This is a genomic window from Nonomuraea harbinensis (assembly GCF_019396385.1).
GTDB lineage: Bacteria > Actinomycetota > Actinomycetes > Streptosporangiales > Streptosporangiaceae > Nonomuraea > Nonomuraea ferruginea.
In genome coordinates, this window is the sequence record NZ_JAHKRN010000039.1 from 1 (window position 1) to 56709 (window position 56709).

49 protein-coding genes (1 of these 49 only partly in view) are annotated in these 56709 nt (G+C 71.3%); 28 read left to right on the forward strand and 21 right to left on the reverse strand.

What is annotated here, in order from left to right; translation table 11 throughout:
* Nucleotides 1-270: 270 nt before the first annotated feature.
* Entirely contained in the window at nucleotides 271-948 is a 678-nt protein-coding gene (locus KME79_RS31600) for a DUF4328 domain-containing protein (protein ID WP_219548320.1), read from the forward strand.
* Here KME79_RS31600 and KME79_RS31605 read toward each other — a convergent pair.
* The 3 genes from KME79_RS31605 to KME79_RS31615 form a co-directional block, all read right to left on the reverse strand.
* Nucleotides 945-2285: a maltokinase N-terminal cap-like domain-containing protein gene (locus tag KME79_RS31605; RefSeq protein WP_219548322.1), complete on the reverse strand. Its 1341-nt coding sequence runs from the start codon at nucleotides 2283-2285 to the stop codon at nucleotides 945-947. The genes KME79_RS31600 and KME79_RS31605 overlap by 4 nt on opposite strands.
* Nucleotides 2286-2288: 3 nt before the next feature.
* Nucleotides 2289-3989: a maltose alpha-D-glucosyltransferase gene (treS, locus tag KME79_RS31610; protein ID WP_148029430.1), complete on the reverse strand. Its 1701-nt coding sequence runs from the start codon at nucleotides 3987-3989 to the stop codon at nucleotides 2289-2291.
* 72 nt (nucleotides 3990-4061) lie between these two features.
* Nucleotides 4062-6107 (reverse strand): alpha-1,4-glucan--maltose-1-phosphate maltosyltransferase, encoded by a 2046-nt coding sequence (locus tag KME79_RS31615; RefSeq protein ID WP_219548324.1) that lies wholly within the window; start codon nucleotides 6105-6107, stop codon nucleotides 4062-4064.
* 238 nt (nucleotides 6108-6345) lie between these two features.
* Between KME79_RS31615 and glgP the strand changes: the two genes are divergently transcribed.
* Together glgP and KME79_RS31625 are read left to right on the forward strand one after the other, a co-directional pair.
* Nucleotides 6346-8928 (forward strand): alpha-glucan family phosphorylase, encoded by a 2583-nt coding sequence (gene glgP, locus KME79_RS31620; RefSeq protein WP_219548326.1) that lies wholly within the window; start codon nucleotides 6346-6348, stop codon nucleotides 8926-8928.
* Nucleotides 8929-8973: 45 nt separating this feature from the next.
* Complete coding sequence (locus tag KME79_RS31625; RefSeq protein WP_308249120.1) at nucleotides 8974-9870, forward strand: MurR/RpiR family transcriptional regulator; 897 nt, start codon at nucleotides 8974-8976, stop codon at nucleotides 9868-9870.
* Here KME79_RS31625 and KME79_RS31630 read toward each other — a convergent pair.
* Complete coding sequence (locus tag KME79_RS31630; RefSeq protein WP_219548328.1) at nucleotides 9833-11746, reverse strand: N-acetylmuramoyl-L-alanine amidase; 1914 nt, start codon at nucleotides 11744-11746, stop codon at nucleotides 9833-9835. The genes KME79_RS31625 and KME79_RS31630 overlap by 38 nt on opposite strands.
* A 151-nt stretch (nucleotides 11747-11897) precedes the next feature.
* On the opposite strand from KME79_RS31630, the gene KME79_RS31635 reads away from it, so the two are divergent.
* On the forward strand, nucleotides 11898-12671 hold the full coding sequence (locus KME79_RS31635; protein WP_219548330.1) for an enoyl-CoA hydratase/isomerase family protein: 774 nt from the start codon (nucleotides 11898-11900) through the stop codon (nucleotides 12669-12671).
* Here the strand turns inward: KME79_RS31635 and KME79_RS31640 are convergent.
* Both KME79_RS31640 and KME79_RS31645 read right to left on the reverse strand, forming a co-directional pair.
* Complete coding sequence (locus KME79_RS31640) at nucleotides 12668-13753, reverse strand: endo-1,4-beta-xylanase (protein WP_219548332.1); 1086 nt, start codon at nucleotides 13751-13753, stop codon at nucleotides 12668-12670. The genes KME79_RS31635 and KME79_RS31640 overlap by 4 nt on opposite strands.
* A complete protein-coding gene (locus KME79_RS31645) occupies nucleotides 13750-15108 on the reverse strand; it encodes a glycoside hydrolase family 30 protein (RefSeq protein WP_219548334.1) in 1359 nt (452 codons plus the stop codon). The genes KME79_RS31640 and KME79_RS31645 overlap by 4 nt, the downstream gene beginning before the upstream one ends.
* A gap of 201 nt (nucleotides 15109-15309) precedes the next feature.
* Between KME79_RS31645 and KME79_RS31650 the strand changes: the two genes are divergently transcribed.
* The 10 genes from KME79_RS31650 (at nucleotide 15310) to KME79_RS31695 (ending at nucleotide 27786) form a co-directional block, all read left to right on the forward strand.
* Entirely contained in the window at nucleotides 15310-15693 is a 384-nt protein-coding gene (locus tag KME79_RS31650) for a hypothetical protein (RefSeq protein ID WP_219548336.1), read from the forward strand.
* Complete coding sequence (locus KME79_RS47165; RefSeq protein ID WP_219548338.1) at nucleotides 15684-16898, forward strand: DUF6395 domain-containing protein; 1215 nt, start codon at nucleotides 15684-15686, stop codon at nucleotides 16896-16898. Before KME79_RS31650 ends, KME79_RS47165 begins: the two co-directional genes overlap by 10 nt.
* 34 nt (nucleotides 16899-16932) lie before the next feature.
* Nucleotides 16933-17775 (forward strand): M55 family metallopeptidase, encoded by an 843-nt coding sequence (locus KME79_RS31660; RefSeq protein WP_219548340.1) that lies wholly within the window; start codon nucleotides 16933-16935, stop codon nucleotides 17773-17775.
* A 179-nt stretch (nucleotides 17776-17954) separates the two neighbouring features.
* A complete protein-coding gene (locus KME79_RS31665) occupies nucleotides 17955-19505 on the forward strand; it encodes a flavin monoamine oxidase family protein (RefSeq protein WP_219548343.1) in 1551 nt (516 codons plus the stop codon).
* Nucleotides 19506-19565: 60 nt separating this feature from the next.
* On the forward strand, nucleotides 19566-20078 hold the full coding sequence (locus KME79_RS31670; protein ID WP_219548345.1) for a YbaK/EbsC family protein: 513 nt from the start codon (nucleotides 19566-19568) through the stop codon (nucleotides 20076-20078).
* 191 nt (nucleotides 20079-20269) lie between these two features.
* Nucleotides 20270-22732 carry a serine/threonine-protein kinase gene (locus KME79_RS46575; protein WP_219548347.1) on the forward strand — a complete coding sequence of 821 codons (2463 nt, stop codon included), beginning with the start codon at nucleotides 20270-20272 and terminating at the stop codon, nucleotides 22730-22732.
* A gap of 10 nt (nucleotides 22733-22742) precedes the next feature.
* Nucleotides 22743-24542, forward strand: coding sequence for a serine/threonine-protein kinase (locus KME79_RS31680; RefSeq protein ID WP_246640756.1), 1800 nt, complete (start codon nucleotides 22743-22745; stop codon nucleotides 24540-24542).
* Nucleotides 24543-24578: 36 nt separating this feature from the next.
* Nucleotides 24579-25805: a serine/threonine-protein kinase gene (locus KME79_RS31685; protein WP_219548349.1), complete on the forward strand. Its 1227-nt coding sequence runs from the start codon at nucleotides 24579-24581 to the stop codon at nucleotides 25803-25805.
* Between the two features lie 228 nt (nucleotides 25806-26033).
* Entirely contained in the window at nucleotides 26034-26813 is a 780-nt protein-coding gene (locus KME79_RS31690; RefSeq protein WP_219548351.1) for an electron transfer flavoprotein subunit beta/FixA family protein, read from the forward strand.
* Nucleotides 26814-26832: 19 nt separating this feature from the next.
* Nucleotides 26833-27786 carry an electron transfer flavoprotein subunit alpha/FixB family protein gene (locus KME79_RS31695; protein ID WP_219548353.1) on the forward strand — a complete coding sequence of 318 codons (954 nt, stop codon included), beginning with the start codon at nucleotides 26833-26835 and terminating at the stop codon, nucleotides 27784-27786.
* Nucleotides 27787-28098: 312 nt separating this feature from the next.
* Here the strand turns inward: KME79_RS31695 and KME79_RS31700 are convergent, their stop codons facing one another.
* The 10 genes from KME79_RS31700 to KME79_RS31740 all read right to left on the reverse strand — a co-directional run bounded on the left by KME79_RS31700 (nucleotide 28099) and on the right by KME79_RS31740 (nucleotide 36745).
* Nucleotides 28099-29970: a sensor histidine kinase gene (locus KME79_RS31700; RefSeq protein WP_219548356.1), complete on the reverse strand. Its 1872-nt coding sequence runs from the start codon at nucleotides 29968-29970 to the stop codon at nucleotides 28099-28101.
* The gene (locus tag KME79_RS31705) at nucleotides 29967-30680 is read right to left on the reverse strand and encodes a response regulator transcription factor (protein ID WP_219548358.1); all 714 of its coding nucleotides are present in this window, start codon (nucleotides 30678-30680) and stop codon (nucleotides 29967-29969) included. Before KME79_RS31705 ends, KME79_RS31700 begins: the two co-directional genes overlap by 4 nt.
* 35 nt (nucleotides 30681-30715) lie before the next feature.
* Nucleotides 30716-31477 (reverse strand): ABC transporter permease, encoded by a 762-nt coding sequence (locus tag KME79_RS31710; RefSeq protein ID WP_219548371.1) that lies wholly within the window; start codon nucleotides 31475-31477, stop codon nucleotides 30716-30718.
* Complete coding sequence (locus KME79_RS31715; RefSeq protein ID WP_219548374.1) at nucleotides 31474-32370, reverse strand: ABC transporter ATP-binding protein; 897 nt, start codon at nucleotides 32368-32370, stop codon at nucleotides 31474-31476. The genes KME79_RS31710 and KME79_RS31715 overlap by 4 nt, the downstream gene beginning before the upstream one ends.
* Before the next feature lie 94 nt (nucleotides 32371-32464).
* Nucleotides 32465-32965 carry an HIT family protein gene (locus KME79_RS31720; RefSeq protein WP_219548376.1) on the reverse strand — a complete coding sequence of 167 codons (501 nt, stop codon included), beginning with the start codon at nucleotides 32963-32965 and terminating at the stop codon, nucleotides 32465-32467.
* A gap of 17 nt (nucleotides 32966-32982) precedes the next feature.
* Nucleotides 32983-33234, reverse strand: a complete 252-nt coding sequence (locus KME79_RS31725) for a response regulator transcription factor (RefSeq protein ID WP_372452501.1) — start codon at nucleotides 33232-33234, stop codon at nucleotides 32983-32985.
* A 48-nt stretch (nucleotides 33235-33282) separates the two neighbouring features.
* Complete coding sequence (locus KME79_RS45535; protein ID WP_308249121.1) at nucleotides 33283-34515, reverse strand: ABC transporter permease; 1233 nt, start codon at nucleotides 34513-34515, stop codon at nucleotides 33283-33285.
* 11 nt (nucleotides 34516-34526) lie between these two features.
* Entirely contained in the window at nucleotides 34527-34796 is a 270-nt protein-coding gene (locus KME79_RS47170) for an ATP-binding cassette domain-containing protein (RefSeq protein WP_308249122.1), read from the reverse strand.
* A 91-nt stretch (nucleotides 34797-34887) separates the two neighbouring features.
* Nucleotides 34888-36075, reverse strand: coding sequence for an MFS transporter (locus KME79_RS31735; RefSeq protein ID WP_148029453.1), 1188 nt, complete (start codon nucleotides 36073-36075; stop codon nucleotides 34888-34890).
* 157 nt (nucleotides 36076-36232) lie between these two features.
* Complete coding sequence (locus KME79_RS31740; RefSeq protein WP_148029454.1) at nucleotides 36233-36745, reverse strand: TetR/AcrR family transcriptional regulator; 513 nt, start codon at nucleotides 36743-36745, stop codon at nucleotides 36233-36235.
* 54 nt (nucleotides 36746-36799) lie between these two features.
* Here KME79_RS31740 and KME79_RS31745 point away from each other — a divergent pair, with 54 nt between their 5' ends.
* Nucleotides 36800-37963, forward strand: a complete 1164-nt coding sequence (locus tag KME79_RS31745) for a cysteine desulfurase family protein (protein ID WP_308249123.1) — start codon at nucleotides 36800-36802, stop codon at nucleotides 37961-37963.
* Nucleotides 37964-37990: 27 nt separating this feature from the next.
* Here the strand turns inward: KME79_RS31745 and KME79_RS31750 are convergent, their stop codons facing one another.
* A complete protein-coding gene (locus KME79_RS31750) occupies nucleotides 37991-39040 on the reverse strand; it encodes a DUF695 domain-containing protein (protein WP_219548378.1) in 1050 nt (349 codons plus the stop codon).
* Between the two features lie 64 nt (nucleotides 39041-39104).
* A complete protein-coding gene (locus KME79_RS31755; protein ID WP_219548380.1) occupies nucleotides 39105-39815 on the reverse strand; it encodes an SdpI family protein in 711 nt (236 codons plus the stop codon).
* A 561-nt stretch (nucleotides 39816-40376) separates the two neighbouring features.
* Between KME79_RS31755 and lanKC the strand changes: the two genes are divergently transcribed.
* From lanKC to KME79_RS31780, 8 genes are all read left to right on the forward strand, one after another.
* Complete coding sequence (lanKC, locus tag KME79_RS31760; RefSeq protein WP_219548382.1) at nucleotides 40377-43016, forward strand: class III lanthionine synthetase LanKC; 2640 nt, start codon at nucleotides 40377-40379, stop codon at nucleotides 43014-43016.
* Between the two features lie 39 nt (nucleotides 43017-43055).
* Nucleotides 43056-43187 (forward strand): hypothetical protein, encoded by a 132-nt coding sequence (locus KME79_RS46585; protein ID WP_281429551.1) that lies wholly within the window; start codon nucleotides 43056-43058, stop codon nucleotides 43185-43187.
* Nucleotides 43188-43234: 47 nt separating this feature from the next.
* Nucleotides 43235-43357 carry a SapB/AmfS family lanthipeptide gene (locus KME79_RS45545; protein WP_246640757.1) on the forward strand — a complete coding sequence of 41 codons (123 nt, stop codon included), beginning with the start codon at nucleotides 43235-43237 and terminating at the stop codon, nucleotides 43355-43357.
* Between the two features lie 22 nt (nucleotides 43358-43379).
* Nucleotides 43380-43520 (forward strand): hypothetical protein, encoded by a 141-nt coding sequence (locus tag KME79_RS31765; protein ID WP_219548386.1) that lies wholly within the window; start codon nucleotides 43380-43382, stop codon nucleotides 43518-43520.
* 31 nt (nucleotides 43521-43551) lie between these two features.
* The gene (locus KME79_RS46590; RefSeq protein ID WP_281429552.1) at nucleotides 43552-43683 is read left to right on the forward strand and encodes a hypothetical protein; all 132 of its coding nucleotides are present in this window, start codon (nucleotides 43552-43554) and stop codon (nucleotides 43681-43683) included.
* Between the two features lie 28 nt (nucleotides 43684-43711).
* On the forward strand, nucleotides 43712-43876 hold the full coding sequence (locus KME79_RS31770; protein ID WP_219548388.1) for a hypothetical protein: 165 nt from the start codon (nucleotides 43712-43714) through the stop codon (nucleotides 43874-43876).
* Between the two features lie 73 nt (nucleotides 43877-43949).
* On the forward strand, nucleotides 43950-45671 hold the full coding sequence (locus KME79_RS31775) for an ABC transporter ATP-binding protein (protein WP_219548390.1): 1722 nt from the start codon (nucleotides 43950-43952) through the stop codon (nucleotides 45669-45671).
* Nucleotides 45664-47382, forward strand: coding sequence for an ATP-binding cassette domain-containing protein (locus KME79_RS31780; protein WP_219548392.1), 1719 nt, complete (start codon nucleotides 45664-45666; stop codon nucleotides 47380-47382). The genes KME79_RS31775 and KME79_RS31780 overlap by 8 nt, the downstream gene beginning before the upstream one ends.
* Before the next feature lie 15 nt (nucleotides 47383-47397).
* Here KME79_RS31780 and KME79_RS31785 read toward each other — a convergent pair whose 3' ends face one another.
* Nucleotides 47398-48111, reverse strand: coding sequence for a response regulator (locus KME79_RS31785; RefSeq protein ID WP_219548458.1), 714 nt, complete (start codon nucleotides 48109-48111; stop codon nucleotides 47398-47400).
* A gap of 14 nt (nucleotides 48112-48125) precedes the next feature.
* A complete protein-coding gene (locus KME79_RS47175; RefSeq protein WP_219548394.1) occupies nucleotides 48126-49322 on the reverse strand; it encodes a sensor histidine kinase in 1197 nt (398 codons plus the stop codon).
* Nucleotides 49323-49572: 250 nt separating this feature from the next.
* Here KME79_RS47175 and KME79_RS31795 point away from each other — a divergent pair, with 250 nt between their 5' ends.
* Both KME79_RS31795 and mnmA read left to right on the forward strand, forming a co-directional pair.
* Nucleotides 49573-49944, forward strand: coding sequence for a metalloregulator ArsR/SmtB family transcription factor (locus tag KME79_RS31795; protein ID WP_308249126.1), 372 nt, complete (start codon nucleotides 49573-49575; stop codon nucleotides 49942-49944).
* A gap of 40 nt (nucleotides 49945-49984) precedes the next feature.
* Nucleotides 49985-51043: a tRNA 2-thiouridine(34) synthase MnmA gene (gene mnmA / locus KME79_RS31800; protein ID WP_219548399.1), complete on the forward strand. Its 1059-nt coding sequence runs from the start codon at nucleotides 49985-49987 to the stop codon at nucleotides 51041-51043.
* Here the strand turns inward: mnmA and KME79_RS31805 are convergent.
* Nucleotides 51040-51669 (reverse strand): MBL fold metallo-hydrolase, encoded by a 630-nt coding sequence (locus KME79_RS31805; protein ID WP_219548401.1) that lies wholly within the window; start codon nucleotides 51667-51669, stop codon nucleotides 51040-51042. The genes mnmA and KME79_RS31805 overlap by 4 nt on opposite strands.
* 24 nt (nucleotides 51670-51693) lie before the next feature.
* Here KME79_RS31805 and KME79_RS31810 point away from each other — a divergent pair, with 24 nt between their 5' ends.
* From KME79_RS31810 to KME79_RS31820, 3 genes are all read left to right on the forward strand, one after another.
* Nucleotides 51694-52683, forward strand: coding sequence for a methionine synthase (locus tag KME79_RS31810; protein WP_219548404.1), 990 nt, complete (start codon nucleotides 51694-51696; stop codon nucleotides 52681-52683).
* A gap of 70 nt (nucleotides 52684-52753) precedes the next feature.
* Entirely contained in the window at nucleotides 52754-54916 is a 2163-nt protein-coding gene (gene ligA / locus KME79_RS31815) for an NAD-dependent DNA ligase LigA (RefSeq protein WP_219548459.1), read from the forward strand.
* 161 nt (nucleotides 54917-55077) lie between these two features.
* Nucleotides 55078-56709, forward strand: partial view of a putative bifunctional diguanylate cyclase/phosphodiesterase gene (locus tag KME79_RS31820; protein WP_219548407.1) — the 5' portion only. 429 nt of this gene lie beyond the right edge of the window; the window shows 1632 of its 2061 coding nt (coding positions 1-1632); its start codon is at nucleotides 55078-55080; its stop codon lies beyond the right edge, outside the window.

Sequence of the window (56709 nt, forward strand, 5' to 3'; positions counted from 1 at the left end):
GTCGACCACGTCGGCCTGGTGAAGAAGGACAACGGCGACGGCACGATCACCACGATCGAGGGCAACACCGGCAACGGCAAGGTCGAGGAGCGCATCCGGCCCGTGTCCCAGGTGACCGGCTACGGCTGCCCCGAGTACAAGGCCGCCTGAACGGCCTGACAACCGTCTCGGGTTGATCACGGATGGGTGCCGGGTCGGACACCCGGGTGCTTCCGGCTCGGCGATCTCGTAAGACTGGCGGGCTCTTCACCCCCCATTCGAGAGGTCACCATGTACCCGTTACCGTTACGCCCGGCCCGCGGGGTCGCCTTCCTCGCCGTGGGCGCGCTGGTGCTCCACTCCCTCGTCGCCGTCGGCGTCATCGTGGTCGACCTGCAGCGGGCCGCGTTCATCGACCGCGTGATCGCCGACCCGGCCGCCATCACGATGGAGGAGGTCGAGGCCAGTGACGCCCTCTACGCCCTCACCGGCATGGCGGAGCTCGGCGTCTACGTCCTCACGGCCGTGGCCTTCCTGGTCTGGATCTTCCGGGTACGGGCGAACGCCGAGATCCTGGCGCCGGACGAGCAACGGCATTCCCGGCCCTGGGCCATCTTGGCGTGGTTCGTACCGATCATCAGTCTCTGGTTCCCGAAGCGGATCGTCGACGACATCTGGAGCGCCAGCCATCGGGACGAGAACGATCCTTGGCCGCGCTCGGGGCTGGTCACGCTCTGGTGGGCGCTCTGGCTGATCGGCAACTGGGTGGCGCTCGTGGCCGGGCGGCTGTTCTTCAACGCCGAAGAGCTGGAGTCCATGGCGTCGGCGGCCAGGTTCGACGTGCTGAGCTGCGCGCTGATGCTGGTGGCGGCGGTGCCGGCGGCCCTGGTGGTCCTGCGGATCAGCAACGCGCAGGAGGCGCGGCGCCCCGCCGCTCCGGTGTCGCCCTTCGAGAGCCCGGCCGTCTAGCGGAAGGCGGCCAAGGGGATCGACACCCAGGTGGGGCGGTTGCGGGCCTCGTACACGACCTCGTAGACCGCCTTCGACAGTTCGAACGCCCGCAGCAGCGCCGTGTCGGCGGGGGTGATGACGCCGCCGCCCTCGGCGTAGCCCTCCAGGAACGCGGCCCTGTTGCGCTTGGCCCATTCCTCGGCCATCGGCTCCAGGCGTGCCGCCTCGGAGTGGTCCGCCAGCAGGTGCCTGGCCGCGTAGTCGAACGAGCGCAGCATGCCGGCCACGTCGCGCAGCGGCGAGGAGAGCGCGCGGCGCTCGGCCAGCGGCTGGCCGGGCTCGCCCTCGAAGTCGAGCACCACCCAGTCGGTGGTGGTGCGCATGACCTGGCCCAGGTGGTAGTCGCCGTGCACCCGCTGGACGCGCACCTCGGTGGTCAGCTCCTCGGCCCGGTGGTAGGCGAGCTCCAGGGCGGGCACGTGCTCGCGCAGTTCGGGGACCTCGCCCACGGCGCGGCCGAGCTGGCGCCTGAAGTCCTCGGCCATCCGCTTGATCTCGTGCGGCTCCATCACCTCCGTGCCGAACGCCTCGCGCAGCTCGTGGTGGACGCGGGCGGTGGCCGCGCCGAGCCGGCCCGCCTCGGCGGCGAAGTCGCCGCCCGCCTCAGCGGCGGGGAGGCCGGGCAGCGAGTTGTAGAGGTCGCGCACGCTGGTGAGCGCCAGGTCCCAGCCGTCGGTGGAGTTCGACAGGAACTCCTGCATGATCGCCAGCGTGGTCGGGGTCTCGTCGAGGTCGGTCTCGATCCACCCGTACGGCTGCGCGATGTGCGGCGCCTGCCTGATCGCGAGCGCGGTGACGATCTCCAGCTCCGGGTTGACGCCGGGGACGAGCCGGCGGAAGAGCTTGCAGATGTACTCCTCGCCGAACACCAGCGAGGTGTTGGACTGCTCGGCCCCCAGCACCAGGCTGCGCTGGTTGGTGTCGATCTCGACGCCGGGCAGGTGGTGGAACCGCACGCCCGCCCGGCCCGAGCCGGCCGCCATCGACTCCAGGATCCAGCGGGTCAGCTCGTGGTCGTGGACGGCGTCGTACACCACGCATTCCCCGTCGTCCGCCGCGTACGGCCCGATGAAGGCGTGGGTGAGGGTGTCGGGAAGCTCCCTGCGCAGGCCGAGCGGGAGCTGGTAGCGCTCGCGGGACCCCTCCTGCCACACCGACACGATCAGGTGGCGCAGGCTCGGGTCGCCCGCCTCGATGACGACGTCGGAGTCGATCGACAGCGAGTCGATCGGGCGCCCCTTGCCGCCGAACCAGCGTTGGCGTGCGATCCATGCGGCAAGGAGCTCCTCCAGCACGTCCTACTCCTCCTGGGTGTGGGCCGGCGGCAAAGTGAACCAGTAGAACCCATGCCCAGGGAGCGTCAAAAGATACGGAAGTTCGCCAATCGGTGGAAATGGCACGCCACCCATGGTCTCCACGGGCGAGACGCCGACGAACCTGCGCAGGTCCAGCTCCACCGGCTGCGGGAAGCGGGACAGGTTGTTCACGCAGAGCATGCGGTCGTCGCCCAGCTCGCGGACGAACGCCAGCACGCTCGGGTTGGAGGAGTTGAGCTCGATGAACTCGCCGAGCCCGAACACCGGGTGGCGCTTGCGGATCTCGATCATCCGGCGGGTCCAGTGGAGCAGCGAGCCGGCGTTCTTCTGCTGGGCCTCGACGTTGAGCCCCTGGTAGCCGTAGATCGGGTCCATGATCACCGGCAGGTAGAGACGGCCGGGGTCGCAGTCGGAGAAGCCCGCGTTGCGGTCCGGGTCCCACTGCATGGGGGTGCGGACGCCGTCGCGGTCGCCGAGCCAGATGTTGTCGCCCATGCCGATCTCGTCGCCGTAGTAGAGCACCGGCGAGCCGGGCAGCGAGAGCAGCAGGGCGGTGAACAGCTCGATCTGGTTGCGGTCGTTCTCCAGCAGGGGCGCCAGCCGGCGGCGGATGCCGACGTTCGCCCGCATACGGGGGTCTTTCGCATATTCGGTATACATGTAGTCGCGTTCTTCGTCCGTGACCATTTCGAGGGTCAGCTCGTCGTGATTGCGGAGGAAGATTCCCCACTGGCAGTTTTCCGGAATTTTCGGCGTTTGTGCCAAAATTTCGGAAATGGGGTAGCGGGACTCCCGGCGGACCGCCATGAAAATGCGGGGCATCAGCGGGAAATGGAAAGCCATGTGGCATTCGTCCCCGCCGCCCACCGGGTCGCCGAAATACTCCACCACGTCCGAAGGCCACTGGTTGGCCTCGGCCAGCAGCACCCGGTCCGGGTAGAGCCTGTCGACCTCGGCCCGCACGCGCTTGAGGTATTCGTGCGTCTTCGGGAGGTTCTCGCAGTTGGTGCCCTCCTCCTCGAAGAGGTACGGCACCGCGTCCAGCCGGAACCCGTCGATGCCCAGGTCGAGCCAGAAGCGCAGCACCTCCAGCATCGCGTCCTGCACCGCGGGGTTCTCGTAGTTGAGATCCGGCTGGTGATGGAAGAACCGGTGCCAGTAGTACTGCCCGCGCACCTGGTCATACGTCCAGTTGGACGTCTCGGTGTCGATGAAGATGATGCGGGCGTCGGGGTAGCGCGTGTCGGTGTCGGACCAGACGTAGAAGTCGCCGAACGGCCCCTCCGGGTCGTGGCGGGAAGCCTGGAACCACGGGTGGGCGTCGCTGGTGTGGTTCATCACCAGGTCGGCGATGACCCGCATGCCGCGCTTGTGCGCCTCTTCGACCAGCCGTACGAAGTCGCCGAGATCACCGAACTCCGGGAGGATCTTCATGAAGTCGGCGATGTCGTAGCCGCCGTCGCGCAGCGGTGACTCGTACAGCGGGAGCAGCCAGAGGCAGTCGACGCCGAGCCACTGCAGGTAGTCGAGTTTGCCGATGAGGCCGCGGATGTCGCCCGTGCCGTCGCCGTTGGAGTCGGCGAACCCTCTGATCAGCACCTCGTAGAAGACGGCACGCCGGTACCAGTAGGGGTCGCGTGGTTTCTCGTCGTCGAAGGTGTTGGGAATGGGTGTGGAGCTCATGAGCTCTCCTCTCGGGTGCTCATGAGGGAGGCGCTTGCACACACTGTTGAAGACTCCCCGCTGAATTCAGCTCTACCGTGGCGACGCTCGTACGGTGAGAAGGTGGGCCGGCTGGATGTGAGGGTCGAGACGCACGTAGTTGTTCTGTCTCCAACGGTACGACTCGCCGGAAAACTCGTCGTCCACCACGAACTCGGCGTTCCAGTCGAGCCCGAGGGCGGGCAGGTCGAGGTCTACCGTGGCCTCGTGCGTATGGTGCGGATCGAGGTTGATCACCGCTATGACGACGTCGCCCAGTCCGTGCCGTCGTGTGGCCGCGTCGTAGGCGCCGGGCAGCCGTTTGGAGAAGCAGATGATGTCCGGCTGGTCGACCCGGTGGAACCGTAGGTTACGCAATTCCTGCAGGGCCGGGTGGGCCCTTCTGAAGAGATTCAGGTGGGTGATGAAGGGCGCCAGGCTGCGGCCCTCCCGCTCCGCGGTCACCCAGTCACGCGGCCGGTACTGGTACTTCTCGCTGTCGAGATACTCCTCGCTGCCGGGACGTACCGGCACGTTCTCCGCGAGTTCGTAGCCCGAGTACACCCCCCACGTCGGCGAGGCCGTCGCCGCCAGCACGGCCCTGATCTTGAACGCCGGGACCCCGCCGTGCTGCAGGTACTCGTGCAGGATGTCCGGCGTGTTGACGAACAGGTTGGGCCGCAGGAAGTGGGACGTGGCGTGGGACAGCTCCGCCAGGTAGTCCTCGACGTCCCACTTGGAGTTCTTCCAGGTGTAGTACGTGTACGACTGGTGGAAGCCGATCTTGCCCAGCGCGTGCAGCATCGGCGGCCGGGTGAACGCCTCCGACAGGAACAGCACGTCAGGGTCGGTGGCGTGGATGTCGGCCATGAGGCGCTCCCAGAACGCCACCGGCTTGGTGTGCGGGTTGTCCACCCGGAAGATCCGCACGCCGTGGTCCATCCAGTGGCGCAGCACCCGCTTGATCTCCGCGTACAGGCCCTCGGGGTCCTTGTCGAAGTTGAGCGGGTAGATGTCCTGATACTTCTTGGGCGGGTTCTCGGCGTACGCGATCGTGCCGTCGGCCCGGACGGTGAACCACTCCGGGTGCTCCTTGACCCACGGATGGTCGGGGGAGCACTGCAGCGCGAAGTCGAGCGCCACCTCCATGCCCAGCTCGCGGGTGCGGCCGACGAAGTCGTCGAAGTCGTCGATGGTGCCCAGGTCGGGGTGGACGGCGTCGTGCCCGCCGTCCTCCGAGCCGATCGCCCACGGCGAGCCGGGGTCGTCGGGCTCGGGGTTGAGCGTGTTGTTGCGTCCCTTGCGGAAGGTGTGGCCGATCGGGTGGATCGGGGGCAGGTAGACGACGTCGAAGCCCATCTTGGCAATGGCGGGCAGTCGCTTGGCCGCAGTCTGGAAATTTCCGGACTTGGAGGCGCCGACGCCGTTGACCACGGCCCCCTCCGACCGCGGGAAGAACTCGTACCAGGAGCCGTAGAGCGCCCGCCGCCTGGACACCCGCACCTTCTGCTGCCTGGACCTGGTGACCAGCTCGCGCAGCGGGTGGGCCGCCAGCAGCGAGGCCGTCTCGGGCAGCTGCGCGATCGACAGCCGGGCCCGCGGGTCGAGGTCCTCGTCGCGCAGCCTCGCCGCGACGCCGAGCAGCGCGGCCCGGTGGCCGCAGGCGCTCTCGCCGTTGGCGCCGTCGGGAGCCGGGCAGTCGGCCTGCCGCACGGCCCTGGCCGCGCGCTCGAACAGGCGCGCGCCCTCCTCGCACATGAGATCGGTGTCGAGCCCGCGCGGGATCTTGATGTCGGCGTCGTGCAGCCAGCTGGCGATGGGGTCGCTCCACGCCTCCACGCGGTAGAGCCAGTCGCCCTCGCTCGGCAGGCAGACCTCCACGGCCCACCGGTCGGTGCCGGGGGCGGTCTCGCGCATCGGTCTCAGCCTGCCCCGCTGCCCGTCCGGCGCGGTGAGAACCACTCCGGCGGCCACGGCGTCATGGCCCTCCCGGAACACGGTCGCGGAGACCTCGAAGGTCTCGCCGGCGACCGCCTTGGCGGGCCACTGCCCGCAGTCGACGACGGGGGAGATGTCCGTGATGGGAATTCGTCCGATCATCGCATTTCAAGGTTTGCGACGGCACTCGGTACCGCCGGAGGCTTTCCTGGCAGGATCGATCCTTGCACGTGAATTGCGGGCAGCGATGGATAGAGCTCCCGAGTGTCCCCGGGAGAACCTGACATGGGGGAAAGTTGCCCCAAAAGTCTCCCTTCATGCTTCATCTCGGAAGGGGTTTGAAAGCCGGGACTGGGGGTGAAGGAACCAGACGTTCCTCCTAGCCCGTAGGGTTCACATTGTGAGAGCTATCCGCCGGTTCACCGTCCGGACCGTCCTGCCCGCGGAGCTGGCCGCACTCGGCGAGCTCGTCCACAATCTGCGCTGGTCATGGCACCCAGAGACGATGGATCTCTTCGCCGAGGTCGACCCCGTCCTCTGGGAGCGGGTCGGCCACGACCCGGTCGCGCTGCTGGGCGCCGTGGGGCCCGACCGGCTGGCCGAACTGGCCGCCGACCGCCGCTTCCGCCGGCGGCTCGCCGACGCCGCGGACGACCTGCGCGAGTACATGACCGCGCCGCGGTGGTACCAGACGCTGCCCGACGCCGCGCGGGCCATCGCCTACTTCTCACCCGAGTACGGCATCGCCGCCGCGCTGCCGCAGTACTCGGGCGGCCTCGGCATCCTGGCGGGCGACCACCTCAAGGCGGCCAGCGACCTCGGCGTGCCGATCCTGGCCGTGGGCCTGCTCTACCGCCACGGCTACTTCACCCAGTCGCTCTCGCCCGAGGGCTGGCAGCTGGAGCACTACCCGTCGCTCGACGCCGGGGGCCTGCCGCTGAGCCTGCTCAAGGAGCCCGGCGGCGCGCCGGTCAAGATCCGCATCTCGCTGCCCGACGACCGGGTGCTGCACGCCCAGGTCTGGATGGCGCAGGTCGGGCGGGTCCCGCTGCTGCTGCTCGACTCCGACGTGGCCGAGAACGACAGCGCCGCCCGCGACGTCACCGACCGGCTCTACGGCGGCGGCACCGACCACCGGCTGATGCAGGAGCTCCTGCTCGGCGTGGGCGGGGTGCGCGCCATCCGGGCCTTCTGCCGCATCACCGGCAACCCCGACCCCGAGGTGTTCCACACCAACGAGGGCCACGCGGGCTTCCTCGGCCTGGAGCGCATCCGCGAGCTGACCGAGTCCAGGCTCTCCTTCGACGAGGCGCTGGAGGCGGTGCGGGCCGGCACGGTGTTCACCACCCACACCCCGGTGCCCGCGGGCATCGACCGGTTCCCCGTCGACATGATCGCCCGCCAGTTCGGCGGCGGCAACGCCTGGCCGACCGTGCCCGTCGAGCGCATCCTCGAACTCGGCGCCGAGGCCGATCCCGGCCGGTTCAACATGGCCGTCATGGGCATGCGGCTGGCCCAGCGCGTCAACGGCGTGTCCGAGCTGCACGGCGAGGTCAGCCGGGACATGTTCAAGGACCTGTGGCCCGGCTTCGACGTCGACGAGGTGCCGATCGGCTCGATCACCAACGGCGTCCACGCGCCCACCTGGGTCGGCCGCGAGTTCATGGAGCTGGCCGGCCGCGAGCTGCCGTCGCTGCTGGAGCGGGCGCGCGGCTGGGAGGGCGTGCAGAAGATCTCCGACACGGAGATCTGGGAGATCAGGCGCGAGCTCCGCGGCCGCCTGGTCGAGGGCGCGCGGGCGCGGCTGCGCCAGTCGTGGCTCGACCGCGGCGCCTCGCCGGCCGAGCTGGGCTGGATCGACGACGTGCTCGACCCCGAGGTGCTGACGATCGGGTTCGCCCGGCGGGTGCCGTCCTACAAGCGGCTCACGCTCATGCTCAGCGACCCCGAGCGGCTGAGCGAGCTGCTGCTCGACCCCGACAAGCCGGTGCAGATCCTGATCGCGGGCAAGGCCCACCCGGCCGACGAGGGCGGCAAGAAGCTCATCCAGCAGATCGTCAAGTTCGCCGACCGCGCCGACGTCCGCCATCGCATCGTCTTCCTGCCCGACTACGACATGGCCCTGGCCCAGCTGCTGGTGCAGGGCTGCGACGTGTGGCTCAACAACCCGCTGCGCCCGCTGGAGGCGTCCGGCACCTCCGGCATGAAGTCGGCGCTCAACGGCGGACTCAACCTGTCCATCCGCGACGGCTGGTGGGACGAGTGGTATGACGGCACCAACGGCTGGGCCATCCCCACGGCCGACGGGGTGACCGACCCCGACCGGCGTGACGAGCTGGAGGCCACCGCGCTGTACGACCTGATCGAGCACGAGGTGGCCGACCGCTTCTACGACCGGGCCGCCGACGGGCTGCCCCGCCGCTGGATGGAGATGGTCAAGCACACCCTGACCTCGCTCGGGCCCAAGGTGCTCGCCGGGCGCATGCTCCGCGACTACGTGGTGGGCCTCTACACGCCCGCCGCCAGGGCCGCGCGGGCGCTGGCGGCCGACGGGTACGCTCCCGCGCGGGCGTTCGCCGACTGGCGGCTCAAGGTCACCAAGGAGTGGCCGGGCGTGCGCGTCGAGCACGTGGAGGCCTCGGGCGTCGGGGACACGCCGGAGGTCGGGGCCTCGCTGGAGCTGCGGGCCACGATCACTCTCGGCGACCTGGAGCCCGGCGACGTGCTGGTGGAGGCCGCCTACGGCAGGGTCGGCCCGCACGACGAGCTGATCCATCCCGAGTACGCCGAGCTGACCGCGGCCGGGGTCGACGACGACGGCCGCGCCCACTTCACCGGGGTGGTCCCGCTCGGCCGCACCGGCGCCTTCGGCTACACCGTCCGGGTCGTGCCGCACCACCCGCTGGTGGCCGCGCGGGCCGAGCTGGGGCTGATCGCCGTGCCCGAGGAGCCGGTCGGCATGACCAACGGCACCCTGCGCTGATTACGCGGTGTAGAAATCAGGTCAACCAACGGCATAATCGGGTCTGTGGACGACAACGGCAACGGCATGCGAGCCGACACCCTGGTGGCCACGGTCCGTGGTGTGCTGCCGTCTCTGACGCCCGCTGCCCGCACCGTCGCCCAGCTGATCCTCGAGGACCCGGCGACGGTGGCCCGCAGCACGATCACGGAGCTGTCGGCGGCGTCGGGCACGAGCGAGGCGACGATCGTGCGCACCGCCAGGCTGCTCGGCTTCGCGGGTTACCCGCAGCTGCGCCTGGCGCTGGCCGCGGCCGCCGCCCAGCCCGACCGGCTGGTGCCGGGTGACCTGGCCCCCGACGATCCGCTGTCGGAGGTCATCCAGAAGGTCGCCAGGGCCGAGTCCGAGGCGATCAACGACACGGTCGCCCAGCTCACCTCCGAGCGGCTCGGCCTGGTCGTCGACGCCATCGTCGGCGCCCGCCGCATCGACGCCTACGGGGTGGGCGCCTCCGGCCTGGTGGCCGAGGACGTCGCGCAGAAGCTGCTGCGCATCGGCCTGTCCAGCCACGCCTTCCAGGACGCCCACCTGGCGCTGACCAGCGCGGTGCTGCTCAAGGACGGCGACGTGGCGATCGGCATCAGCACCTCGGGCGAGACGCCCGACGTGATCGAGCCGCTGCGCCGGGCGGGGGAGGCCGGCGCGACCACGGTCGCCATCACCAACAACCCCCGCTCGTCCATCGCGGAGCTGGCCGAGCACGTGCTCATCTCGGCCGGGCGCGAGACGGAGTTCCGTCCCGGCGCCCTGGCCAGCCGCATCAGCCAGCTCCTCGTCGTCGACTGCGTCTTCGTCGGCGTCGCCCAGCGCACCTACGACTCCTCGCAGGAGGCGCTGGCCAGCACCAGGCGCGCCGTCTCGGAGTTCACCCGGAGAACGTCACCCGCACGTCGTCAGCCTTGACGAACATGATCCGGTGCCCGAACTGGATCTGCAGATACTTCGTCTTGCCCCGGACCACCTGGTGGTTCGCCGGGTCGAAGGTGACGGCCCGGTAATACTCGGTCGCCGCCGTCCCGGCCAGTGTGTACTTCTCGCCCGCCGAGAACGTGTACTGCAGCGGCGTGACCGCCTGGTACGGGACGCCCTCGGGGTAGGCGGCCTCCTCCGGGTAGGCCCTGCCGTACACCGGCACCGTCGCCAGGCCCGGCCTGGGCGTGACCACGAGCCCCATCGACGGCACGGCGGTCGGCGCGGACGCCGGGTTGTGGAACCACGCCTTCTGGCCGAGATACCAGATCGCCGTCCAGTCGCCCTGCCGGTCGGCCACCGCGTACCGCTGACCGGTGCTGGCCCGCGCGCTGTGGTCGTACACGCTGTAGAGGGACTCGCCCGTGGGGTGCTTGCCGATGTCCTTCACCAGCGGCGCGTCCTCGCGCGGCTCGGTGCGCAGCCAGACGGTGTGCGCGGGCAGCGGCGGGCAGGCGGCCTCCGGGTTCTGCCGGTCGCAGCCGTAGAAGTACGGCTTGTTGTTCTGGAAGTCGGGCCTGATCATGACCGCGCCGGAGCGGGGGCCGCCGAACGGGTGCAGCGGGGCGCCGAGCAGCTTGAAGTAGTGCGCCCAGTCCCAGAACGGCCCGGGGTCCTCGTGCATGCCGCGCACCGTGGTCGGGAGCGTGCCGGGCACGTTGTCGTGGCCGATGATGTGCGCCCGGTCGAGCGGCACGCCGTGCCGGAGCGCCAGGTAGCGCACCAGTTTGGCCGACGTCCGGTACATCGCCTCGGTGTACCAGGTGTGGCCCTCGGCCAGGAAGCCCTCGTGCTCCAGCCCGATCGACTTGGCGTTGATGTACCAGTTGCCGGCCTGCCAGGCGACGTCCTTGGCCTTGATGTGCTGGGCGATGTGCCCGTCGGAGGAGCGGAGCGAGTACTGCCAGCTCGCCCGGTAGGCCGGGTTCCGCACCAGTCCGACGGAGGGGCCGAAGTAGCCCTCCATGTCATGGATGACGATGTAGTCGATCTTCTGGGAGCTGGGGCGGTTCGCCAGGTCGTGGTTGCCGTAGCCGCCGCCTGGCAGCTCGGCGTAGCCGGCCGGGATCCACTCGCACGACACCGTGCTCGGGCACTCCACGCCGTCGCGGCGCGGCGCGCGCAGCCCCAGCTTCTCCAGCCACGCCACGACCTTGCCCAGGTTCGGGACGGGGCTGAGCCTGACCCGGTGGCCGTCGTCGGTGACCCGCTCCTCACCGGACTTGATCGTGGCGAAGACCTCGTCGGCGAAGAACCGGGCGGCCTCCTGCTGCTCGGCGCCCGAGTACTTGGCGACCGCGCCGTACCACTGGCCGGGATCGTCGCTGAGCGGCGCGCCGATCGACTTCTGGTAGTCGGCCAGCAGCGCGGCGCCGCCCCTGATGTTGGCGGCAGGGTCGGCGCGCAGCCGTTCGCGGCTCTCGCCGGTCAGCTCGGCCGCCCGCTCCAGGGTGCGCAGCGCGGCGGGGATCTCGGCGGGCCCGGGCGCCTCGGCCGCCGGGACGGCCGGCCTGCTGTCGTCGCCGCGCGGGTCCTCCTCGTCCTGACCGTGGTGGTTGGAGCCGGTGTACGAGGCCGCGTCGGTCAGGTGCATGGGGCCGAAGCCCGCGTTGTTGCTGGGCGTCCCGGCGTGGGCGTCCCAGCGCGACTCCAGGTAGGAGACGCCGAGCAGCACGCTCTCGGGGACCTGGAACTCCTCGGCCGCCGCCGCGAAGGCCTGCTGCCGGTCGTCGGGCTCGGTGGCCGACGCGGCCGTGACGTGGGCTAAGGGCAGGATGGCGACCGCCGCGATCGCCAGCGCTCTGCGCATGTACCGCTCCTTGCTGGGGGCTGTCAGAACGGAGTCAGCGTCTCAACATTTTCCTTCTCTGGCGAGAGTTTTGCGAAGAAATTCTTCATCGACTGGGTCACCAGACAGACCTGCCGGAACCGGCGAAAAGGCGGCCGGTAGGGTTCGCTCCATGGCTGAGTTCGTAAGCGTCGAGGTGGCCGACCAGATCGCCACGATCAGACTCGACCGTCCGAAGATGAACGCCCTCGACGCCCAGGTCCAGCGGGAGATCGCCGAAACGGCCCGTCTCGTGGACGACGATCCCGGAGTGCACGCCGTGGTGATCTACGGCGGCGAGCGGGTGTTCGCCGCGGGCGCGGACATCAAGGAGATGGCGGTCATGTCGTACGCCGACATGTACGCGCACTCGCGCGCCCTGCAGGACAGCCTCACCGCCGTCGCCCGCATCGGCAAGCCGGTCATCGCCGCCATCACCGGCTACGCGCTCGGCGGCGGCTGCGAGCTCGCCCTGTGCGCCGACTTCCGGGTCGCCGGGGAGTCCGCCAAGCTGGGCCAGCCTGAGATCCAGCTCGGCATCATCCCCGGCGCCGGCGGCACCCAGAGGCTGCCGCGTCTGATCGGCCCGGCCCGCGCCAAGGACCTCATCTTCAGCGGCCGTCACGTGCCCGCCGCCGAGGCGCTGGCCATCGGCCTGGTCGACCGGGTCGTGCCCGACGCCGAGGTCTACCAGGCCGCGCGCGAGTGGGCCGCGACCTTCACAGGCGGGCCCGCGATCGCGCTGCGGGCCGCCAAACTGGCCGTCGACCGGGGGATGGAGGTGGACCTCGACTCCGGCCTGGAGATCGAGAGGCTCCAGTTCTCCGGCATCTTCGCGACGGAGGACGCGAAGACCGGCATGACCGCCTTCACCGAGAAGTCCACCCCCGAGTTCACCGGCCGCTAGCGCCTCGCGGTCGCCAGCAGGGCCTGATAGGCGGGCTTGGGCCGCAGGTTCTCGTCGAGGATGCAGGCCGCGCCCTCGCCGTCGAACCAGCCGGGCACCCACGAGTGCCGGTCGGTGTAGCCCCAGACGGTGAACTCGCGGCAGGCCTTGACGCTCAGGCAGTCGGTCAGCGCCCTGCTGTAGTACTCGGCCTGGGTGGCGAGCTTCTCGGGCGTGACGGGCAGCACCATCCGCACGTCCATCTCGGTGACCGCGATCTCCAGGCCGAGGGCGGCGAAGCGCCGCATGACGTTGGCCCAGTCACCGGGGTAGTCGTACTGGATGCCCAGGTGACCCTGGAAGCCCATGCCGTCGATCGGCACCCGCTGCGCCTGCAGCTCCTGGACGATGCTCAGGTAGCGGTCGATCTTGCCCTGGTTCCACTCGACGTTGTAGTCGTTCAGGTAGAGCTTGGCGCGCGGGTCGGCGGCGCGGGCCCAGCGGAAGGCGTCGGCGATGTAGCCGGGGCCGAGGTGCTGCAGCCAGATGGTCTGCCGCATGTTGCCGTCGTCGTCGACGGCCTCGTTGACCACGTCCCAGGCCCTGATCTTGCCCTTGTAGCGGCGGACCTGGGTCTGGACGTGCTCGCGCAGGATCTTCCTGAGCTCGGCGGGGCCGATGGAGCCGTCCTCCACGCCGCTGGTCAGCCAGCCGGGGAGCTGGTTGTGCCAGATCAGCGTGTGGCCGCGCACCTGCTGGCCGTTGCGGCGCGCGTTGGCGACCACCGCGTCCGCGTCGTCCCAGGTGTAGACGCCGCGCTCGGGCTCCACGCTCTCCCACTTCATCGCGTTCTCGGCGGTGAGGTGGGTGAACTCGCGGTTGAGCACGTGCCGGTAGTCGGCCTCGGCACGCAGCGCGGCGACGTCCACGGCGCTGCCGATCCTGATGCCGTGCTTGCGCGCCAGGTCGCGCAGGTCCTTGACGCGGTGGTGGTTCTTCGCGGCGGCGTTCGCGGCGTCCTGGCCGGGGGGCGCGGCGGACGCGGGGAGTGCGAACGCGGGCACGGCGAGCGCCAGCGTGAGCGCGACGATCAGGGGTCTCATCGATGGCCTCCGACGACGATGGTGGTGAGGGCGCGCGGCGGGAGCGTGACGCTCCCGCCGGTGATCCTGCTGGGGGCGAGGTCGTGCGTGCTGTCGGTCAGGTACGCGGTCGCCCGGCTGTGCACGCCGCGCACGCCGCGCACGCCGTGCCAGGTGACCGGCTCGGCGCCGGTGTTGATCACTTCGATGACCGTGGACCCGTCACGGTTGCGGAAGGCCGACGCCTTGAGCGCCGGGTTCGCGGTGGTGGCGTCGAGCCGGACCGCGCCGGGCCTGATGAACCTGCCGTAGGCCGCCAGCGCCCAGAACCGCTTGGCCACCCGGTAGGTCCCGGCCGCGTCGTCGATCTGCATCAGCGCCCTGGTCGCGCCGCGGGAGGCGCCGAACCAGTAGACGTAGGCGTTGGCCCGGCCCAGCGTCAGCGCGTCGTGCACGGCCAGCGCGATGGTCATGCCGTCGTAGCCGCTGTCGTCGTCCCAGTTCTCGTTCCAGGTGGTGCCGTTGGGGTTCCACTCCGACATCCACACCTGGCGGCGGGTGGGAAGCGGGCCGTCCACGGGGCTCGCGTACGTGTGACCGGTGTGGACCTTGACCCAGCGGCGGGCCTCGGGGTCCGCCTCGACGGCCCGGGTGTAGGCGCGCGCCTCGTCCCAGCCGAAGGAGTCGCAGCAGACCACGTTCATGCCCTTGGCGATCGGGCCCAGGACCTTGACGAACGCGGCGGCCTGTTCCGGGGTGAAGCGCATGGAGGCGTACGGGGCCGTGTAGTCGGGCTCGTTGGTGAACGCCAGGTCGGTGATCCGGATGCCCTCCTTCTTGTAGAAGTCGGTGTAGGCGACGAGGTAGCGGGCGTAGGCCTCGGCCCACTCCGGCTTGAGCGTGCCGCCGTTCTTGTCGTCGCCGTTGTCCTTCATGTAGCCGGGGGCGCTCCAGGCGTTGGCGTAGAAGCGCTCGACGCCGTACCGCCGCGCCTCCTTGGCGACCCATACCTGGCTGTTGTCGTCGCCGTCCCAGACGTACCGGGGGCGCGCGTCCGGGCCGCCCGGGTCCTCGGGCTGGTGGGAGACCATGTGGTCGTACGGGCTGCCGGCGGGGGAGGAGCCGATGCCCAGGCGCAGGATGCTCAGCCCGGCCCCCTCGCGCGGGTCGAACCACAGGTCGAGGATCTCGCGTCGCTGTTCGGGTGACAGCGCTTCCAGCAGCTCGTTGCGCCTGAAGGCCTGGGAGAGGCCGAACCCGTCGATGTTCTGGTGGCGGACGTGCTCCCGGACGGTGACGGCCGGGGGGTCCCCGTGCGGCGCGGGGTTCACGGCGGTGAAGCCGAGCAGGGTGACCGCGACAACGCCTCGTAACATGGCGCCTCCGAAACTTTTCGGAAAAGTGACGATATATTTCGTCGCCAGCCGGAAACGTAGATGGCGGGGGCCGCTTCGTCAACACCTCTGTCAAGGTCCGCCGGATATGCCGGATATTCGGTGGCAGAGCCATACCGATCCAGCTACAGCCCGGATTCGGACGGCAGGAGCGAGGGAGGTTTCCGACTATGGTGACGTTCCATGAAGCGCGTCCTCGTCCCCGCGCGGCTGCGTCAAGCCGTGCGTTCGTGGTTCGACTCCCGGTACATCTCGATCGCGGATCACCGCCAGGACATCAGAGACGCTCTCTGGGAGGTGCAGACGCTGCGCCGGGAGATGGCCGCCCTCCAGGCCGAGGTCGAGCGCCTGCGCGCCGCCGTCAGGCAACCGGCCGGGCCGCCGGGGCCGCAGCCCGGGTCCGCCGACGCCCAGCGGGTCGCCGGTGACGCCCACCGCCTGGCCAAGGAGACCGCCCAGGCCCTCGACGGCCTGCTGCAGAACGAGGTCCTCATCTGGCAGGCGATCGACGACCTCAAGGCGCGGGTGCCCGCCGCGGCGCGGGAGGAGCCTCGGCCGTGCGCGTGACCTGGGCTGACGGCCTTCTCACGTTCCGGCTCGACCTCGAAGACCAGATCACCGGCAAGGCCTCCGACGAGTATCCCGTCAAGCTGGCCACGAACTCCTGCACCATCACCGACGTGCCGGACGACGCCCACCCCGACCTGTTCGCCGTCGCCGCCTGGACGGTCGTCGCGCCCTGGACGAGGAAGCGGATCACCTTCGACCGCGCGGTCTCCGCCCGGTTCGCGCAGGCCCTCCATGACGGCTGGGGCGTCGAGGCCGGCCCCGTCGGCGCCGAGCCCCGGGCCGCCGGCGGCACGCTCGCGATCTCGTACAGCGGCGGCGCCGACTCCGTGGCCGCGGCCGCGATCTACCCCGACGCCCCGTTCGTGCACTTCCGCCGGGTGCCGCACCCCCGGGTGCCGAACCGGTGGCCGCACTACCGCTCCGACGTCCTGGCCAGGCTCGCCCAGCAGACCGGCCGGCCGCTCACCACGGTGCGCTCCGACCTGGAGTACACCCTGGCCGAGCCGCGCCCCGGCTATCCGGAGCACCACGCGGTGGCGGCGGGCGCGCTGCTCAACGCCGACCGGCTGGACCTCGGCGGGCTGGGCTTCGGCTACGAGATCGGGTCGCGCTGGCTCGGCGGCGGCCGCTACCTGCACCGCTACACCCCCGACAACCCCATGTGGGCCCCGCACGGCAAGTGGGGCCGGCTCTTCGCCGCGGTGGGCGTGCACATCGTGCTGCCCGTCGGCGGCGTGAGCGAGGCGGTCACCATGCGCCTGGCGCTGGAGTCCGAGCTCGCCGGCCAGGTCCGGTGGTGCCTCAGCGGCGCGGCCGACGGCCCCTGCCGGACCTGCGCCAAGTGCCTGTACAAGGAGCTCATCCAGGCCGCCGTCGAACGCCGCCCGCTCGACACCCCGCTCACCGCCGGCCACCCCCGGGCCAGGAAGTGGCTCTGCCCGCCGCCGTACGGCGGTCAGGAGATGGTCGAGTACGGCCTGGCCCGCATCCCCGGGATCGAGCGGACGCTCTTCGCCGGGGCACTCGACTACTTCGACGCCACGGAGGAGTCCACCAGTTGGCTCGAACACTGCTACCCGCCGGCGCTGGCCGAGATCCCGGAGCCGTGGCGCGAGCGGGCCACCTCGTTCATGACCGCCGAGGTCGGCCTCATGACGGAGAAGGAGATCCACCGGGTCGAGACCTGGGGCTCCACCGGATAACGTCTCCGGCGGCAGCGAGTGAGGGAGTGAGCGCATGAGGGTCTACCTGTCCGTCGACATGGAAGGCGTCACCGGCCTGACCGACCCCGAGGAGATGCACGCGGGCAAGCGCGGGTACGAGCGGGGCTGCGAGCTGATGACGGCCGACGCCAACGCGGCGGTCGAGGGGGCGTTCGCCGCCGGCGCCGGGAAGGTGCTGGTGAACGACGCCCACGGGTCGACCAAGAACCTGCGGATCGACCTGCTCGACCCGCGGGCGACCCTGATCAGGGGGCCGGGCAAGGCGCAGCGGATGGCGCACGGGCTCGACGGGTCCTTCCAGGCGGCCGGCTTCGTCGGCTACCACGCGCGGGCCGGGGTGAGCCACGGCGTGCTCAACCACACGTGGATGGGCAAGGAGATCCAGAACGTCTACCTCAACGGAGAGATCGCCGGGGAGACGCGGGTGGTGGCGGCGTGCGCCGGGTTCCACGGCGTGCCGGTGGTGCTGGTCACCGGTGACGAGGCCGTCGGCGAGGAGGCCCGCCAGCTGCTCGGCGATGTGGAGACGGTGGCGGTCAAGAAGGGGATCGACAAGTTCTCCGCCGAGCTGCTGCCGCCGAGCGTGGCCCAGGGACGGATCCGTGAGGGCATGGCCAGGGCGCTCAGCCGGTTGACCGACTTCACGCCCTACACGATCGATCCCCCGTACACGCTGGGTGTGGAGTGGAACTCGACGGCGATCGCGGCGGCCGTGGCGCTGATCCCCGGGGTGAAGGTGGCGGGGTCGCGGCACACCGAGTTCACGACGGACGACTTCGCGCAGATCATGGCGCTGTTCGGCATCTTCGCGACGATCGGCGGCCAGGTGGCCTGCGGCAGCGGCCCGTACGGGTGAGGGCCCTCGCGTGAGGACCGGGGGCGGGGAGTCGTAGGGTTCCACCGTTCGTCCGGCGTTCCAGGTTTTGCGATGGATTGGTCGGTTCCGTGGGTGTCCCGGGCGGCGGGGCGGCAGCATGGGCGGGTTCGTGACGCCGCGCGGGTCTGACAGCGCGGCCAGGGCTGGAGGCGGGTGGCATGGAAGGCGCGGAGCTGACCAGGCGCGGGCTGCTGGTGGGCATCGGGGCCGCGGGCGGCGCCGGGGCCATGTACGCCGCCATGGGCGCGCTGGGGCTGGCCCCCGACGAGCAGGACAAGACCTTCACCCCGCCCAGGCCGGGCGACTTCTCCCTGCAAGGGCGCGGCGCGGCCAAGGTGGTGATACTCGGCGCCGGCGTGACGGGGCTGACCGCCGCCTACGAGCTGGGCAAGGCCGGCTACGACTGCACGCTGCTGGAGGCCAGGGCCAAGGCCGGCGGGCGCAACCTCACCCTGCGCGGCGGCGACCGGCTGACCGAGCTGAACGGCCCCGCCCAGGAGGTCAAGCTGGGCGAGGGCCTCTACTTCAACGCCGGCCCGGCCCGGATCGCGCAGTGGATGGTGACCCTGGACTACTGCCGCGAACTGGGCGTCCCCATCGAGACGTTCGTCAACAGGAACGCCCAGGCGTACATCCACACCAACGGCCAGTCCGTGCGCCAACGCACCGCCCGCGCCGACATGTACGGATATGTCGCCGAACTGCTCGCGAAGGCCACCGACTCCGGCGCGCTCGACCGCAAGCTCACCGCCGAGGACCGGGATCGGCTGCTCACCTTCCTGCGCCGCTTCGGCGACCTGGGCCCCGAGCTCGACTACGAGGGCTCGCCCCGCCGCGGCTTCTTCGACTACCCGGGCCTGGACGAGGGCAGCCCGTTCCCCCCGCCCGGCAGCCTGGCGCAGGTGCTCGCCGCTGGCACCGGCCGGGCCATCACCAACGACTTCGGCCACGACCAGGCCAGCCCCATGTTCCAGGTCGTCGGCGGCACGGACACGATCGTCACCAGACTGGTGGAGGCCATCGGCGCGGACCGGATCACCACCGGCGCCAAGGTCACCGGGATCACCGACCTGCCCGACGGGGTCGAGGTCACCTGGGACGGCGGCCGGATCAAGGCCGACTACTGCATCGCCACCCTGCCGCCCCACCTGCTCGCCAAGATCCCGCACAACCTGGGCGCGGACGTCACCGCCGCCCTGCGGCTCCCCACGCCCATGTCCACCGGGAAGATCGGCCTGGAGTACGACCGCCGCTGGTGGGAGCTGGAGGACCGGATCTACGGCGGCGTCAGCGAGACCGACCTGGACATCGCACGCATCTGGTACCCCTCGTACGGCTACCACGGCGAGCGCGGCGTGCTGGTCGGCTACTACAACCACGGGCCGGACGCCGAGCTGTACGGCGCGCTCACCCCCGACGACCGCCGCCGCCGCGCGCTCACCCAGGGCAAGAAGATCCACGGCGAGAAGTACCGCACCGGCGTCCTGTCCTCCATCTCCATCGCCTGGGAGCGCCAGGAACACATCCAGGGCGGCTGGGCGAGCTGGCCCGCCTTTGATTCGTCCTTCACTCTTCTGCAACGTCCCAGCGGAAGGGTCTACTTCGCGGGCGACTGGCTCACCCGGCTGACCGCCTGGATGGCCGGAGCGATGGAATCAGCCCGTGGCGTCGTCACTGAGCTGCACAAACGCGTGCTGCAGTCATCGTGACGCCACCCGCTGCTCCCGGGACCGGCGTAAGGTCCTGAGAGGAGCGATCGAGGAGATGGGATGACGTTGCACTGGGTGCCGGCCGCCGGCCGGACCGACCTGCTGGCCGAGCCGGTGGCGCGGGCGATCGGGCAGGTGGAGGACGCCCGGGTCGCGGAGATCGACCCGGAGCTGGCCGACACGGCCGCGTTCTGCGAGCGCTACGGCGTGGCCATGGGAGCTTCGGCCAACTGCGTCGTCGTAGCCGCCAAGCGCGGCGGCGAGGTCCGCTACGCCGCCTGCATGGTGCTGGCGACGACACGGGCCGACGTCAACGGCGTGGTGCGCAAGCATCTCGGCGCCCGCAAGGCGAGCTTCGCCCCGATGGAGGAGGCGGTGGAGCTCACCGCGATGGAGTACGGCGGCATCACCCCGATCGGCCTGCCGGCCGACTGGCCGATCCTGGTCGACACCCAGGTCGCCGAGCACCCCGAGGTGGTCATCGGCAGCGGCCTGCGCCGGTCCAAGCTCGCCGTCTCCGGAGCCACCCTGGCCGGGCTGAAGGGAGCCGAAGTCCTCTCCCTGTCCGTCTGAGCGCGACAGCTCCAGAGAGCGAGGAACGATGCCGGCGGAGGGCCGATCGGTCACGGAGGGAAGACACCGTGGCCGAACCGAGACCGTTGGATCGGAAACCATTCACCCCGATCCGGACGTTGTACGAGTGGGAATGTGGCCTCATGGTTCATCTCGTGGGCGGGGATTAAGCCGGTATGGTGCTTCATGCCATGAACGATGACCGACTAGGCCCTTACCGGCTGCTCAGGCGGCTCGGCGAGGGGGGAATGGGCGTCGTCCACCTCGCGGTCGGCCCCCAGGGGCGGCAGGTCGCGGTCAAGGTCCTGCGCGCCGAGGTCGCCGGCGACGAGCTCGCCAGGCGGCGGCTTTCGCGCGAGGTCGAGACGATGCGCCGGGTGCGGAGCAAGTACATCGCCGAGGTGCTCGACGCCGATGTGACCGGTCATCGCCCGTACATCGTCACCCGCTACGTCGCCGGCCGCTCGCTCGACGAGATCGTCAAGGACGACGGCCCGCTCGACCTGCCCGCGCTGCTCAAGATCGGCCACGGGGTGGCCGCGGCGCTGGCCGCCGTCCACTCGGTCGGCGTGATCCACCGCGACCTCAAGCCGGGCAACGTGCTGATCCTCGACGGCGATCCCGTGCTGATCGACTTCGGCATCGCGCAGGCGGTCGACGCGACGCGGCTGACCCAGACGGGCATGTTCATCGGCACGCCCGGCTACCTCGCGCCGGAGATCATCGAGGGGCAGGAGGCCGGGCCCGAGGTCGACATCCACGCCTGGGCCGGCACGCTCCTCTACGCCGGCACGGGCCAGCCGCCGTTCGGCAAGGGCACGCTGGAGATGGTGTTCTACAACATCACCGCGGGCAAGGCCGACGTGAGCGCCGCCCCCGGGCCGCTCCAGCCGCTGCTCAAGGGCGCCTTCCAGCGCAACCCGGCGAAGCGGCCCAAGGCGGCCGAGCTGGCCGAGCAGGTGGCCAGGCTGATGCCCAAGGCCGGGCTGTCGATGCCCGACGAGATCTCCACGGTCCCCCACCCGGACCCGTCCGTGACTCCCCCGTACGAGGGACCGACCACCCCCGCACCCGGCCACGACAGAATCCGCCCCCAGCCCGCCAGCGGCCCCCAACCGGCCTTCCCCGGCGGCTCCCAGCCGGCCTTCCCCGGAAGCGGTTCTCAGTCGGCGTTCCCCGCGGCCGGCGGCGGTTCTCAGGTCCCGCAGAGCGGCGGCCCTCAGGGGCCTTCGTCCCTGCCGCACGGCGCCGCGGCGAGCGGCCCGCAGGGGCCGGGCAGCGGAGCGCAGAGCCTCCTCGGCGGCCCGCCGGGTCAAGGCCCCGCCGGAGGGCCGCATGGCCCTGGCAGCGGCGCTCAGGGTGCCGCCGCCGGGCCATATGGGCAGGGAAGCGGTGCTCAAAGTGCCGCCGCCGGGCCGTATGGGCAAGGGAGCGGGCCGCAGAGTCATGCGAGCGGGCCTCACGGCACGGGCAGTGCGCCGCAAGGGCTTGCCGGTAGGCCTCACGGCCCCGGCAGCGGGCCGCAAGGCCCTGCTGGAGGGCCGCACGGCTCGCAGGTGGCTGGTGGGGCGCAAGGGGGTGGCGGGGCTCGGGATGCGGAGGCCGGTGACAAGCCGTCGTGGGAGATCTCCACGCCGCCGATGACGCCGCGCAAGCTCGTCGAGGGGCAGGACCCGCGCGTCCCGCCGCCCGCGCAGGACCAGCGGTACGTCTCGCTGCTCGGCCAGGGCGACCCGTGGCCGACGCGCAGGGTGAGCCCGGAGGAGCTGCGTCAGATGCAGCGCGAGGCCCAGCAGAGCGCGCCCTGGCAGCAGGGCCCGGGCGGCCAGGGTCAGGCCAACCACCATGTGCCGGAGGCCGACGTGCCGACCCGGCGGGTGCGGCCCGACCCGCAGGACCTGCCCACCAGGCGGGTGCGCCCCGAGGCCCCCGACTACGGCAGGGGCACCCCGGTGCAGCCCCCTCCGTACATCCCGCCGCAGGCCCAGTTCCCGCCCGACCCGCAGACCAAGCGGGAGCCGTTCATCCCCGGCGCCCGCCCCGGTCAGGTGCTGCAGCGATCGGCCGCCTACGGGGTGGCGGGCGCGATGCTGCTCATCATCATGATCGTGCTGGCCGCGCGGGCGCCGGTGCTGGTGGCCCTGGTCTCGCTGCCGGTCGCGGTGCTGCTGCGCGCCGCCGACCTGGCCCAGCCCGAGCTGATCACCCGCCGGCCGACGGGCGCGGCCGCGCTGGACGTCATCAGAGTGTTCGCCTACCCCAAGGCGCTGGTCAAGTCGGCGGCCATCACGCTTGCCCTGATCCCGTACGCGCTCATACTCGGACTACCCGTGACGCTCCTGCTCACGGTGATGGCCGGCATGAGCCCGTACAACGCGCTGGCCTGGGGCGCCGGGGTGGCCCTGTGGACGGTGTGCGCAGGCCCCGGAGTCGAGGGCCCGGGGCGCCAGATGCGCAGGACGCTCTCATCGCTCGTACCCTCGAGAACAGCGGCGATGGTGATGGCGGGAGTGTTCGCGGCGATGGCCGCGCTCACGCCGATCCTCGCCACCGGCACATTCGGGGACAACGCGAGGAGGGCCATATGGACTCCGGTGAACGTCGGGCCCGTGGTCGATCTGCTGCAGGACTGGAAGGGGGACTCGGGGGGATGACGCTGGGACGATGGCGATGAGCGCGGGCAACACCCAGACGCCAGAGCGGCTCGGCCCGTACCGGCTGGTGCGGAAGATCGGCGAAGGCGGCATGGGGGTGGTGCACCTCGGCATCGACGGCGACGGCCGCGAGGTCGCCATCAAGGTCCTGCATCCGCACGTCGCCGCCGACCTGAAGGCGCGCGACCGGCTCACCCGCGAGGTCGAGACGATGCGCCGGGTGCGCAGCCCGCACGTCGCCGAGGTGCTCGACGCCGAGCTGGTGGGGGGCCAGCCGTACGTGGTGACCCGGTTCGCGCCTGGGCGCACGCTGGAGGAGACCGTGCTGTCCGACGGGCCGCTCGGCCCGCGCCAGCTCATCACCCTCGCCCAGGGCCTGTGCCAGGCGCTCGTGGCCATCCACGCGGCCGACGTGATCCACCGCGACTTCAAGCCGTCCAACGTGATGCTCGTCGACGGCGAGCCGCTGGTCATCGACTTCGGCATCGCCCATCTGGTCAACGCCACCCGGCTGACCCAGACCGGCATGTTCGTCGGCACGCCTGGCTACCTGGCGCCGGAGATCATCCGCGACTCCGACATCACGCAGCGGGCCGACGTGCACTCGCTGGCCTCCACGGTGTTCTTCGCCGCGACGGGGGTGCCGCCGTTCGGCACCGGCACGTTCGAGGCGGTGTGCTTCAACATCATGGAGGGGCGGGCGCAGCTCGACAAGGCGCCCGTGTGGCTGCGCGGCTGGCTGAGCCGCGCGCTCCAGGTCGATCCCGCCGACCGGCCCGACGCCCGCGAGCTGTTGCGCATGGCCAGGGCGCTCGACCCGTCGGTGACCACGTTCAACGAGTCGCCGCCGGAGGACCAGCCGGGGCGGACCAAGCGGCTGCTCGGCCGTACGAAGGTCATGGAGTCGTTCTCGGACCTGCTGCCGCCGGTCCAGTACGGGCGGCCGGCGCGCGAGGAGAAGCCGCCGCCGTACGTCCCCGCGCCTGTCACGTCCCGGCCCCCGTGGCCGGACCAGCGGGTGGCGGGCTATCCCGCGCCGGCCCCCACACACGCGCAGCCGCAGGCCCAGCCCCAGCCGCGGGCCCAGGCCCAGGCGCGGCCCCGGGCCTACACGCCGCCGCGCGACCAGACGCCGCCCCGCGAGCGCAAGCGCTACCTCGCGGGCAGCCAGTTCGTGGCGCTGCTCGGGCTCGTCACGCTGGTCGCGCTGGCGGTGATGATGCCGGTCATGGTGAGCGCGATCGCGATCGTGCTGGCGCTGGTGCTGCGGGTGGGCGAATACCTGTTCGGCGACATGGTGCAGCGGCGTCAGGTGCGCGGCAGCAGCGCCGCCGACCCGCTGCTCGTGCTGGTCGGCACGCCGTGGGCGCTGATCAAGGCCACGCTGGTGAGCGTGGTGCAGGTGCCGCTGGCGATCCTGTTCGGCGTGTGCGTGTGGGGCGTGCTGCGGTGGGGCGGCGGGATGGGCGTGAACGAGGCCGCCGCCTACGCGGCCGGCGCGCTCGTGGCCGGCCTGTTCCTGCTGCCCGGCGGCGGTTCGCCGCGCAAGGCGGTCACCCGCACGCTCACCGGTGTGCTGCGCTCGCCCGGCGCCGCGACGGTGGCGGTCCTGGTGATGGGCACGGTCGCGCTGTTCGCGGTGATGTTCGCGCTGGGCGGCACGCCGTCGTGGGAGCCCTGGCGGGCCCCCGAGACCGTCATCGAGGAGCTGACCACCCGGGCGCATGACAGTGCGACCGGCCTGATCACGGGCCTCGTCGACGACCTGATGAGAGAGCTGGGGCTGGGCTTCCTGTCGCCCTGGTCGTGAGTGTCCCCGGCGGCCGGGGTGGGGAGAAGTAGGGGTATGAGCGAGCACCTCGGCCCCTACCAGCTGCTCTCGCGGCTGGGCGCGGGCGGGTTCGGCCACGTGCACCTGGCGCTCGACCAGGATGGCCGCACGGTCGCGGTCAAGGTGCTCCATCCGCACGTCACGGCCGACTCGGCGGCGCTGGCCCGGCTGGCCCGCGAGGTCGAGACCATGCGGCTGGTGGGCGGCAAGAACGTCGCGGAGGTGCTCGACGCCTCGTTCGACGGCGACCGGCCCTACCTCGTGACCCGCTACGTGCAGGGCAAGCCGCTCAGCGCGGTGCCCGTGCCGGTGGCCGACCTGCGCAAGCTGGCCACCGGGCTGGCCGAGGCGCTGGTGGCCATGCACGACGCGGGGGTCGTGCACCGCGATCTCAAACCGGCCAACGTGATGATGAGCGAGGGCGAGCCGGTCGTCATCGACTTCGGCATCGCGCACGCGCTCGACTCGCTGTCGGTCACCGCCTCGGGGGCGGTGGTCGGCACCCCCGGTTACTTGGCGCCCGAGGTGCTGGAGGGCGGGCCGGCCGGCCCGGCGGCCGACGTGTTCTCCTTCGGGGCGACGCTGGCCTACGCCGCGACCGGGCGTCACCCGTACGGCACGGGGCCCGCGTCGGCGGTCGCCTACCGCGTCGTCCACCACGATCCCGACCTGGAGGGCGCGCCCGGCTGGCTGGAGCCGCTGCTGGCCGAGTGCCTCGCCACCGACCCGGCCGCGCGGCCGGTGGCGGCCGACATCTGCGCGCGGCTCGGCGTGGCGGCGGTCCCGCGGTTACGCCGCCTGCCGCGGCCCTCGGCGGGTACGGGACGCCGCTCCGCTCGTGATGTCCACCACATGGAGACGAGGGCGTGGCAGCCCGGCAAGGCGGGCGGCGAGCTCTCGGCGGAGGACGCCAGGGCGCGGCACCAGGAGAGGGTGCGCAGGCGCTGGCTGGCCGGCTCGACGGTGTTCGTGGGCTTACTGTCGGCCGCGGCCACCGAGCCGCTGCCGGAGGTGGCGCTGTTCCTGATGGCCGTGTTCTCGCTGGCAGTGGTGGTGGACGCGGGGTTCGCGCTGTTCTCCCGAGGGCCTTTCACCAAGGGCAGGGTCATCGCGGACGCCGTGGGCGTCGCCGGGGCGATCGGCCTGTCGGTGGCGCTGAGCGCGTTCTTCAGCACGCCCGTGCTGGCGCTGTTCGCGGGCACGGCACTGGTCCTCGGGATCGTGTTCCTGCTCACAGCCTGAGCGCGTGACCAGGGCCGCCAGCAAGCAGCGGAACAAAGCTCGGTAAGGTGGGGCGGGGAGTCGTTACGCGCGGATGCACGTGTCAGCGCGTAAGCTACCCGTGGGTAACATGAGCGCCGGGACACCCGCTGTCACAACGCCCATGGGGCCCTGGCAGTCTGGACAGGACATCCGGCGCCGACCGCTCGCGCGGCGGCGCACGCGAACACGGGAGGTCGGCCACCGGCCATGAACATTGTCGTCTGCGTGAAGCAGGTCCCCGACACGGCGACCGAGCGCAAGCTGCGGTCCGATGACAAGACCCTCGACCGTGACGCGGTCGACGGCGTGGTGAACGAGCTCGACGAGTACGCGGTCGAGGAGGCGCTCAAGCTCAAGGAGGCCCACGGCGGTGAGGTGACCGTCCTCACCATGGGCCCGGGCAAGGCCACCGAGACGATCCGCAAGGCCCTGGCCATGGGCGCCGACAAGGCGGTCCACCTCATCGACGACGCGCTCCACGGCTCCGACGCGCTGGGCACGTCCTACGCCATGGCCCAGGCGCTGAAGAAGATCGGGTTCGACCTGGTCATCCTCGGCTCGGAGTCCACCGACGCGCGCACCGGCGTGCTGCCCGCGATGCTGGCCGAGCGCCTCGGCACGCCGCAGCTCACGCTCGCCAACAAGGTCGAGGTCGACGGCTCGTCCATCAAGATCCAGCGGATCACCGACTACGGTTTCGACCGGGTCGAGGCCTCGCTGCCCGCGGTCGTGTCCGTGGTCGAGAAGATCAACGAGCCGCGCTATCCGTCCTTCAAGGGCATCATGGCGGCCAAGAAGAAGCCGGTCGAGACCCTGGGCGTGGCCGACGCCGAGATCGACGCCGCCCAGGTGGGTCTCGACTCCTCCTGGTCGCAGGTCGTCGACTTCGCCCCGGCCCCGCCGCGTGCCGCCGGCACGATCGTCAAGGACGAGGGCGACGGCGGTGCCAAGGCCGCCGAGTTCCTCGCGTCCAAGAAGTTCATCTGAGAACGGGGGTTTTACTGATATGTCGGAGATTCTCGTTCTCGTCGAGCAGGTCGACGGCGAGGTCAAGAAGGTCACGCTGGAGCTGCTGACCCTGGCCCGCCGGCTCGGCACGCCCGCCGCCGTCTGGGCGGGCCCCGGCTACACCCCGGAGGCCAAGGCCAAGCTGGCCGAGTACGGCGCCGAGACGATCTACGTGGCCGGCTCCGAGGAGATCACCGGATACGTGGTCGCGCCCAAGGCCGAGATGCTCGCCCAGCTCGTCGGCGAGAAGTCGCCCGCGGCCGTGCTGGTCGCCGCGACCGCCGAGGGCAAGGAAGTCGCCGGGCGGCTGGCCGTCAAGACCGACTCCGGCGTCATCACCGACGCCGTGGGCCTCGGCGACGGCTTCGTGGCCGAGCAGTCCATCTTCGGCGGCGGCGTGAACGTCCAGGCGAAGGTGAGCAGGGGCATCCCGATCGTCGCCGTGCGGCCGAACTCGACGGCCCCGGAGGCCGCCGCGGGCGCCGGCGCCGAGGAGGAGGTGTCGGTCTCGCTGTCCGACGCCGCCAAGTCCGCCCGCGTCGTCGAGCGCGTCAAGCAGGAGAAGGGCGCCCGCCCCGAGCTGACCGAGGCCGCGATCGTGGTCTCCGGCGGCCGCGGCGTGGGCTCGGCGGAGAACTTCTCGGTCATCGAGGGCCTCGCCGACGCCCTGGGCGCGGCCGTGGGCGCCTCCCGCGCCGCCACGGACGCCGGCTGGTACCCGCACCAGTTCCAGGTGGGCCAGACCGGCAAGACCGTGTCGCCGCAGCTCTACATCGCGGCCGGCATCTCCGGCGCCATCCAGCACCGGGCCGGCATGCAGACCGCCAAGACCATCGTGGCGATCAACAAGGACCCGGAGGCGCCGATCTTCGAGCTGGCCGACTACGGCGTCGTGGGCGACCTGCACCAGGTCGTCCCGCAGCTCACCGAAGAGGTCGACAAGCGTAAGTAGCTTTTCGGAGCTCTTTTCCGGGAAACGGCGCCGCACCTCTGTGCGGCGCCGTTTCGCGTCGTGGGTTATTGGTGAGGGTCGGTTTGGGTTCTGCGGCCTTTTGGGAGTTGGGGTCTCGGCGGGGTTTTTGGGTTGGTTTGGGTTTTACAAGCTTTTTGGGAAACCCCTCGGGCTGGGCGCCGTTAGCGAGCCTTCGGCCCGCCCGCTCCGCCGTAGGCGATGGAAACCGGTCTGTGGTTCTGTGAGTGGGGATCTCGAACCTTGGGACGTGGTCGGTTCTCGTGGGAGTTCAGGTGCCGGGTGGCTCTCGTTTCACTGTGGCTCGGCCGGGAGGAGGAGGCGGAAGGTCGCGCCTTCGCCGGGGGAGGAGTGGATCTCCACCCGGCCGCCGTGGGCGGTCACGATGGAGCGGACGATGGCCAGGCCGAGGCCCGCTCCTCCGGTCGTGCGGTTGCGGGAGCCGTCGGCGCGGTAGAACCGGTCGAAGACCCGCTCCGCCTGCTCGGGGGAGAGTCCGGGGCCGGAGTCGGCGATCACCAGCGCCGCGTCCCGGCCGACGGTGCCCACGCCGATCCTGACCGGGGTTCCCGGCGGGGTGTGGGTGACGGCGTTGCCCACCAGGTTCGTGACCACCTGCCGGAGCCGGTCCTCGTCGCCCAGCACCGGGGCGCTCCCCGGCGGGCCGTCGTCGGGGCCGGTGAGCGTGATCGCCCGCGTCGGGTCCAGAGCGGCGAGATCGGCGCGGGCGTCGGCGGCGAGCGTCCGCAGATCCATCGGCGTCAGATCAAGCCCCACCCCGAACCCGCCGTCCCTGAACCCGCCGTCCCTGAACCCGCCGTCCCTGAACCCGCCGTCCCTGAACCCGCCGTCCCTGAACCCGCCGTCCCCAAAGGTGCCCTGGCCGGTGGTGCGGTCCCCGAGGGGGCGGTCTCCAAAGGCGCGGTCCCCGAGGGGGCGGTCTCCGAAGGAGGCGTCTCCGGAGGAGCCGCGCCCGAAGGCGCCGCGACCGGTGGCGCGGTCCCTGGGGGCGCGGCCCCCGAAAGGGCTGCAGCCCTTGGCGCGGTCCCTGGAGGGGCGGTCCCTGGAGGTGGGGTCTCTAGAGGTGAGGTCGGCCGGGGTGGGGTCTCTGGAGGCTAGGTCGGCCGGGGTGAGGGCTTCGGGGGTGGGGGTTGTGTGGGTGGGGTTGGGGGTGGCGAGGTCCATGGTGGCGAGCAGCAGCAGGTCGTCCACCAGTTTGGCCAGGCGGGCGGACTCGCTCTCGATGCGGGCCAGGGCCGCGTCCGCGTCCGTGCCGCCCATGCGGTAGAGCTCGGAGAAGCCCTTGATGCCGAAGAGCGGGGTGCGCAGTTCGTGGCTCACGTCGGCGACGAAACGGCGCATCCTGGCCTCCGACTCCTCCCGGGCGGAGAAGCCCCGCTCGATCTGCGCCAGCATGCCGTTGAGGGAGCGGGCCAGCCGCCCCACCTCGGTGCCCGGACCGGCGGGCTCGGGCACCCTCCTGCTGAGGTCGCCGGCGGCGATGGCCGCCGCGGTCTCCTCGACCCGGCGCAGCGGCGCCAGCCCGGCCCTGATCGCGAACCCGCCCGTCAGCGCCAGCAAGCCCAGCAGCAGCCCGCCCGCGACCAGGGAGGCGACCCGCACCCGCTGGACCGTCGAGTTCATCCCGTCCAGTGAGACCGCCGCGACGACCGAGGCGTGCGTGCCGCGGGTGGCGGGCACCGCAATCGTCCGCCACTGCTCGCCGCCGTCGCCGGAGACCGTGAACGGGCGCCCCGCGCGGGCCTCGACGGCCGCCGCGTCCAGCCGGGGCAGCCGCGGCAGCTCGCCGGCCGCCGGAGCGCCGGAGGCAGGGCCGGTGCCGGTGCCGACCCCGCTGCCGACCCCGGTGCCGACCACAGTGGTGACCACGGTGCCGTCGACGGAGAGGAAGGCCAGCCGCACCTCCTCGATCAGGTCGAGCTGGGACGGGGCGGCGGGGGCGGCCCGCTTGCGCAGCAGGTCCATGAGCTCGGGCGGCATCGAGGCGGCCGCTGTCGCCAAGGGGCCGAGCTGGGCGTCGATCCGGGCCAGCAGTTCGGCTTCGAGCTGCCGTACCACGACCGTGCTCACCAGCGCGAGGCCCGCCACGAGCAGCGCCACCGTGATGGCGAGCAGCCGGGCGCGCAGCGAGAGCCGCCTGATCATGGCTTCGGCCTGCGCAGCACGTAGCCGACGCCGTGGACGGTGTGGATGAGCCGCGGCCCGCCGGTGTCGAGCTTGCGGCGCAGGTAGCTGATGTAGGTGTCGACGATGCTGGAGTCGCCGGCGAAGTCGTAGCGCCACACGTGCTGGAGGATGTCCGCCTTGGGCAGCACCCGGCCGGCGTTCTCGGCCAGGTGGCGCAGCAGCCTGAACTCGGTCGGCGACAGCCGCACCGGGAAGCCGCCCCGCGTCACCTGGTGGCCTTCCGGGTCGACCTCCAGATCGCCGACCGTCAGCGTGTGGTCGCCGGGTGAGGCGCCGGTGCGCCGCAGGATCGCCCTGATGCGGGCCAGCAGCTCCTCCAGGTCGAACGGCTTGGTCACGTAGTCGTCGCCGCCCAGCCGCAGGCCGTTGATCTTGTCGGCGGTGGCGTCGCGCGCCGTAAGGAACAGCACCGGCACCGGCCCCGGCCTGCCGCCCGCCCTCGGCAAGGTTCTCAGCCTGCGGAGCACCTCGAACCCGTCGAGGTCGGGCAGCATCACGTCGAGCAGCACCAGATCGGGCGGGTCGCGCCTGGCCGCCTCCAGGGCCCGCGTGCCGCTGTCGGCCGAGCTGACGGTGAAACCCGCGAACCGGAGCGTGGCCGCGAGCAGCTCCTTGACGGTCGGCTCGTCGTCGACCACGAGCAGCCGCTCGCCTGTGGGTTCACGCACCTGCCGCCCTCCCGCCTTCAGCCTACGAGCCGGGGTCACACATCACGCGTGCGGAACCGGGTGCGTGCCCAGACCATCATGACCGCCACGAAAGCGGACAGCACCCCCATCCCCATCCAGATCGGGAGTGAGCCTTCCGAGGGCATGAGCGACCGGAAGGCGGCCGTGTTCGGCCACCAGGTGCTCAGCGTGAGGCCCAGGAAGTCGGGCATGATCGGGGCGAACATCGGCAGCAGCAGGAAGGCCGTGGCCGTGTTCACCGCCGCCGCCGTGCTCCTCAGCAGGATCCCGAGCGACAGCCCGAACAGCGCCACCAGCTCCAGCACCACCGGCCCGAAGAGCAACAGCCGCACCGCGCCGGGATCGTCCAGCCAGACCCGCGGCACGCCGTGCATGGCGAGCGTGATCTGTGAGACCAGGAACATCCCCCACACCGCCGCCGCGCCTGCCGTGAGCCCGGCCACGGCCACCAGCGCCGCCTTGGCCACCACCAGCCGGGTGCGCCGCCCGGCCGCCGCCACGGTGGCCCGGATCGTACCGGAGCCGTACTCGGTGCTGGCCACGAGCGCGCCCAGCGCCGCGATCAGCAGCTGGACGATGAAGACGCCCCGGGAGCCTCCCTGCAGCGGATCGAACACGGCCTGGTCCGCCGCCGTGGCCCGCGCGTACTCGGCCGCCGACGCCTGCGCGAACAGCCACCCCAGCAGCACCGACACGGCGATGACGGCCCCGGCCAGCACCGGCATGACGGGGACGCTCCTGAACTTGGTCCACTCGGCCCGCACCAGCCCCCTCACAGCGCGGCCCCGAACTCGACGCTGTCCCTGGTCAGCTCCATGAACGTGTCCTCCAGCGAGGCGCGGCGAGGCGTCAGCTCGGCCAGCGCCACCCCTTCCGACGCGGCCAGCCGCCCGATGTCCGGGGCCGGCATGCCCGTCACCACCAGCTCGTCGCCGTGCGCCCGCACGTGCGCCCCCGCCAGCTCCAGCAGCCTGCCGAAGCCCGCCCTTTCGGCCACCCGGACCAGCACCTCGGCGCCGGCGCCGGTGAAGTCCTCGACGTCCCCTTCCGCGATCAGCCGGCCCCTGCCGATCACCACCAGCCGGTCGGCGGTCACCGCCATCTCGCTCATCAGGTGGCTGGAGACCAGCACCGTGCGGCCCTCGGCGGCCAGGCCGCGCAGCAGCGTGCGGATCCACAGCACGCCCTCCGGGTCGAGCCCGTTCACCGGCTCGTCCAGCACCAGCACCGGCGGGTCCCCGAGCAGCGCGGCGGCGATGCCGAGCCGCTGGCACATGCCGAGCGAGAACCCGCCGGCCGGGTAGCCCGCCGCGTCGGACAGGCCCACCAGGTCGAGCACCTCGCCGACCCTGCGGTCCGGGAGGCCGCTGCTCCTGGCCAGGTAGAGCAGGTGGTCGCGGGCGGTGCGGCGCGGGTGCACGGACTGCGCCTCCAGCAGCGACCCCACCTCGCGCAGCGGCGTCTCCAGGTCCCGGTAGCGCCACCCGCCGACGGTCACCGTGCCGGACGTCGGCAGGTCGAGCCCGAGGATCATCCGCATGGTGGTGGTCTTGCCCGCGCCGTTGGGCCCCAGGAAACCGGTGACGAGGCCGGGCCGTACCTCGAACGTGAGCCCGTCCACGGCGAGCGTCCCGCCGTGGCGTTTGGTCAGTGCGTTGAGCCGGATCATGCCGCCAGCCTGGCCCGCCCGGTTGGAGACGTCCTGAGCGATCCTGTGAGACCTCTGTGAGCCCGCGACCCCGGCCTGGGGGACGCGGGCGGACTCAGAGGGAACTCACAGCTTCCCGGAGCCGCGCGGCCAGGTCCTCCGCCTGCTCCCGGCTCCACGGGATCAGCCCGTTCTCCGACATCAGCGCGTGGTACTGCTGCTGCCCGTACGGGGTGCCCGGCGGCAGCGGCACCACGTGCCAGTGCAGGTGGGAGTTGCCCTGCTGGCTGCCGAGCGAGAGCAGGTAGGTGCGCTCCGACGGCACCACCGACTCCACCGCCAGCGCCACCTTCCGCACCACGCCCGTCAGCGCCAGGTACGCCTCCTCGTCCAGGTCGCGGACCACGTGCTCGACGTGCGCCTTCGGGCTGACCAGCACGTAGCCGGGCACCGTCGGGTAGGCGGACAGGAACGCCAGGTGGTGCTCGTCCTCGTAGAAGATCTGCTCGTGCTCGTAGGCCGGGTCGCCTGCGACGATGGCGCAGATGAAACAGGGGATGGACCGGACACGCGCCTCGTAGGCGGCCACGTCGAAGGGGACGTTCCTCTCAGTCATGATGACGATCATGACCGTCAGAGCCGGCCCATGTCACGGGCGCGGCGGACGGCGGCATGCCGGTCCGCCACGGCGAGCTTCGTCACCGCCGAGGACAGGTTGCGCACCGTGCCTTCCGACAGGCTCAGCTGCCTGGCGATCCTGGACACCGGCGCGCCCCCGGCGGCCGCGCGCAGCGTGTCCAGCTCGCGCGGGGTCAGCGGGCACTCCCGGATCGACAGCGCGTCCGCGGCCAGCTCCGGGTCGATGTACCGGCCGCCCTCGTACACCTTCCTGATGATCTCGGCCAGGGTCGCCGCCGGTTGTCCTTGCCCAGGTCACGCCCGGCGCGGGTCCCACCGGAAGAACTTCCGGGTGCACCACAGCCCGACGCCGATCCACAGCAGCCCGATCCCCAGGCCCGCGGCCGACACCAGGAAGCCGACCTCGGGCGCGCCCGCCCGGCCGAGGTCGCGGACCAGGAACGCGATGCGCATCATGTCCACGACCGGTGTCATCGGCAGCACCTCCGCCACCCGCTGCCCCCATTCGGGCAGCACCGACAGCGGGAACATCATGCCCGCCCCGAGCATGCTGGCGAACAGCACCGGCAGCGCCACCAGCTGCGCCACCTCGTAGTTGGGGATGAGCCCGGCCGTGCCGATCGCCAGCGCCGCGAACACCGCGGCCCCCAGCACGAACGCGACCAGCATGAGAGGCACGTTCCCCGGCACCGGCACGCCCACCACCCCGACCGCGTAGACCAGGATGACCGCCGCCTGCACCGCGCCGACCAGCGTGGCGTGCAGGATGTCGCCCGCGAAGATCGCGGTGGTGGACAGCGCGCCGCCGCGCAGCCGCTTGTACACGCGCTCCTCCCGGCGCACCACGATGCCGGTCGCGATCGTCATGTACGAGAACGGGAACACCACCGCGATGGCCCCGATCGCGGCGAGCGCGGCGGCCGGCACCCCGTTCACCTCGCCGGAGGCCGTCGGGCCGCTGGTGTGGACGAAGGCGATGAACAGCGGCAGCAGCAGGATGGTGAACGCCAGGCCGCGCTGCGGCTCGTGGGTCTCGACCGTGAACGTCTCGCCGTCCTGCCTGACCGAGCGCCGCGCCAGGCCGGGCGAGTACGGCAGGTCGCCGGGGCGGGCGCCGGGCAGCCGGAAGCTGATCCTGGTGCCCCGCTCCCCGAGCACGCCCGCCAGCGTGCCCTCGGTGACGATCCGGCCGTCGTGCATGATGGCCAGCCGCTGCGCGAGCTGCTCGGCCTCGTCCAGGTAGTGGGTGGTGAGCAGTACGGTGGCGCCGTCGGCGACCATGCCGCGCACCAGCTCCCACACCTTCCGCCTGGCCTCCGGGTCCAGTCCGGTGGTGGGCTCGTGCAGGAAGAGCACCTCGGGCCTGCCCAGCACGGCCAGCGCCAGGTCGAGCCGGCGCTTCTCGCCGCCGGACAGCTGCCCGACCCGCACCGCCGCGCGGTGACCGAGCCCGACCCGGTCGAGCACCTCGCCCCGGCCGAGCGCGTGCGGTGTCCAGCGCCGCCAGGCGTCCACGGTCTCCGCCACCGTCAGGTCCTTTAGAAGCCGGCCTCCTGGAGCACGATGCCCATCCGGGGCCGGATGCGGGCCCGCTCCTTGACCGGGTCGTGCCCGAGCACCCGCACGTCGCCGCCGGTCGGTGCGACGTACCCCTCCAGCACGTCCAGGGTGGTCGTCTTGCCCGCCCCGTTGGTGCCGAGCAGCGCGTACAGCTCGCCCCGGCCGACCCGGAAGCCGATCCCCTTGACCGCCTCGAAGTCGCCATATTTCTGGTGCAGGTCCCGGACCTCGATCGCTGTCGTGTCCACGGGACCACTGTGCCGGGGCGGGGCGCCGTCCCGGCAGTGCGCTGTCTCAGCTCTTGTCCGGGAGAACCGCAGGGTCCGGGCATGACATGTGTCAGGCGGCCACCGGCTGCCGCTCGGGGGCGGGCAGCGGCGTGACCGCCGCGGGCTCCTCGCGTGGCAGCAGGCGCGCCGCCACGGCGATCAGCAGGCCCAGCACGACGGCCAGCCCGAGCGCGGTACGGAGCGAGGTCACGTCCGACAGGAACCCGATCGCCACCGGGCCGAGCAGCAGGCCCGCGTATCCCATCGCGCCCGCCTGGGCGATCGCCGGGCCGGGGGTGCTGGTGGCGGTGCCGGCCAGCGACAGCGTCATCGGCGAGATCGTCGCCACGCCGAGGCCCACGAAGAACACCGCGACCAGCGCGACCACCGGCGCGGGCGCCGCCAGCACCATGCCGAAGAAGGCGGCCGTGGCCAGGCCCGCGGCCGTCAGCATGCCCCGTACCCCGAACCGCGAGCGCAGCCGGTCACCCGTCAGCCTGCCGAGCAGCATGCCCGCCTCGAAGATCGGGTAGCCGAGCGCGGCCAGCGCCTCGGGCGCCTTCATGGTGTCGCGCATGTAGAGGCCGTTCCAGTCGGCGACCACGCCCTCGACCATGAACGCGAAGAAGGCCAGCGCGCCCAGCAGGTACACGACCGGCGGCATGCGGCGGCGCGGCCCCGCGGCGGTCGCGGGCGCGGGGACGTCAGGCAGGTACGTCCGGCCGAGCACCAGGAGCACCGGCAGGGACAGCAGGCTGACCAGCACCAGGTTGGCGGTGAACGACAGGCCCAGGACGATCGACAGGCTGCCGGTGACGCCGGCGGTCATGGCGCCGACGCACCAGCCGGCGTGCATGCCGTTCATCAGCGGCCGCCCGTAGGCGCGCTCCACGGTGGAGCCCTGAGCGTTCATCGCGATGTCGAACAGGCCGAACGTCATGCCGAACACCGTGGACGCGACGAGCAGCGCCGGAAGGCTCGGCATGAGCGCCACCGCGATCAGGGCGAGCGCGGTCAGCGGGCCGCCGACCCGCAGCACGGTGCGGCTGCCTGCGCGGGCCATCACGCGGCGCATCGACTGCATGGTCACCAGCGCGCCCAGCCCCCAGGCGAGCAGGACGGTGCCGACCTCCGCCTCGGACAGGCCGAGCTTGTCGGTCAGCGCGGGGATGCGCACGGTCATGGTGCCGACCATCAGGCCGGCGAGGGCGAAGGTGAGGACGGCGCCGTAGCGGGCGATCCTCAGGTCACGGTTCATCAGGGCATGCCTCACAGAAACATCACTTCGGGCAGAAATCAGGCCCGGCCGTGGCCGAGCCTTGAAGGAAGGGGGGAGTGGCGCACACGAACGCCGGCGGCGCGTCGCGTCAGAAGCGCGCGCAGCGGTGTCCGACCGTACGAGAGAGCCGGAAACCTCAGGAAGGAGGTTTGAGCAGAGCTCTCATCCGGGCGTCGAGCGCGCCCAGAGCCTCGTCGCCGTTGAGCTCCGGGTCATGGCTCGCCAGGTCCCAGAGCCCTTCGCAGGCCAGCCGCACGATCTGCGACGCCACCGGGTCGGGCTCGTCGTCCAGGCCCTCGCGATGCCAGCGGGCCATGGCCTCGCGCAGCGGCGCGAGCAGGTAGGTGTTGCCCGACGCGCCGGTGACCACGGCCCAGCGGCGCAGCTTGCCCTCGCGGACGGCGACGAGCGTGGCGCCGAGGTAGCGCTCGGTGTAGGTGGCGTCCGGCTGGGCGGCCACCAGGTCGTCGAACTCCTCGATCAGACGCTCCACCATGGCCTTGATCAGGGCATCCTTGGTGGCGAAGTGGTAGAGGAGACCGCCCTTGCTGACGCCGGCCCGGTCGGCCACGGCGGAGAGCGTGAGCGCGGTCGAGCCGAGGTCGCTGAGCAGCTCTTCTGCCGCGTCCAGTAGCTCGTCCCGTCTCATGCGCTCTACTGTACCGTCCGGACGGTACAGGGGCAAACGAGATACCCTGGCCGGGTGAACAGACCGTCGGCCTATCTCGATCACGCGGCGACCACGCCCATGCTCCCCGAGGCCATCGAGGCCATGACGGAGCAACTCGGCCGGGTCGGCAACGCCTCCTCGCTCCACGCCGCCGGGCGCGAGGCCCGCCGGGTGGTGGAGGAGTCGCGCGAGACGATCGCCGACGCGCTCGGCGCCCGGCCCAGCGAGGTCGTGTTCACCTCGGGCGGCACCGAGGCCGACAACCTCGCCATCAAGGGCATGTTCTGGGCGCGTCAGCCCAGGAAGCGCGTCCTGATCAGCTCGGTCGAACACCACGCCGCGCTCGACCCCGCCCACTGGCTGGCCGACAGCCAGGGCGCCGAGATCGAGCTGCTGGAGGTCGACGAGCTCGGCCGGGTCGGCCCCGACACGCTGCGCGCCGCCATCGAGCGCGACCCCGACGGCGTCGCCCTGGTCAGCGTCATGTGGGCCAACAACGAGGTCGGCACCATCCAGCCCGTCCACATCCTGGCGGCCATCGCCGGCGACCACGGCATCCCGTTCCACACCGACGCCGTGCAGGCGATCGGCCAGCTTCCCGTGTCGTTCGCCGAGTCCGGCGCCGACGCGCTCACCCTGACCGGCCACAAGATCGGCGGCCCGATGGGCGTCGGCGCGCTGCTGCTGGCCCGCGGGGTGACCCCGGTCTCCGTGCAACACGGCGGCGGCCAGGAGCGCGACGTCCGCTCCGGCACCCTCGACGCGCCCGCCATCGCCGGGCTCGCCGCCGCGGTCCGCACCGCGGTCAAGGAGCAGGAGTCCCAGCGCCGCCACCTGACGGCGCTCCGCGACGACCTCATCGCCCGCGTCCGCCAGGCCGTGCCCGGCGTGGTGCTCAACGGCGACCCCGCCGACCGGCTGCCGGGCAACGCCCACTTCTCCTTCCCCGGCTGCGAGGGCGACGCGCTGCTCATGCTGCTCGACGCCAGGGGGGTGGAGTGCTCGACCGGCTCGGCCTGCTCGGCGGGGGTGGCGCAGCCGTCCCACGTGCTGCTGGCGATGGGCGCCGACGCGGCCGCCGCCAGGGGCTCGCTCCGCTTCTCGCTGGGCCACACCTCGACCCAGGACGACGTCGACAGGCTCATCGAGGTGCTGCCGGCCGCGGTCGAGCGGGCCCGCCGCGCCGGACTCGGCTGACAGACCCCGCTGTCGCGTACGGCCCGCTCAAGCGAGGAAGGCCGCCACCGCGCTCCAGGACGGGTCGGGGGTCACGTCCACCCGGGCCCTGCCCTCCTTCCAGGTGGACGCCAGCTCCTTGAGCGCGGCCGCGGCGGCGCTCTCGCGCGTGGCGTACACGTGCATGACGCGGCGGCGCTCGGCGCTCAGGTGGGCGGCCAGCACCACGTCGTCGCCGAGCGCGCGCAGCCGCTCACCGAGCCGCTCCTCGAACGCGCCCAGCGCCGCCAGCGACCTGCCCCGGGGCAGTCCGCCCGCGTCCTTGTCGCGGTACGGCAGCGTGACGGCGATGTGGTGGTCGAGCAGCGGGTAGTCGACGGGCCGCAGCGGATAGCGGGCCGAGGCGACCAGCGGCGCGCCGCTCGCCGTCCGGCCCTCCAGCGTGACCCACTGCTCGGTGTCGTAGTCGGCGGCCACGTCGGCCACCACCACGGGCAGGTGGACGGCGGGCACGGCGTCGATCGGCGGCGCGGCGGCGGGGACGATCTCGCCCACCCACCGGGCCACGTCGTCCTCGCCGAGCAGCCGGTCGAGGGCCAGCAGCGTGGCGTCCATCCGGGCGTCCTCGCCGAGCTCGCCGAAGATCGGGTGGTGCGCGGTCACGTCCACCCGCAGCGCCCCGCGCGGCACCCGCAGCCCCAGCACCAGCTTGTCCAGCCCGAACTCGATCCCGCCCGCGTCGAGCGTCAGCTCGCCGGGCAGGGCGCTCGCCTGGCGCGACGGGTGGAACTCCCACAGCATGTCGGCGGGCGGCGCCGCCCGCGCCCAGCGGTGCGCCAGCGAGCGCAGCTCGGCGTCGCCCGCGGCCGTCACGACCAGCGCGTGGGCCGCGTTCCTGCCCGGCGCCAGCTCCCACACCAGGCCGGGGTGGACCGCCGCCACCGCGGGGCCGAGCAGCTCCGCCGGCTTCCCGCTCTCTCCCGCCGCCACCGCCGCGTCGAGCTCCGGCCTGGCGCTCGCCCACCACTGCCAGAACCCCGCCACGCGCTCACCCGGGTCGGCACCCTCGTCTTCGCTCTTGCGCCCGAACAGTCGCATGGCAGAATCCTCGCAGACTCGCCCCCCAGGTCGCGCACTCCGAGCGCGCTTCGACCTGGCCGGATCACGATCGGCGCATCCGCATGACGGCGAGCACGGCCATCAGGGCGTACACCGCCGCCACCAGCAGCGCCGAGCCCACCACGAGCAGGACCGGCGGGAAGAAGAAGCTTCCGGCGACGCAGGCCGTCCCCAGGACCATCAGGGCCACGCCCCCCGTCCGCTGCGACCGCTGCCAGGCCAGCGCCCACCGGCCGGTGACGCCGCTCGCGACGCGGGCCGGGCTGATCTTGGGGAGCACGTTGCCGAGGCCGATCAGCAAGATGCCGAACGCGACCCCGACGGCCTGCTCCAGGGGGAAGTCGTAGCGGGCGGCCCTGGACAGCAGGCCGGCCTGGAGCGTGACGAGCAGCAAGGGAAGGACGGAGAACAGGACGTTCATCGTCCTGGTCTGCGAGCTCGGCGAGGCGACGAGCGTGGGGTCGACGAAGTGCCGCAATCTGCCGCCGATGATCGTGGACACGGTCATGACGGCCCCGATGAGGAGCAGGACAGCGGGAAGCGCGCCCGCGATGACGATCCTCGGCACGTCGACACCCGGCCGGGTGGCGGTGGCCTCCCTGGTGGCCACGTACTCAGGCAGGTGGTCCCACATGACGTACGCGATCGCGACCATCGCGAGGAAGCCCGCGGCGGAGGCGACGATGCCCGGCCACGGCATGCGCGCGGCCTGCGAGTCCGGGAACTCATGGCGTCGGTCTCCTGCCTGGTTCATGGGACCTCCTTCGTCGCAGTCGGATAAGGCGGTTTCCCGGCGTCCGGGTTTCCGTGGAAAGGCGTCGGACATGCCGAGCCTGTCTCAGACAGTAGAGCCGGACAACGGAGGCCGGATATCCGTCGCGCGCCATGTCATGGTCATGTTCCGTGACCCATGACCTGAGTCATGGTGGCCGTTCGCCTGTCAGGGCGCGGCATAGCTGCCTCTTACGGCTTCGGTTTACTTTTTTGCTTTTTCGTCGTCCAGCGAAATAGTGCGATTTTCGAAGTTTTTTCGCCGGGTGGCGGTTGCGCTCCGTATCCGTGGACGGGCAACCGGCCAACGGTAATCGATCCGGGTCCGCATATCCAAGAGAACGTCACGAAGCCGTCGAAAATATCGCGGAAAGTGACTTGCCGCATGCTCTATGTCCTCCGCCCGGCGGCTCCGGCAGCGGGGCGAGGAGCCGGACGCGGACCCGTCGAATGGCCCGGCGACACACTCCGTAATTGGACAGGCCTTTCATCCGGCTTATCGTTTGGATTCGACACGCGGAACACGGACCGGGATGGTGCAGCGATGAAACTGCAGTACTTCGAATACTGTTTCGCCGACCGGCTCTTCTATGAGGAGCCGAGCAAGTGGGCGACCATGCAAGAGGGTTATGCGCAGGCCGAGGCGCCCGCACCCGCCGGCTGGCGGACCGGCCGCAAAGGACCCTGGTACAACTACACGCACGAGACGGCGACGTTGCCGCCGCAGGGCTGGAAGATTCACGTCTCCGCCACCCGGGAAACCGCGCAGCAAGTGCTCGACATCACCGCCGACTACTGTCTTCAGCATCGGATCTCGTTCAAGTTCCTGACCAGCGAGGCGGCTTTCATCGGCCGTAACCTCAAGTACGCGGACCGGGGCGGGAGCGGAAAATTCATCACCGTCTACCCCTCCTCGGAAACGCAGCTGGAGCAGGTGCTCAATGACCTCGACCCGAAATTACACGGCCTCGGCGGACCTTACATCCTGAGCGACCTGCGCTGGAAGGACGGCCCGCTCTACCTGCGCTACGGCGGCTTCGTGGAGCGGCTCACCCGCAACGACCTCGGTGAGCCCGCGATGGCCATCCAGGCGCCCGACGGCGAATTGGTCGTCGACAAGCGGGACCCGGTGTTCTACGTGCCGGAATGGGTTCAGCCGCCACCGTTCCTCCGCCCGCTCCTGCAGGAAAGGAAGAACGGCGAGGCGCCGGCTGACTTCCCCTATGACATCGAATCCGCCGTGCATTTCTCCAATGGCGGGGGAATCTACGTCGCGACGGAGAAGAGCACCGGGAGAAAGGTCATTCTCAAGGAGGCCAGACCGGGCGCCGGACTCGACCAGGTCGGCCGCGACGCGGTGAGCAGGCTGAAGCGGGAGCACGAATTCCTGCTGAAGCTCGCCGACGTGGCGGAAGTAGTCGACTGCTACGACTATTTCGAGCTCTGGGAACACCATTTCCTGGTGCAGGAGATGGTCGACGGCGTCACGCTCAACAAGCGCATGGTGCACAGGACGCCGTTGATCAGGGCCGACATGAGCGAGGAGGAGATCCGCGAGTTCACCGAATGGGCGGTGGACATCACCTCGCAACTCGACGGCCTGGTGGGGAAGCTGCACGAGCGGGGCATCGCCTTCGGCGACCTGCACCCCAACAACATCATGATCACCGAAGACGGTCGGGTGCGGCTGGTCGACTTCGAGCTCGCCACCTATGTCGACCAGGAGCAGCGCATCGGGATGGGAGCGCCGGGCTTCGTGCCGCCGGACAGGCGCGACGGCCTCGCCGCCGACCTGTACGCCCTGGGCTGCCTGAAGATCTCGCCCTTCGTCCCCCTCACCATGCTCTTCTCGCTGGACACCACGCGGGCCCGCGCCCTGGTCCAGTTCGTCGAGAATCGCTTCCCGGTGCCGACGGGCTGGGGGGAGAACGTCCTCGCCCTGCTCGACCTCGGCCCGTCTCCTTGGGCGGGGACCGAAGAGCAGATGGCGCGCAGCAGCGCGCTCATCGACGGCAGGGACGGCGAGGGGCCGGACTGGCGGCTCATCGAGACGTCGATGGCCAAGGCCGTGTGGGACAGCGCCACCCCCGACCGCCAGGATCGGCTCTTCCCCGGCGACGTCGAGCAGTTCCACCTCAACGGCCTCGGCTTCGCCTACGGGGCGGCGGGCGTCCTGTACGCGATGGCGAAGAGCGGCCACGGCCGGCGGGAGGAGCACGAGCAGTGGCTGCTCGATCGCGTCCGCGGCCATCAGGGACTGCACCGCGTCGGGTTCTACGACGGCCTGCACGGCATCGCGTACGCCTTCGAGGAGATCGGTCATCGGGACGCCGCGCTGGAGGTCCTGGACATGACCGAGCGGCTCGCCGGGGTGTCCCTGCCCGACGAACTCCTGACCGGGCTCAGCGGTGTCGCGCTGAACCAGCTCTTCTTCGCCACCCGGCTGGACGACCAGGGACTGCGTGACTCGGCCCTGAAGAACGCCCAGCAGATCGCCGACCGGCTGCTCCACCGGCCGCCCGTGCCCGTGGACGACAGCGGGAGGCACCGCAGGGCGGGGCTGCTGCACGGCGCCTCGGGCCAGGCCCTGCTGTTCGTCCGGCTCTTCGAGGACACCCGCGACCCGGCCTACCTGGACCTGGCCGAACGCGCCATCCAGCACGAGCTGGACTGCTGCGCCCACTTCGAGGACAACGACGTCCTCTACGTCAACGAAGGCTGGCGCACGATGCCGTACATCGGCACCGGGTCGGCCGGGATCGGCCTGGCCCTGAGCGAGTTGCTGAGGCACCGCCGGACCGAGGAGCTCACGGTGGCGATGGACCGGCTGCGCCGGGCCGCGCACGCGGAGTTCCACATCTGCCCCATGGTGTTCTACGGCACCGCCGGCCAGATGGGCTTCCTCCAGCACATCCGCTCGCGGTATGCCGACACCGACCGGCTCGACGAGCTGATCGAGACCAAGCGCGACCGGTTGCGCCTGCACATGGTGGGGCTCAGAGGCGAGGTCGCGTTCCCCGGCGATCAGCTCATGCGGCTCTCGATGGACTTCGGCACGGGAAGCGCCGGGATCCTGCACGCGCTGGCCACGCTGCGCGATCCACGGCTGCCTCTGCTGCCGTTCCTGCGGCCCTTCGCCGCCCCCGGCGGTGGGAAGGAGGCGCCCGCCGACACTCCGCACTGATCCGGTTCCATCCATCCGACCACCACGAGAGGGATTCTCATGGCTTTCATCCTCGACCTTCAGAGCCGCACGGTCCCGGCCGACAGGGCCAACGGCGACTACGAGCCGCTGGGACCGAGCAGCCTCAGCCCGTCCCTGTGCATCAGCGGCTGGACCCTCATCGGCTGCTGACCAGCCCGTCCACCAGGAAGCCGACCAAAGGAAAAGGAGTCACCGGCATGTCGTACGTCCTGAACCTCCAGGGAATCCGCGCCGATCAGGAAGCCGACCGCGGCATGGCGCAGCCGAGCACGCCGAGCCTGTCGCTCTGCTTCAGCAACCAGAGCTGGGTCTTCTGCTGACCGACCACTGAGGAGAAACGCAATGGGTTACGTACTGAACCTCCAGGACATGTCGCGCAGCGCCTCCGACGGCGACGCCGCGCTCTCGATCAGCACCAACAGCTGGTTCGCCTGCCAGAGCACCAACAGCCAGTTCCTGTGCATCACCACCATCCCCAACTGACGCCAGAGCTCGCAGAAGCGGAGAAACGACCATGAGCTTTGTTCTCGACCTTCAGGTGAAGGACGTGCGTGAGGACCACGAAGGCGACCCGGCCCAGCCGTTCACCCTCAGCCTCCTGAGCCCGGTCACCTGCTACAGCACCACCAGCATCGCCATCTGCTGATCCATCCGTCACAGCGAAAGGAACGATCATGGGATACGTCCTCAACCTGCAGGGCCGGAGCGCGGCTTCTTCCGGCGACGAGCCCGCCTCGATCATCAGCACGGCCAGCGCCACCGCCGTCTGCGCGGCGAGCACGGTCAGCCTCTCCGCGTGCCTGGGAGGCAGCACCATCAGCGCGGTCGTCTGCATGTAGCAAGCGCATGAACCCGGCCGGGGCGCGTCTGGCGCCCTGGCCGTGCCATTTCGCGACAACGGAGGCGCCACCCATGGATTGGACACGCGCGGACCGCCTGCTCGCGCGAACGGTGAAAGCGGGACTCGCCTGGAACATCCTGCTCCTCGCGGTGAGTCTGTGCCGCTCGGCGGGCGCGCTCGCCTTCCCCGCCCTGCTCGCCGCGGCCATCGACGAACGGCTGATGGGAGAGGGACATGCCGCGCTCGTCAGCCTGACGGTGCTGATGGCGGCGCTGCTCCTGGGCGAGGTGGCCAACCAGCTCATCGCCCCCTGGTGCGTGAGCACGATCGTCCTCGGCCTCCGCCGTCAGTTCCTCGACCACGCGCTGCGCCTCACGGTCCGCGACCGCGCCGGATTCGCCAGCGGAGATCTGACCAGCAGGCTGCTGACGAGCACCACCGAGACCGGGTCCGTCGTGCCGCTGCTGACCGTCTGGACGACGTCGCTGGTGGTGTCGGGAGGCGCGCTGGTGGCACTGGGCCTGATCGATCCAAGGCTGCTGCTGGCGTTCGTCGCCGGAGGCCCGGCGGCGACCCTGGTGATCCGCGCCTTCGTCGGGCGCATCTCGCCGCTCCTGACCGCCTACCTGGGCATTCAGGGCCGCATCTCGGGGCGCCTGGTCGAGGTCCTGACCGGGATCCGCACGGTCCGGGCGGCCGGGACCGAGCATCAGGAGATCGAACGCGTTCTGTCTGATCTGCCCGACCTGCACAGCGCCGGACGCGACTCCTGGAAGCTGCAGGGGAAACTGAACCTGCGTGCCTCGCTGCTCATGCCGCTGATGCAGGTCACGGTCATCGCCACGGCGGGGTTCGTGCTGGTGGACGGGGCGATCACACCCGGTCAGCTGACTGCCGCCGCCGCCTACGTGGGGATGGCACTCGGTCTTTTCGGCCAGGCCAACCTTTTCATGGCGCTGGCACAGGCGCGCGCCGGCGCCCGCCGCGTGGACGAGGTGCTGTCGGCCGGGGAGACGGGCCACGGGGACCGCGCGCTGCCCGCCGGAACGGGCGAGCTGAGCATCGAGCACGTCACGGTCACGGGTCCGGAAGGACCGCTGCTCGACGGCGTCGACCTGCGGGTGCCGGGCGGCAGCACCCTCGCCGTGGTCGGCACGTCAGGATCCGGGAAGTCCACTCTCGCGGCGGTCGCGGGGCGGTTGATCGACCCGGACGAGGGCCGTGTCCTCCTGGACGGGGTGCCGCTGCGCGACCTCTCCCCGCCGGCACTCGCCGCCGCGGTGGGGTGGGCGTTCGAACGTCCGGTCTACCTGACCGGCACGTTCGCCGAGGCCATCGGCTTCGGCGGCACCGGCATCCCGCACGACCGGGTACGGCGGGCCGCACGGGCCGCCCAGGTCGATCCGTTCATCAGACGCCTGCCCCTCGGCTACGACACACCCTGTTCGGACGCCCTCCTGTCGGGGGGAGAGCGGCAGCGGCTCGGTCTCGCGCGCGGACTGGCGCACGGCGGCCGCGTCCTCATCCTGGACGACGCGCTCTCCAGCGTGGACAGCATCACCGAGTTGCGGATCAGCAAGGCCATCGCCGGGATGAGCGGCGTCACGCGGATCCTGGTGACACACAAGATCTCGATCGCGGGGCGTGCGGACCGGGTGGCCTGGATCGACCGGGGACGGATCCGGGCCTGCGCGCCCCACGCGGAGCTGTGGCGGATGCCCGATTACCGCCGCCTGTTCCAGCCGGGACCGGAAGACCACCACAGTGAGGGACGGGAGCTGAGCCATGTCTGATCACGACGGCGCGGGCTGGCCGCTGATCCGCCGGTCGTTGCTGCGGCGGCGTGGATCGCTCGCTGTCCTGGCCGCCTGGTCAGTGGTGGAGTCCGTGCCCGCGATGGCCTCAGGGGTGCTGGTCGCCAAGGCCGTCGACGAGGGATTCCTCCGTGGGGACGCGCTCACGGGGCTGTCGTGGCTGGCCGCGTTGCTCCTGGTGTACGCGGTCGGCGCCGTCGCGTCGCGCTTCACGTACCCGATCGTCGGCGCGATCGTCGAGCCGCTCCGCGACGACCTCCTGCGCGGCGTGGTGACCGGCATCGTGCACGGGCACGGCGACGTCGCCGACGGTTCGACGATCGCCCGTGTCACGCAGCAGGTCGAATCCGTACGCAAGGCCGTGGCGATGCTGCTGAACGGCATGCGGAGATTCCTGTTCACGCTCGCCGCCGCGGCCTTCGGGCTGACCGCGCTCGCCCCCGAGATCGTCTGGCTGACCATGCCGCCTGTACTGGTGGCAGGGCTGCTGTTCGCCGCACTGCTGCGGAGGCTCGTCCGCCGTCAGCGCGCGGCCATCGAGGCGAACGAACGGGTCGCCGGCGAGGTGACCGCCGCTCTGGCCGGGCACCGGGACATCAGAGCCTTCGGCCGTGAGGAGAAGACCGTCGCGTCCGTCACCGCCACCCTCGCCGCGGAGCGTGCCGCGCACCAACGCCTGGCCCGTGCCACCGCCGCACGCAGCCTCATCACCGCCGCCGGAGGCCAGCTTCCGCTGCTGTGCCTGCTGTTCGGAGCGCCGTGGCTGATGAGCCGTGGCGTGACAGCCGGCGTGCTGGTCGGCGCGGCGACGTACGTCAGCATGCACCTGGAGCCCGTCATGAGGATGCTCACCGAGGTCATCGGCGGCTCCGGCCTTCAGCTGGCGGTGACCGTACGCAGGCTCGCCGAGGCCGATCCCGCCCGCCTGCCGGTGACAGGGCAGCCGGAGGCGTTCCCGGAGGGCACGGAGGTCGTGGTCGAGGACCTGGAGTTCGCCTACGGCGCGGGCGCCGAACCAGTCCTCCGGGATCTGTCGTTCACCGTCCCCGAGAACGGCCACCTCGCCATCGTGGGCCCAAGCGGGATCGGGAAGTCCACACTGGCGGCGCTGCTGGCCGGGCTGGCCGTGCCCGGCCGAGGCCGCGTCAGGGTCGGCGGCACGGCGCCGGACCTCGTCCCGTCCGCCCGGCGCAGGGAGCACATCGTCCTGGTGCCCCAGGAGTCGTACGTCTTCTCCGGGACCGTCGAGGAGAACCTGCGCTACCTCAACGCGGACGCCGGCGGACCGGAGCTTTCTGCCGCGGTACGGAACGTGGGGGCCGAGAACCTGATCACCAGGCTCGGCGGGCTGGACGCCCAGGTCGAACCGGCCCGGTTGTCGGCCGGGGAGAAGCAACTGATCGGGCTGAGCCGGGCCTACGTGAGCCGGGCCCACGTCGTCATCCTCGACGAAGCGAGCTGTCACCTGGACCCCGTCGCCGAGGCACGAGCCGAACTGGCCTTCCGTTCGAGGCCGGGAACGCTGATCGTGATCGCGCACCGTGCGTCGTCGGCGTTGCGCGCCGGGCGGATCCTGCTGCTCGACGGCACCCGGGCGTCCTTCGGCGAGCACCGGCACCTGGTGGAAACCTCGGAACTGTACGCCGAGCTCGTCGGGCATTCCCGTCGTACGGCCGGCTCCCAGAGGTGAGAGCCGGCCGCGGCGTCACTGGCCGGCGGCGTTCTGCGACACCCACACCGCGATCTGGGTACGGTCGCGCAGCCCGAGCTTGCGCAGGCAGTTGGAGATGTGGTTCTTGGTGGTGCCCTCCGTGATGTAGAGCTGTCGCGCGATCTCCTTGTTGGAGGCGCCCGAGCCGACGAGCAGGGCGATCTCGTACTCGCGCTCGGACAGCCCGTACGGCGGCCTCGTGGCGGAGGCGTCGTCGCGCGTGGGCTCGACCGGCTCAGGCGGGCGGATCTGGGTGCCTTCGCGTAACGCTGCCACCAGCCGCTCCGTGGCCGCGCCGCTCAGCACGGTCTCACCCCCCGCGGCCCGCTTGATCGCCGCCACCAGCTCGTCGGGCGGGGTGTCCTTCAGCAGATAGCCTCTGGCGCCCGCACGCAGCCCACCGAAGATGTAGTCGTCGTCGTCGAACGTCGTGAGCATCACGGAGGCGATGGCGGGGAACTCCGCGCGCAGCCGTCCGACGAGTTCGACGCCGTCCATCACCGGCATGCGGGCGTCCACGAGAGCCACGTGGGGGCGGTCCGCCGGAGGCATGCCCGACAGGAGGCGGAGGGCGTCGGCGCCGTTGGCGGCGGATCCGACGATCTCGATGTCCGGTTCGATCTCCAGGAGCTTGCGCAGGCCCTCGCGCATCAGAATCTGGTCGTCCACCAGCAGGACCCGGATCACATCGCCCTCCCCATCTTCCATGGCGTCTTCCACGGTCACGCCGGCACCATCGCCCGGAGGGTGAACCCCTCACCGGGATCGCTGCTCACGTCCAGGGCCCCGTTGACGGACTCCAGGCGCTCGCGCAGGCCGCGCAGCCCGAAGCCTGTGGTGATCGAGTCCCGTTCGGCGCCGGCGCCGTCGTCGGACACGGTCAGCTCCACTCGCTCGGGGGTGCAGTCGAGCGCGACCACGATGTTCCGGGCCCGGGAGTGGCGCAACGCGTTGGTCAGCCCTTCCTGGACGATCCGGTAGCAGACGAGTTCGCGGCTCTCGTCCACATCGGGCCAGGTGCCTCGTACCGTGAAGGCGACGTCGGTGTCGGCCGAGCCGAACGACTCGGCCAGCGCGCGCAGCGCGGCGACTCCGGTGCGGCCCTTCATGCGCAGCGGCTTGAGCGCGCGGACCCAGCGGCGGGTGTCCGTCAGCGCCTCCAGCGTCAGCTCCTGCGCCTGACGCACCTCGTCCCACGCGGCCTCGGGGCGTGCGGTGCGATACCGCTGCGCGTTCGCCAGGCTCACGTTGATGACCGTGAGGTAATGACCTACGGAGTCGTGCATGTCCCGGGCGATCCGGGTGCGCTCCTCGGCGATGGCCAGCTCACGGGTCTGTGCCGCGTAGCGCCGGAGCTCCGCATGCGCCTGTTCCAGGTCGGCCAGGAGTCGCCGGGTCACCTCCGCCCGGCGTTCGGACTCGATCATCGCGACCACCACGACCAGGATCACCAGGCACAGGAGCAGGACGGCCGCGCCGTTGACGATGGCCGCGACGAACGACTGCTCGGGATTGAGCAGCCCGATCCCGAACGGGAAGAGCCCCGCCACGGCCGCGTATCCCAGGCCCCCGCGCAGTCCGAAGACGACCAGGGCGTTCCCGACCGCCACGCTCACGATCAGCAGGGCGGCTATCCCGCCGGCCAGCATGAGGAGCAGGCTCGTGGCCAGGAAGGCGACGGTGGCCGCCTTGCGCAGGGGCGGGACGTCCTGCCGCCACGGCATGAGCAGCCAGAGAACACCGCTCATGGGCAGGGCGGCGGCGCTGACGAAAAGGAACACCTTCGGTAGCAGCCAGCCGGCCGGGTCCAAACGCCCCAATTCCTGGAAGCCGGTGACGAACACCAGGGCGCTGATGATGGCAGATCCCCAGAAGAAGGCGCTGAACACCAAAGGAGGGTGGTCGTGGGTGAATCCCACCCAACTTCCCACCTCTTTGATCGATCGGGAATCCCGCATAACCGCGAGCATAACCAGCCGGTTCTCGCAGCACAGCGTGGCCGTGGTCATGCCTCGCAGGGCCGCCGGCGCATGACTTCGGTCATGGTGCAGCGTGACCCCTATGTGCCTTATGTGGGATATTTGGCGCTATTAGCCGAATTTACGATCTCTCCAATGGCAGGAAGCCGCCCATCACTGTCTAGGGCGAAACGAGGTGGGTTTCGTGCTGGTGAACCGTGCCTTCGAAGCTTTGGCTCACGTGCGACGTCGTGAGGTGTTACGCATCCTCCGCAAGCATGACCGGCTGTCGGCGGGGCAACTCGCCGAGCAGCTCGCGGTGCCCAGGCCGACGCTGTCCGGCCATCTCAACGTCTTGAAGGGGGCTGACCTCATCATCGGGGACAGGGAGGGCACGACCATCTGGTACCGCCTCAACATGACCGTGATGGAGGAGACGGTGGAACTGGTCCTGTCCCTGCTGAGCCGGGGCTCGGCGCCCGCCCTGCCCGTGGTGTCGCTCGACCAGGCCGACCGGCCCCGCGTCCGCCACCCTTTCCAGGAGCGCCTTCCCGTCAGCGGAGGTCGGCCGACCGTTCGGTGACGCCACACCACATCCGTGCGGCCAGTACGCTGGAACGGTCATGGGATTGCGTGTGCTTGCCGCCATGTCGGGCGGCGTCGACTCCGCCGTGGCCGCCGCCCGGATCGCCGAGGCCGGTCACGACGTCACCGGTGTCCATCTCGCCCTGTCCGCCAACCCCCAATCCCACCGCACCGGGGCCAGGGGCTGCTGCACGATCGAGGACTCGCGTGACGCCAGGCGGGCGGCCGACGTGATCGGCATCCCGTTCTACATCTGGGACATGGCCGAGCGGTTCCAGCGTGACGTGGTCGACGACTTCGTGGCCGAATACGCGGCCGGCCGCACGCCCAACCCGTGCCTGCGGTGCAACGAGAAGATCAAGTTCGCCGCGGTGCTCGACCGGGCGCTGGCGCTCGGCTTCGACGCGGTCGCGACCGGCCACCACGCCAGGCTCGTCGACGGCGTGCTGTCCAGGAGCGCCGACCCGGCCAAGGACCAGTCGTACGTGCTCGGGGTCCTCACCCGCGAGCAGCTCGGCCACGCCGTCTTCCCGCTGGGCGACTCCACCAAGGCCGAGGTGCGCGCGGAGGCGGCCCGGCGCGGGCTGACCGTCGCCGACAAGCCCGACAGCCACGACATCTGCTTCATCGCCGACGGCGACACCCGCGGCTTCCTGGCCGAGCGGCTCGGCGCGGCCGAGGGGCCGATCGTCGACGAGTCGGGCGCGGTCGTCGGCAGCCACCAGGGCGCCCACGGGTTCACCGTGGGCCAGCGCAAGGGCCTGCGCATCGACCGGCCCGCGCCCGACGGCAGGCCGCGCTACGTGCTGTCGATCGAGCCGGTCTCCAACACCGTCACGGTCGGGCCGCGCTCGGCGCTGGAGGTCACCCGCATCTCCTGCGTGCGCCCGGTGTGGAACGGCCCGCACGTCCGCGACGACCTCACCGTGCAGCTGCGCGCGCACGGCGAGGTGTACGGGTGCGCGTTCGAGGAGCGCGACGGCGGCCTGGAGATCGAGCTCGACAGGCCGGCCACCGGCGTCGCGGCCGGCCAGGCGGCGGTGCTCTACTCGGGGCCGACGGTGATCGGGTCGGCCACGATCACGTCGGCGGCCTAGAGTTCGATCGACCCGCCGACGGGCAGCCGGCGCATGTCGGCCTGCTGAGCCTCCGACTCCATCCGCAGCCAGTTGTCGACCAGCCCGAGCCCGATGTCGTTGAGCAGCCCGTCGTGGGTGGAGAGCGCCCGCGCGGGCCGGATCGTGCGCAGATACTCGACCATCTCCACGAGCTTCAGCCACGGCGCGTTGGTCGGCACCAGCAGCGTCTCCACCTCGGCGCCGGGCACGGTGAGCGCGTCGCCCGGGTAGAACAGCGAGCCGTCGACCATGAACCCGACGTTCTGCACGATCGGCAGGTCGGGATGGTTCTTCAGATGCCACTCGCCGAACACGTCCACCCGGAACCCGGCCGCCTGGAAGTCGTCGCCGTGACGGACCACGCCGACCTTCAGCGGCAGCTCGTCGAGCTCGGCGGCGACGGCCTCGCACGTCCACACCTCCAGATCGGGGGAGGCGGCGGCCAGCCGGTCGACGTCCAGGTGGTCGGGGTGCTGGTGGGTGATGAGCACCGCGTCCGCGCCGTCGAGCACCGGGTCCCGGGTGAAGGTGCCGGGGTCGATGACCAGGACCTTGCCGTCCTTCTCCAGGCGTACGCAGGCGTGCCCGTACTTCGTGAGCTTCATCTGGCACACCCTACGCTTGTGCCCATGCTGACGTGGGAAGCCACCGGGGTCGGGTCGCACCCGGGCGACGATCATCTAGAGGCGCTGCGGGTCGTGTTCGGGGAGGTGCCGGGGCTGCCCTACCTGCCGGAGCTGCCGGCGCGCGGGGTCGGCGCCGACCTGGTGGGGCGGACGGCGGGGCTGCTCGTCGACCTGCCCGTGGAGGTGCAGCCGTCCGGGTGGCGGCTGGCGGGGCGGCCGGGGCGCGACCACCAGCGGGCCGTCGACCATCTGCGGCGCGACCTCGACGGGCTGGAGGAGGTCGGCGACGGCTACGTGGGGCCGCTGAAGCTGCAGGTCTGCGGGCCGTGGACGCTGGCGGGCGCGATCGAGCTGCGTCACGGCGACAAGGTCCTGTCCGACCCGGGCGCGGTGCGCGACCTGGCCGCCTCCCTCGCGCAGGGCGTCGCCGACCACTGCGCCGAGGTGCGCCGGCGGATGCCCGGCGTCACCGACCTCGTGCTCCAGCTGGACGAGCCCGGCCTGCCCGGCGTGCTGAACGGCACGGTGCCGACCGCGTCCGGCTTCGGGCGGCTGCTCGCCGCCGAGGAGTGGCGGGTGGAGGAGTCGCTGCGCGCCTTCCCCGACGTGGTGGTCCACTGCTGCGCCCCTTCCGTGCCGTACGCGCTGCTGCGCCGGGCGGGGGTGCGGGCGGTGTCCACGGACGCGTCGCTGATCAGGCGCAGGGACGAGGAGCCGATCGGCGAGCTGGTCGAGGCCGGCGTCGGGCTGTTCCTCGGCGTGGTGCCCGCGACCGACACGCGGCTGCCCCGTTCCTCGGCGGTGGCCCGGCCCGCGCTGGAGTTGTGGCGGCGGCTCGGGTTCGCGCCGGAGGAGCTGGCCGGGAAGATCGTGCTCACGCCCGCCTGCGGGCTCGCCGGCGCCTCGCCCGGCTACGCCAGGTCGGCGCTGGCCGCCTGCCGGAAGGCCGCGCAGGTGATCAAGGACGACCCCGCGCGCGACCTCCAGGAGTGACGGTGCCGCGCGATACCGTTCGGCCAGGGGTGTTCGTACGGAAGGAGACGCCGTGAGCGAGCAGGGGGACATGCCAGCGGCGGCGCGGCAGCGGCATGCCGAGCTGAGCGAGCTGGTCGAGGAGGCGCGTTACCGCTACTACGTCGAAGACGCGCCGACGGTCAGCGACGCGCAGTTCGACACCTGGTTCAGCGAGCTGCTGGAGCTGGAGAAGGCCCATCCGGAGCTGCAGACGCCCGACTCGCCCACCCAGAAGGTCGGCGCGCCGGTCTCCGGCGAGTTCACCAAGGTCCACCACCTGGCCCGGATGGAGAGCCTCGACAACGTCTTCGACGCCGACGGCATGACCGGCTGGCTGACCAGGGCCGAGCGGCTGGCCGAAGGCGATCCCGGCCCCTACCTCTGCGAGCTGAAGATCGACGGGCTGGCCATCGCGCTGGTCTACCGCGACGGCAGGCTGGAGCGCGGCGCCACCCGGGGCGACGGGCGGGTGGGCGACGACGTGACCGCCAACGTGCGCACGATCAGGGACATCCCGCACCGGCTCACCGGCGACGACGTCCCCAGCCTGGTCGAGGTGCGCGGCGAGGTCTACATCCCGGTCGACGACTTCAAGCTGCTCAACGAGCAGCTCGTGGAGGAGGGCAAGCCGCCGTTCGCCAACCCGCGCAACTCCGCCGCCGGCACGCTCAGGCAGAAGGACCCGCGCGTCACCGCCAAGCGGCCGCTGCGCATGCTCGTCCACGGCGTGGGCGTCTGGGAGGGCGCGGCGGAGCCGCGGTCGCAGTCGCAGGTCTACGAGCGGCTGCGCGGGTTCGGGCTGCCGGTGAGCGACCTCTACCGGGTCGTGGACGGGCTCGACGAGGTCAACGCCTACATCGAGCACTACCGCGAGCACCGTCACGACCCCGCTTACGAGATCGACGGCGTGGTCGTTAAGGTCGACCGGTTCCGCATCCAGCGCGAGCTGGGCTCCACCTCGCGGGCGCCGCGCTGGGCCATCGCCTACAAGTACCCGCCCCAGGAGGTCAACACCAAGCTGCTCGACATCCAGGTCGGCGTCGGGCGCACCGGCCGGGTGACGCCGTTCGGCGTGATGGAGCCGGTGGTGGTGTCCGGCTCGACGGTCAACCGGGCGACGCTCCACAACGCCGCCGTCGTCGAGAAGAAGGGCGTGCTCATCGGCGACACGGTGATCCTGCGCAAGGCCGGCGACGTCATCCCCGAGATCATCGGCCCGGTCACCGCGCTGCGCGACGGCTCCGAGAGGGCCTTCGCCATGCCCACCCACTGCCCGGAGTGCGGCACCGAGCTGGCCTACGAGCAGGAGGGCGACGCCGACCTGCGCTGCCCCAACGCCCGCGGCTGTCCCGCGCAGATCCGCGAGCGCCTCTACTTCGCCGCCCACCGCAACGCGCTCGACATCCGGGGCCTGGGTTACGTCGCCGCCACCGCGCTCAGCCAGCCGGTGCCGCCGCAGGAGCCGGTGGTCCGCACCGAGGCCGACCTGTTCGACCTCACGCTCGACCGGCTGGTGCCGATCAGGTCGGTGGTCCGCGACCAGGAGTCCGGCCTGCCGAAGATCGACCCGAAGACCGGCGAGGAGAAGGTCGTCTCGCTGTTCTCCAACGCCGACGGCAGGCCCAGCCAGGCCGCCCACCAGCTCATCGCCGAGCTCGACCGGGTCAAGCGGGAGGCGCCGCTCTGGCGGGTGCTGGTCGCGCTGTCGATCCGCCACGTCGGCCCGCCGACCGCGCAGAAGCTGGCCGCCGAGCTGCGCTCCGTCGACGCCGTCATGAACGCCACCGAGGAGGAGCTCGCCGCGGTCGAGGACATCGGCCCGCGGATGGCGGTCACCATCAAGGAGTGGTTCCAGGTCGGCTGGCACCGCGAGATCGTCGAGCGGTGGCGGCGCGCGGGCGTCCGCATGGAGGAGGAGGCCCCGGCCGTCTCCGAGCTGCCGCAGACGCTGGCGGGGCTCACGTTCGTGGTCACCGGCACGCTGGCCGGCCACACCCGCGACGAGGCGGGCGCGGAGCTGACCGCCAGGGGCGGCAAGGTGACCGGATCGGTGTCGAAGAAGACGTCGTTCCTGATCGCCGGCGAGAACGCCGGGTCCAAGTACGACAAGGCCGTCAGCCTCAAGATCCCCATTCTGACCGACGAAGGTTTCGCGACCCTGCTCGAACACGGGCCCGACGCCGCCGCGGAGCTGGCGGTCACGCCCGAATAGTGACGCTCGGGAAGTTTCTGTGAATACAGGGCGTTGACCAGGTAACTACGGAGGGTGGGTGCAGGCCGGGGAGGAGATGTGACGGAACGTACGCACTTGGCTGCGAGAAGTGGGTTATGGTCGTACCCTCCCATAGTGAACTAATGGGGGTTTCGTTAACGATGACTGACCCAACCGACACCCGCGACACCGGGCCGCGCGCCGGCACGCCCCTGTGGGCGTTCCTCGCGGGCGTCACCGTGATCGGCTTCACCGCGCTCCTCGTGGCCGTGCTGAGACTGGACCCGGGCCCCTTGACGGAGCTCGTCCGCACGCCGCTGTTCTGGGTGCTCGCGGTGCTGGTCGTCCTGGGCGAGCTGCGGCCGGTCATGGTGTCCTCCGCCACCGCGGTGGGCGGCACGTACCCCTCGGCCATGTTCACCTTCGCGGTCCTGCTCTACCTCGGTCTGCCCGTGGCCGTGCTCCTGCAGGCCGTGGCCGTCATCGTCAACGGCATCGCCACCCGCAAGGCCTGGCACCGGGTGATGTTCAACATCGCCCAGTCGACGCTCGCGCTCACCGCCGCCGCCGTCGTGATCGGCGCGTTCGGCCACGCGCCGAACCCGGCCGTGCCGTGGGTGCCGACCGGCGACGCGCTGCCGGCCATCGCGCTGGCCGGGGTCGCCTACTTCGCCACCCGTGCCAGCCTCGTGTGCGGCGCCGTGGCGCTGCACGAACGCCGCTCCATCCTGCGGGTGCTGCGCGCCTCGATCGGGCCGCAGGCCCTGGTGTACGCCGGGCTGCTCGGGCTGGCCCCGCTGGTCGTCGTCGTGATGAACCACTCACCCGGGCTGGTGCCGCTGTTCGTGGCCCCGCTCGCGGCCGTCTACTTCACCGCCACGCTCTCCATGCGCCGCGACCACCAGGCGCTGCACGACGAGCTGACCGGGCTGCCCAACCGCAAGATGCTCATCGTCAGCACCGAGGAGGCGCTGGCCGAGGCCCGCCATGACGAGCGGGTCGGCCTGTTCCTCATCGACCTCGACCGGTTCAAGGAGGTCAACGACACGATGGGCCACCCGGTCGGCGACCGGCTGCTGCAACTCGTCGCCCACCGGCTCACCCACTCCGTGCGGCCCGGCGACGTGGTGGCCCGGCTCGGCGGCGACGAGTTCGCCGTGCTGCTGCCGTCCATCAGGGACGCCCACGCCGCCCGCGAGGTGGCCGCCCGGCTGCGGGCCGCGCTCACCGAGCCGGTGCGGCTCGAAGGCATGTCGTTCGACCTCGACGGCTCCGTCGGCATCGCCCTCTACCCCGACCACGCGCCCGACTTCGAGCTGCTGCTCCAGCGCGCCGACGTGGCGATGTACCTGGCCAAGGAGGGCCGCACCGGCGTCGAGATCTACCAGCCGGACAAGGACCGCAACTCGCCCGAACGCCTCAACCTGCTGGGCGACCTGCGCCGCGCGCTCGACGGCCGCGAGCTGCGCCTGCACTACCAGCCGAAGATCGCCCTGGCCGGCGGCGCCGTCGACGGGGTCGAGGCGCTGCTGCGCTGGCACCACCCGGTCCACGGCGCCATCGGGCCGTCGGACTTCATCCCGCTGGCCGAGCAGTCCTACCTGATGCGCCAGCTCACCGCCTACGTCGTCGACGAGGCGCTGGAGCAGGCCGCCCGCTGGTGGCAGACCGGCCTGCGGGTGCAGATCTCGGTCAACATCTCCGCCCGCGACCTGCTCGGCCCCGCCCTGCCCGAGCAGCTCGAAGCCGGCCTGGCCAGGCACCGGCTGCCGCCGGCCGCGATCCAGCTGGAG

Excerpts from the sequence above, each read along its gene's own strand:
- KME79_RS31665 (WP_219548343.1), top strand. The coding sequence starts at position 17,955 with ATGGAAGGCGCGGAGCTGACCAGGCGCGGGCTGCTGGTGGGCATCGGG.
- KME79_RS46590 (WP_281429552.1), top strand. The coding sequence starts at position 43,552 with ATGAGCTTTGTTCTCGACCTTCAGGTGAAGGACGTGCGTGAGGACCAC.
- KME79_RS31770 (WP_219548388.1), top strand. The coding sequence starts at position 43,712 with ATGGGATACGTCCTCAACCTGCAGGGCCGGAGCGCGGCTTCTTCCGGC.
- KME79_RS31640 (WP_219548332.1), bottom strand. The coding sequence starts at position 13,753 with ATGAGACCCCTGATCGTCGCGCTCACGCTGGCGCTCGCCGTGCCCGCG.
- KME79_RS45545 (WP_246640757.1), top strand. The coding sequence starts at position 43,235 with ATGTCGTACGTCCTGAACCTCCAGGGAATCCGCGCCGATCAGGAAGCC.
- lanKC (WP_219548382.1), top strand. The coding sequence starts at position 40,377 with ATGAAACTGCAGTACTTCGAATACTGTTTCGCCGACCGGCTCTTCTAT.
- KME79_RS31740 (WP_148029454.1), bottom strand. The coding sequence starts at position 36,745 with ATGAGACGGGACGAGCTACTGGACGCGGCAGAAGAGCTGCTCAGCGAC.
- mnmA (WP_219548399.1), top strand. The coding sequence starts at position 49,985 with ATGGGATTGCGTGTGCTTGCCGCCATGTCGGGCGGCGTCGACTCCGCC.
- ligA (WP_219548459.1), top strand. The coding sequence starts at position 52,754 with ATGCCAGCGGCGGCGCGGCAGCGGCATGCCGAGCTGAGCGAGCTGGTC.
- KME79_RS31615 (WP_219548324.1), bottom strand. The coding sequence starts at position 6,107 with ATGATCGGACGAATTCCCATCACGGACATCTCCCCCGTCGTCGACTGC.
- KME79_RS46575 (WP_219548347.1), top strand. The coding sequence starts at position 20,270 with ATGAACGATGACCGACTAGGCCCTTACCGGCTGCTCAGGCGGCTCGGC.
- KME79_RS31720 (WP_219548376.1), bottom strand. The coding sequence starts at position 32,965 with ATGACTGAGAGGAACGTCCCCTTCGACGTGGCCGCCTACGAGGCGCGT.
- KME79_RS31660 (WP_219548340.1), top strand. The coding sequence starts at position 16,933 with ATGAGGGTCTACCTGTCCGTCGACATGGAAGGCGTCACCGGCCTGACC.
- KME79_RS31810 (WP_219548404.1), top strand. The coding sequence starts at position 51,694 with ATGCTGACGTGGGAAGCCACCGGGGTCGGGTCGCACCCGGGCGACGAT.
- KME79_RS31780 (WP_219548392.1), top strand. The coding sequence starts at position 45,664 with ATGTCTGATCACGACGGCGCGGGCTGGCCGCTGATCCGCCGGTCGTTG.
- KME79_RS31715 (WP_219548374.1), bottom strand. The coding sequence starts at position 32,370 with ATGATCCGGCTCAACGCACTGACCAAACGCCACGGCGGGACGCTCGCC.
- KME79_RS31600 (WP_219548320.1), top strand. The coding sequence starts at position 271 with ATGTACCCGTTACCGTTACGCCCGGCCCGCGGGGTCGCCTTCCTCGCC.
- KME79_RS31755 (WP_219548380.1), bottom strand. The coding sequence starts at position 39,815 with ATGAACCAGGCAGGAGACCGACGCCATGAGTTCCCGGACTCGCAGGCC.
- KME79_RS31695 (WP_219548353.1), top strand. The coding sequence starts at position 26,833 with ATGTCGGAGATTCTCGTTCTCGTCGAGCAGGTCGACGGCGAGGTCAAG.
- KME79_RS31645 (WP_219548334.1), bottom strand. The coding sequence starts at position 15,108 with ATGTTACGAGGCGTTGTCGCGGTCACCCTGCTCGGCTTCACCGCCGTG.
- KME79_RS31630 (WP_219548328.1), bottom strand. The coding sequence starts at position 11,746 with ATGCGCAGAGCGCTGGCGATCGCGGCGGTCGCCATCCTGCCCTTAGCC.
- KME79_RS31775 (WP_219548390.1), top strand. The coding sequence starts at position 43,950 with ATGGATTGGACACGCGCGGACCGCCTGCTCGCGCGAACGGTGAAAGCG.
- KME79_RS31750 (WP_219548378.1), bottom strand. The coding sequence starts at position 39,040 with ATGCGACTGTTCGGGCGCAAGAGCGAAGACGAGGGTGCCGACCCGGGT.
- KME79_RS31700 (WP_219548356.1), bottom strand. The coding sequence starts at position 29,970 with ATGATCAGGCGGCTCTCGCTGCGCGCCCGGCTGCTCGCCATCACGGTG.
- KME79_RS31805 (WP_219548401.1), bottom strand. The coding sequence starts at position 51,669 with ATGAAGCTCACGAAGTACGGGCACGCCTGCGTACGCCTGGAGAAGGAC.
- KME79_RS46585 (WP_281429551.1), top strand. The coding sequence starts at position 43,056 with ATGGCTTTCATCCTCGACCTTCAGAGCCGCACGGTCCCGGCCGACAGG.
- KME79_RS31685 (WP_219548349.1), top strand. The coding sequence starts at position 24,579 with ATGAGCGAGCACCTCGGCCCCTACCAGCTGCTCTCGCGGCTGGGCGCG.
- KME79_RS31650 (WP_219548336.1), top strand. The coding sequence starts at position 15,310 with ATGAAGCGCGTCCTCGTCCCCGCGCGGCTGCGTCAAGCCGTGCGTTCG.
- KME79_RS31785 (WP_219548458.1), bottom strand. The coding sequence starts at position 48,111 with ATGGAAGATGGGGAGGGCGATGTGATCCGGGTCCTGCTGGTGGACGAC.
- KME79_RS31735 (WP_148029453.1), bottom strand. The coding sequence starts at position 36,075 with ATGAACCGTGACCTGAGGATCGCCCGCTACGGCGCCGTCCTCACCTTC.
- KME79_RS31765 (WP_219548386.1), top strand. The coding sequence starts at position 43,380 with ATGGGTTACGTACTGAACCTCCAGGACATGTCGCGCAGCGCCTCCGAC.
- KME79_RS31680 (WP_246640756.1), top strand. The coding sequence starts at position 22,743 with ATGGCGATGAGCGCGGGCAACACCCAGACGCCAGAGCGGCTCGGCCCG.
- KME79_RS31670 (WP_219548345.1), top strand. The coding sequence starts at position 19,566 with ATGACGTTGCACTGGGTGCCGGCCGCCGGCCGGACCGACCTGCTGGCC.
- treS (WP_148029430.1), bottom strand. The coding sequence starts at position 3,989 with ATGAGCTCCACACCCATTCCCAACACCTTCGACGACGAGAAACCACGC.
- KME79_RS31690 (WP_219548351.1), top strand. The coding sequence starts at position 26,034 with ATGAACATTGTCGTCTGCGTGAAGCAGGTCCCCGACACGGCGACCGAG.
- KME79_RS31635 (WP_219548330.1), top strand. The coding sequence starts at position 11,898 with ATGGCTGAGTTCGTAAGCGTCGAGGTGGCCGACCAGATCGCCACGATC.